This is a genomic window from Enterobacter cloacae complex sp. P47BA (genome assembly GCF_014930485.1).
In the GTDB taxonomy this organism is placed as follows: Bacteria; Pseudomonadota; Gammaproteobacteria; order Enterobacterales; family Enterobacteriaceae; genus Enterobacter; species Enterobacter bugandensis.
Window position 1 is genome coordinate 57672 of the sequence record NZ_JADBRF010000003.1, and the last position, 56813, is coordinate 114484.

A 56813-nucleotide genomic window follows, 5' to 3' on the forward strand; every position below is an offset into this window, starting at 1 on the left:
GGGAAGCCTCCGAAGGATTGGCAAGGGTACGTTTGGCGAATGGGTTTAACACCAAATAGCTGAAGACGCCGCCAATACTGCGTTAACGGGGACAATTCCCGGAATGTAGTGCCCGGCAGCAACGCCCAGGGCGACCGAGAAAATGGCAATCCAGTTAACGGACACAAATTTTGCATGGTCGAAGCTGGCATAGCGGCGGCGATTAATCAGATAGTCGGCGATAATTACCCCGCCAATCGGCGGAATCGCTGCCGACAGAAAGGTCAGCCAGCCAACGAAGTTGTTGTATAACCACAGCGCGCACAGCGTACCGATAATGCCATTCACCACCGACAGCGTACGGCTGGAAAGGCCAGTAATATTGGCGAAACCCAGACCAGAGGCGTACAGCGCGTTGTCATTGGTGGTCCAGATATTCAGGCCGAGAACGACAATCGCCGGCACCAGCAGTCCCTGGGCGATCATCACGTCAGAAATATCGGCCTGTCCTACGGCGGCAGCGCCTGCCGCACCGAAGATAAACATCAGCGAGTTGCCAAGGAAAAATGCCACCATCGCCACCAGAACGGCACCTTTAGCATTGCGGCCAAAGCGGACGAAGTCGGCGGTCAGCGTGCCTGCGCTGATAAACGAACCTACAACCAGCGCCAGCGCGCTGGAAAAGTTGAGCGGCGTCTGCGGCACAATGGATTTGAGGTGGTCCAACCCTCCCACGCCGTCCACCGCCAGCCAGACGGAGTAGCTACCCAGGATGACGATAGCGGGTACGGCGATGATGGATAAAATCGTCAGTGCTGAGATGCCAAAAAAAATGGTCAACGTCATCAACAGGCCGGAAACCGCAATCAGGACGTTCACGTCGATGCCCGTGGCTTTACTCACCGGGATGGCAAACATCGCTACGCCGACGCCAAACCATCCTACCTGCGTACCGCCTAAAAGCATGGAGGGAAGCCAGGAACCTTTTATACCGAACGAGTAACGCGCAAGAAGATGGGTTGAGAGGCCGGTTTTTGCGCCAATGTAGCCAAGAAAAGCAGTGTAAATACCGAGGAGGAGATTGCCGAAGAGAACTGCGAGGAAGAAATCATTATAGGAAAGACCGGTACCGAGCGTGCCTCCGGTCCACATACTGGCGGAAAAAAACGTTAACCCTAACATCACAAAAGTGAGTGGAACCACGCCTTTCCGCGCCGCCAGAGGGACGGGGCCCTGGCTATAATTGTTATCTTGCGACACAACGCCTCCTTGAATTTTGGCCAAAAAATCCGCCGCATAATATCCATTTTTTTCGACAATGCAAACGTTTACGTCCGGGGTTTACACTGCATTTGTGGGGAAATGGGTATCGTTAACTGAAGGGGAGGTTACTGAAAACAGGCTCCCCGGCGTTCCGCTTTATGCTTCTGCCGGGGAGTCAGAGGGGCTTACACTTCCAGGAAGTTCATGATCCCGTCAGCCGCTTTACGTCCTTCGGCAATCGCGGTAACCACCAGGTCGGAACCGCGAACGATATCACCACCGGCGAAGATTTTCGGGTTGCTGGTCTGGAAGGCGTTGTCGCTGCCTTCCGGCGCAATCACGCGGCCCTGTGAGTCCAGCTCTACGCTGTGCTTCGCCAGCCACTCCATGCTGTGAGGGCGGAAACCAAACGCCATCACCACGGCGTCGGCCGGGATCACGTGCTCAGAGCCTGCCACGATCTCCGCGCGACGACGGCCTTTCGCATCCGGCGCCCCCATCTCCGTGCGCGCCATCTTCACGCCGCTTACCTTACCGTTGGCGTTCACTTCAATGCCCAGAGGCTGGATGTTGAACTGGAACTCCACGCCCTCTTCACGCGCGTTTTTCACTTCGCGCTTAGAGCCCGGCATGTTCTCTTCGTCACGACGGTAAGCACAGATGACGTGCGCCGCATTCTGACGAATGGACGTACGCACGCAGTCCATCGCGGTATCACCACCGCCCAGCACGACAACGCGTTTACCTTCCATGCTGACAAACGGCTCGTCGGCAGTTTCGCCGTAGCCCATCAGCTGTTTGGTGTTAGCAATCAGGAACGGCAGCGCGTCGTACACGCCTGGCGCATCTTCGTTCTCCAGACCACCGCGCATGGACTGATAGGTACCCACGCCCAGGAACACGGCGTCGTAATCCTTCAGCAGATCGTCGAGCTGCACGTCGCGGCCCACTTCGGTGTTGAGTTTGAACTCAATGCCCATGCCGATGAAGATTTCACGGCGGCGGGTCATCACCTCTTTTTCCAGCTTGAAGGCCGGGATACCGAAGGTCAGCAGACCGCCGATTTCCGGGTGACGGTCAAAAACCACCGCCTTCACGCCGTTGCGTGTCAGCACGTCGGCACAGGCGAGGCCTGCCGGACCCGCGCCGACGATCGCCACGCGCTTGTCGGTTTGCTTCACGCCGGTCATATCCGGACGCCAGCCCATCTCGAACGCTTTATCGTTGATATAGCGTTCGATGTTGCCGATGGTCACCGCGCCAAACTCGTCGTTCAGCGTACAGGAGCCTTCGCACAGGCGATCCTGAGGACACACGCGGCCGCACACTTCCGGCAGGGTGTTGGTCTGGTGAGACAGCTCGGCGGCTTCAAAAATACGCCCTTCGTTGGCCAGCTTCAGCCAGTTCGGAATGTAGTTATGGACCGGACATTTCCATTCGCAGTAAGGGTTACCGCAGGACAGGCAGCGGTCTGCCTGTGCTTTGGCCTGGCCTTCTGAAAACGGCTCATAGATTTCAACAAATTCAATTTTACGGATCTTCAGCGGTTTCTTTGGCGGATCAACACGCTGCAGGTCGATAAACTGGTATACGTTCTGGCTCATCTGAATTCCTTACTGCGCCTGCACGCGCAGCTCTGCTGCGCTACGACTACGGTGACCCAACAGGGCTTTAACATCGCTGGACTTCGGCTTAACCAGCGCGAATTTCGCAGAGAACGCTGGCCAGTTCGCCAGGATCTCTTCGCCGCGCGAAGAACCGGTATGCTGCACGTGTTCGGTAATCAAACCGCGCAGGTGTTCTTCATGAATGGCCAGTGAATCAACGTCCAGCACTTCCACCAGTTCCGGGTTCACGCGCTTGCGGAACTCACCGTCTTCATCCAGCACGTAGGCAAAACCGCCCGTCATGCCGGCGCCAAAGTTCACGCCGGTTTTACCCAGGACGCACACTATTCCGCCCGTCATGTATTCGCAGCCGTTATCGCCGATGCCTTCCACCACGGTGATGGCACCGGAGTTACGCACCGCAAAACGTTCGCCCGCACGGCCCGCGGCAAACAGACGACCGCCGGTCGCACCGTACAGACAGGTGTTGCCGATGATGCTGGCTTCATGGCTGCGGAAGGCTGAACCGACCGGAGGACGCACCGCCAGCAGACCGCCCGCCATGCCTTTGCCGACGTAGTCGTTGGCATCGCCGGTCAGGTATAACTCAACGCCACCGGCGTTCCACACGCCGAAGCTCTGGCCCGCGGTACCGCTGAAGTGCGCGGTAATCGGATCCGACGCCAGCCCCTGGTCACCGTGCGTTTGCGCGATGTAGCCGGAGAGGGACGCGCCGACAGAACGGTCGGTGTTGCGGATATCAAACCAGAACGTTTTGCTCTGCTTCTCGTCCACGTACGGCTTCGCCTGTTGCAGCAGCTGCGCGTTCAGCACGCCGTTGTCGAACGGCGGGTTGTTCTCGGTGCAGTAAACCGCTTTGCCAGGATGCGGCTCAGCCGTTTCCAGCAGCTTAGAGAGCTCCAGCTTCTGCTGCTTGGCGGTGAAGCCTTCCAGCTCTTTCAGCAGGTCGGTACGGCCAATCAGATCCACCAGACGCTTCACGCCCAGCTGCGCCATCAGCTCGCGGGTTTCACGGGCGATGAAGTCAAAGTAGTTGGTCACTTTGAACGGCAGGCCGTGATAGTGATTCTTACGCAGCTTCTCGTCCTGGGTTGCAACGCCGGTTGCGCAGTTGTTCAGGTGGCAAATACGCAGGTATTTACAGCCGAGCGCAACCATCGGGCCGGTACCGAAGCCGAAGCTTTCCGCACCCAGAATCGCCGCTTTGATGATGTCGAGGCCGGTTTTCAGACCTCCGTCTACCTGCAAACGGATCTTGTGACGCAGACCGTTAGCCACCAGCGCCTGCTGGGTTTCCACCAGGCCAAGCTCCCACGGGCAGCCCGCGTATTTCACGGAGGAGAGCGGGCTTGCGCCGGTACCGCCGTCGTAGCCGGCAATGGTGATCAGATCCGCATAGGCTTTCGCCACGCCGGTGGCGATGGTGCCGACGCCCGGCTCGGAAACCAGCTTCACGGAGATCATCGCTTTCGGGTTGACCTGCTTCAGGTCGAAAATGAGCTGCGCCAGATCCTCGATAGAGTAGATATCGTGGTGCGGCGGCGGGGAAATCAGCGTCACGCCCGGCACCGAGTAGCGCAGTTTGGCGATGTACGGGGTGACTTTATCACCCGGCAACTGACCGCCTTCGCCCGGTTTTGCACCCTGAGCGACCTTAATCTGGATCACGTCGGCGTTAACCAGGTAGGCAGGGGTTACGCCAAAGCGGCCAGACGCCACCTGCTTGATGCGCGACACTTTGTTGGTGCCGTAACGGGCCGGATCTTCACCGCCCTCGCCGGAGTTGGAGTTGCCGCCGATGCTGTTCATGGCTTCCGCCAGCGCTTCATGCGCTTCCGGGCTCAGCGCGCCGATGGACATCGCCGCGGTATCGAAGCGTTTGAACAGCTCGGACGCTGGCTCAACTTCGTCAACGCTGACCGCTTCATCGCCCGGATTGAGGGCAATAAGGTCGCGCAGCGTCGCTGCCGGACGGTTGTTCACCAGCTCGGCATACTGCTGATAATCGCTGTATTCGCCGCTCTGTACCGCCTGTTGCAGCGTGCGCACCACGTCCGGGTTGTAGGCGTGATATTCGCCGCCGTGAACGTATTTCAGCAGGCCACCCTGTTCCAGCGGCTTACGTGCCAGCCAGGCGCGCTTCGACAGGTTCACCAGATCCTGCTGGAAGTCAGCAAAACCTGCCCCGCCGATACGGCTGACCACGCCCTGGAAGCAGAGGTTGGCGACGTCGTCGTGCAGGCCGACCGCTTCAAACAGCTTCGAGCAGCGGTAAGAGGCAATGGTCGAGATGCCCATTTTGGACATGATCTTGTACAGGCCTTTGTTGATGCCGTTACGGTAGTTCAGCATCACCGTGCGGTAATCTTTGTCGATGGCGCGGGTGTCTACCAGGCGGGCCAGCGTTTCGTAGGCCAGGTACGGGTAGATCGCCGTCGCACCAAAGCCTAACAGCACGGCAAAGTGGTGCGGATCGCGGGCGCTGGCGGTTTCCACAATGATGTTGGCATCGCAGCGCAGGCTCTTGTCGACCAGACGCGTCTGGATAGCCCCCACCGCCATTGGCGCAGGCACCGGCAGACGGTTTTTCGCAATGTTACGGTCAGACAGCACCAGCAGAACGGTGCCGTTACGCACCATCTGCTCGGCTTTGTCGCACAGCGCATTCACCGTCTCTTCGAGGCTCGTTTCGGTCACGTCGAAGGTGATATCGAGCGTGTCGGCGCGGTAGTGCTCCTCGGTCATGGTGGTGAGCTGTTTAAAATCAGAGTACAGCAGGATCGGCGATTTAAAGGTCAGACGGTGCGCCTGGCCTTCGGCTTCGCAGAAGACGTTCATCTCGCGACCGATGCTGGTGGCCAGCGACATCACGTGGGCTTCACGCAGCGGATCGATTGGCGGGTTGGTCACCTGCGCAAACTGCTGACGGAAATAGTCGTAAATAATGCGCGGCTGGCTGGAGAGCACGGCGAACGGGGTATCGTCACCCATCGAGCCGACCGCTTCCTGGCCGTTTTCGCCGAGCACGCGAATAACCGAATCCAGCTCTTCCGCGCTGTAGTTAAACTGCTTCTGGAAGCTTGCGAGGGTATCGTCGTCCATCTCGCGGCTGCCCACTTCGTCGTCAGACAGATCTTCGAACGGCACCAGGCGACGGACGTTTTTCGCCATCCACTCTTTATACGGATGGCGGCTTTTCAGATCGTTATCGGTTTCCGCAGAGTGCAGAATACGACCGCCGCGGGTATCGATAACCATCAGCTCGCCCGGACCGATGCGGCCTTTCTCGACCACTTCGTCAGGCTGGTAATCCCAGATCCCCACTTCAGAGGCGCAGGTGATGAGCTTGTCTTTGGTGATGACGTAGCGCGCCGGACGCAGACCGTTACGGTCCAGGTTACACGCAGCGAAGCGACCGTCGGACATCACGATACCTGCCGGACCGTCCCACGGCTCCATGTGCATGGAGTTAAAGTCGAAGAACGCGCGCAGCTCCGGATCCATATCCGGGTTGTTCTGCCAGGCCGGTGGCACGAGCAGACGCATGGCGCGCACGATATCCATCCCGCCTGCCAGCAGCAGTTCCAGCATGTTATCCATGGAGCTGGAGTCAGAGCCGGTTTCGTTCACGAACGGCGCGGCATCGTGCAGGTCAGGGATTAGCGGGGTCTGGAACTTATAGGTACGAGCACGCGCCCACTGGCGGTTGCCGGTGATGGTGTTGATCTCGCCGTTGTGCGCCAGGTAGCGGAACGGCTGCGCCAGCGGCCAGCGCGGTACGGTGTTGGTGGAGAAGCGCTGGTGGAACAGGCAAATGGCCGATTCCAGACGCAGGTCCGCCAGGTCCAGGTAGAAGCGCGGCAGGTCAGCCGGCATACACAGACCTTTATAGATGTTCACCAGGTTAGAGAGGCTACAGACGTAGAACTCTTTATCGTCCTGGAGACGTTTTTCAATGCGGCGACGGGCGATAAACAGACGGCGTTCCATATCGCGCGGACGCCAGCCCGCAGGCGCGTTAACGAATATCTGCTCAATACGAGGCAGCGAGGAGAGGGCGATTTCACCGAGTACCCCTTCGTTGGTTGGCACATCGCGCCAGCCGACAATCGACAGGGTTTCGCGCTGAAGTTCTTCTTCAACGATGCGGCGTGAGGCGGCAGCCTTTTCAGGATCCTGATTCAGGAACAGCATGCCGACAGCGTAGTTTTTGGCTAAACGCCAGCCGCGCTCTTCCGCCACGATGCGGAAGAAACGATCCGGTTTTTGCAGCAGCAGGCCGCAACCGTCGCCGGTTTTACCATCGGCCAGGATGGCGCCACGGTGCTGCATACGGGCCAGTGCGTGAATAGCGGTACGCACTACCTTGTGGCTAGGTTCGCCTTCTATGTGGGCGATCAGGCCGAAACCACAGTTATCCTTCTCAAGGGATTTATCGTACAACATATCAGTGAACCTCCCCAGGCTCGTCGGGCTTCCCACTGAACTTTACCGTGGCGCACAGGCGCAGAAAGAGCATGGCGACGGGGTTAGCGTTTCATACGCGGACCTCGCATTCGCCCTCTTTTTCATCCTTTCGCGCAGGTAAACAAGTTTGAGGACTTGCTTCAGAGGGAATCTCAATTACTGCATAAATATGATGAGCAGGCCGCTCATCCAGAAAGCTTCCAGCGGATTTCCAACTTATCGGGAATTGGTACACAGGTCAAATGGCAATCTTATTTATACAAAAATGTGCTAAAGCGTAATTATCATTTTGTTTTTATTGGTTAATTGACTAATTTTACAACCACTGAAAGCGCCAGGAAGGTGCAGGGGAGTGTGATCTGACTCACTATATGAAAGCGGTATTATTGATGCAGCGTGCTGAAATGCGGATTTATGGCAGAATAATAATCTGGTGCAGTGTTCTAACCCGCATAAAATCACTGTTTTTCAGTCCTGGCGCTATAAATGAAAAAAACCATCAGAACATAAGGAAAAGTAATTACGTGGCGGATGAATGAAATCTCGGTAATCCTGATTATTTATTCGAATGGATAAAAGCCGTCCAGGGCGATTGATCCAGGTCATCGCCGACAGAGGCTAAAAATGGCAGGCTTGTCCCCTTTCTTCGGGACGGTCTATCAGATTATGCAGTTACAGAAATTAGTCAATATGTTTGGTGGGGATCTTTTGCAGCGGTACGGTCAAAAGGTGCATAAGCTGACGCTGCACGGCGGCTTTAGCTGCCCGAACCGCGACGGCACCATCGGGCGCGGCGGCTGCACCTTCTGTAACGTTGCGTCGTTTGCTGACGAAGCCCAGCAGCATAAATCCATCGCGGAACAGCTCGCCCATCAGGCCAGCCTGGTGAACCGCGCGAAGCAGTATCTGGCCTATTTCCAGGCCTACACCAGTACGTGGGCGGAGGTTCAGGTATTACGCTCGATGTATCAGCAGGCGGTCGCTCAGGCGAACATTGTCGGGCTGTGCGTGGGTACGCGCCCGGACTGCGTACCGGAGGCGGTGCTGGATTTACTTAGCGAGTACAGAGAGAAGGGCTATGAGATCTGGCTGGAGCTGGGCCTGCAGACCGCGCACGATAAAACCCTGCACCGTATCAATCGTGGGCATGATTTCGCCTGCTACCAGCGCACCACGCGTCTCGCCCGCGAGCGTGGCCTGAAAGTCTGTTCGCATTTGATTGTCGGCTTGCCCGGAGAAGGGCAGCAGCATGGCCTGGAGACGCTGGAAAAAGTCGTGGAAACCGGCGTAGACGGCATTAAGCTGCACCCGCTGCATATCGTGAAGGGAAGCATAATGGCGAAAGCCTGGGAAGCCGGGCGGTTAAGCAGTATCGAGCTCGACGACTATACAGTGACGGCGGGAGAGATGATTCGCCACACGCCGCCGGAGATTGTCTACCACCGCATCTCCGCCAGCGCCCGCCGTCCAACGCTTCTGGCACCGCTCTGGTGCGAGAACCGGTGGACGGGGATGGTGGAAATCGACCGCTATCTTCAGGAAAACGGCGTACAGGGTTCGGCGCTGGGCCGTCCGTGGGTTCCCCGTCTACCGACGGCGGCCGCCTAGCAGACTCCCCAGCATGCCGCGCACAATCTGATTAGTAACCTGCCGCGCGGCGCTTTTCGCCATGGTCTGTACCACGCCGTCGCGCTTGCCGCCGCGCGGTCCGGTTGTGCCAAACAAAATGTCTTTTAGCCCGCCGAGAATGCCGTCATCCACTGCGACTGACTGGCCCTTAGCGGGTGGAGCATCCTGCGATTCGGTGGTTGCCTGTACCCCTTTTTGCAGCATCTCGAACGCAGACTCCCGATCCACCTCGTCTTCATACTTGCCGTACACCGGGGAGTGATTAATCAGGCTGTTACGTTCATCGTCGGTAACCGGCCCCATGCGCGAGCAGGGCGCGATCACCATTGCGCGTTCCACCACGGACGGGCTGCCCTTGGCATCCAGGAACGAAATCAGCGCTTCACCGGTGCCCAGCGCCTGAATCGCGGCTTCGGTATCAAAGGCCGGATTGGCACGCATGGTTTGCGCGGCGGCTTTCACCGCTTTCTGATCCTTCGGCGTAAAGGCGCGCAGGGCGTGCTGCACGCGGTTACCAAGCTGGCCCAGCACATTGTCAGGAATATCCGACGGGTTTTGCGACACAAACCAGACGCCGACCCCTTTGGAGCGGATCAGGCGGATAACCTGTTCAATTTTATCCAGCAGTACCTGCGGCGCGTCGTTAAACAGCAGGTGTGCTTCGTCAAAGAAGAAGACCAGTTTGGGTTTTTCCAGATCGCCCGCTTCCGGTAACTGCTCGTACAGTTCGGAGAGCATCCACAGCAGGCTGGCAGCGTAAAGCTTTGGCATCTGGTAGAGCTTCTCTGAACTCAGAATGTTGATGATGCCCTTGCCGCTGCTGTCGGTGCGCATCCAGTCTTTAATATCCAGCATCGGCTCGCCGAAGAAGTGTTCGGCGCCCTGCTGCTCCAGCGTCAGTAGCCCACGCTGAATGGCACCGACAGAGGCGCTGCTGATATTGCCGTACTGGTTCTGGAAGGATTTGGCGTTATCGCCGATGTACTGGGTAATGGCGCGCAGATCTTTGAAATCAAGCAGCAGCAACCCCTGATCGTCGGCGATACGGAAGATGATGTTCAGCACCCCGGACTGCACGTCGTTGAGGTTGAGCAGGCGGGCCAGCAGCAGCGGGCCGAGATCGGAAACGGTGGCGCGTACCGGGTGGCCTTTCTCACCGAAGATGTCCCAGACCACCACCGGATTGCCGTGCGGCGTCCAGTCCGTGATACCGATATTTTTCAGACGCTCGAGCAGTTTTTCTGACGCTGTACCTTCCTGAGCCACACCGGTTAAATCGCCCTTCACGTCAGCCATAAAGACCGGCACGCCAATCTCTGAAAGTGACTCCGCCAGCTTCTGGAGAGTGACTGTTTTCCCTGTGCCGGTGGCGCCGGTAATCAGACCGTGGCGGTTCGCCATCGCGGGCAGTAGATACAGCTCTTTTTCCAGCGTCCGGGCAATTAACAATGGTGTACTCATGATGCGCTTCCTCTCTTAGTCCTGGGTGGAGTATAGGCAACCTGACGGCAAAATGGTTGAGTAAATTGCTGACTTTGCGGCGCATTGTCCAGCGCGGACTATGCTTTTGCATACGGTTCATAAAATAGTGGAAAACAATGTCCAGATTCTTCTTTAACGATCGCAAACAGCTGGTCAATGACGCCATTGAAGGCATACTGCTTTCTGCGCCACATGCGAATCTCGTCAAACTTGATATCGATCCAGCTATCAGGGTTGTCGCCCGCGGCGACTGGGATAAAAGCCGCGTGGCGGTGATCTCCGGCGGTGGCTCCGGGCACGAACCGGCGCACGCCGGATTTGTCGGTAAAGGCATGCTGACGGCGGCAGTGTGTGGCGATCTGTTCGCCTCCCCGAGCGTGGATGCGGTGCTGAACGCTATTGTGGCGGTGACGGGCGATCGCGGCTGCCTGCTGATCGTCAAAAACTATACCGGTGACCGGCTTAACTTTGGCCTGGCGGCAGAAAAGGCCAAACGCTACGGCCTGAAGGTCGAGATGGTGATTGTGGCGGACGATATCGCGCTGCCCGACAACAAGCAGCCGCGCGGCATTGCCGGCACGGCGCTGGTGCACAAGATTGCGGGCTATGCAGCGGAGCAAGGAAAATCGCTGAGCGAGGTGCGGGATATTGCGCAGCAGGCCTGCGATAACCTCTGGAGCCTGGGCGTTGCGATGCAAACCTGCAACCTGCCGGGCAGCGACGATGAAGAGGGGCGCATCAAGCAGGGCCATGTCGAGCTGGGGCTGGGGATCCACGGGGAGCCGGGTGCCTCGGTGGTTGATACGCAAAACAGTAAAGCGATTATCGACACGCTGGTGTCGCCGCTCAAAGCGCAGGCGGGCGAGGGACGTTTCGCGGTGCTGATCAACAACCTCGGCGGCGTGTCCGCGCTGGAGATGGCTCTGCTCACCAAAGAGCTGGCACATTCAGCGCTGAAAGAGAATATTGCGTACCTGATTGGCCCTGCGCCGCTGGTGAGCGCGCTGGATATGAAGGGCTTTTCTCTGACGCTGCTAAAGCTCAACGATTACTTTGAAAAGGCGATTCACGCCGAGGTCGAGACGCTGGGCTGGCAGAAGCCTGTGGCGTTTGCCCCTCTGCGTACCGTTCCGCAAAGCGCTATTCACGATAGCGTGGAATATGACGCGTCCGACAATCCGCAGGTGAAGGAGTCTGTTTCACAGGTGACGAAGACGCTCATACAGCTTGAAAACCGCCTGAATGCGCTGGATGCCAAAGTGGGCGATGGCGATACCGGCTCTACGTTTGCGCAAGGTGCACGGGATATTGCGCAGCGCCTGGAAGAAAACACTCTCCCGCTGAATGACGTACCTAAGCTGCTGTTGCTGGTGGGGGAACGACTGGCCACGGTGATGGGCGGATCGAGCGGTGTACTCATGTCGATCTTCTTCACGGCGGCGGGGCAAAAGCTTCACGATGGACAGCCGCTACCTGAAGCATTGCTGAGCGGACTGGCGCAGATGAAGCAGTATGGCGGGGCAGATCTCGGCGATCGTACGCTGATCGATGCGCTGCAACCGGCGCTGGAAGCCTTGAAGAAAAAAGATCTTCAGGCGGCAGCGCAGGCTGCGCAGCAGGGAGCGGAGGCAACGGCGAAAATGGCGAAAGCCGGAGCAGGGCGCTCATCGTATGTGAATAAAGAGAATCTGGATGGGGTAATGGACCCGGGGGCGGTCGCGGTGGCGGAAGTGTTTAATACATTGGCGCAGTAGCAAAAGTAGGCCGGGTCAGGCGAAGCCGCCACCCGGCAAACTCACATCAGAAATCAGCTTTCAACACCACGCGATAACGGGCTTTGCCGTCGCGCACGTGCTGGATGGCTTCGTTAATTTTCGACATTGGATACAGCTCGGTGGTCGGCGTCACTTTGGTGCGGCCGGCAAACTTCATCAGCTTGCGCAGCTCGTATGGCGTACCGGTCGCGGAGCCTGACACGCTGCGATCCCCGCCGATCAGGGTAAAGGCCGGAACCGGCAGCGGCTTCATCACCGCACCCACGGTGTGGAAGTTACCGCCGTAGGCCAGCGCTTCAAAGTACGGCTGCCAGTTGAGATCGACGTTCACGGTGTTGATGATCAGGTCAAACTGCCCAGCCAGCGCGTTCAGCGCGTCCGGATCGCGGCTGTTCACGACTTTGTCCGCGCCCATTGCCAGCACTTCTTTTTCCTTCGCCGGGTTCGAGCTAAACGCCGTCACTTCACAGCCCATCGCGTGCAGCAGCTTGATGGCGATATGGCCCAGACCGCCGATACCGATCACGCCCACGCGGCTGGTGGCGGTGACGTGGTGCATCAGCAGCGGTTTAAAGACGGTGATCCCGCCGCACAGCAGTGGACCAGCAGATTCAATATCAATGCTGTCCGGCAGCGGGATGACCCATTGCCAGTCGGCGCGCAGCTTATCGGCGAAACCGCCCTTGTTCAGGATGGTGGGCACTGCGCCTTCAAGGCAGTTGATCTGGTTGCCGCTGATACAGGCGTCGCAGTGGCCGCAGCTGCGTGCTGTCCAGCCAATGCCCACGCGCTGGCCAACCTTCAGCCCTTTGTCCTGCGCGGCGCTGCCGAGCGCGACGACGCGGCCAATCACTTCGTGCCCGGCAACCAGCGGATAGCTGGAGAAGCCCCATTCGTTGTCGATCATCGAGAGATCTGAGTGGCAGACCCCGCAGTAATCAACCTGTACTTCGACGTCTTCTGCTTTTAGTTCGCCCGCATCGTACTCGTACAGCTCAAGTTCTGCACCCGCCTGCGGTGCGGCGTAGCTTTTTATCTTCGACATCGTGTTTCCCCCGTTGTGGTGTGAACTGAGAGTGTAGAGCATTCAGTTTACAGCCGCTTAACAGAAGGGGGCAGGAACGAAACTTACAGACTTTTCAGCATTCTGACTTCGCAGTCGACGTGGCCCGTGCAGCCCAGCGGCGCATCGATATGCTCAAAGCCCAGATGTTCATACAGGCCAATGGCCTCTTTAAGGAAGGCGGTGGTTTCGAGGTAACAGCGTTTAAAACCCTGATTGCGCGCGTGCTCCAGGGCGACCAGCGCCAGCTTTTTCGCCAGACCCTGTCCACGAACCGACGGCAGGAAATACATTTTCTGCAGCTCACAGATATCCGGCTCGCTGCAGCTCAGCGGTGCAACGCCGCCGCCGCCCACAACCTGGCCGTCCTGCTCAATGACCCAGTAGGCGTGGCCCGGCTGGCTGTACAGCTTAAACAGTTCGTCAAGATTCGGGTCGGCAACGGTATAACCTTTATCCGCCGTCAGCCCAAACTCTGCAGAAACGGTGCGGATAACGGCGGCGATAGCCGGATTGTCCTGCTCAGTGATCCGACGCATCGTCGTCGCGACGGGGGTAATCACGCTCATAGCATTACTCATTACAAAAATTGACACACAGTTGCTGTTAATAGCACCGCAGAAAAGGGAGTGCAAGCGAGGAGTTTTCAGGAAGGTTACCCCTTACGCCCTGAAGCGTAAGGGGTAAAAGCATTACAGGGCCGCGATAACGGCCTGCTGCTCGATCAGTTTGGTCTTCGCATCGGCGAAGGCAACCAGACGCTCACGCTCTTTGGCAATGACCGCTTCCGGCGCGCGGGCAACAAAGCCTTCGTTCGCCAGCTTGCTTTCGATTTTGCCAATTTCCACGTCGACTTTCGCCACTTCTTTCGCCAGACGCGCCAGCTCTGCGTCTTTGTCGACCAGGCCCGCCATCGGGATCAGCAGCTCCGCACCGTCGATAATTTTAGTCACGGAAACCGGACCCTTGTCATCGGCAGGCAGCACGGTGATGCTTTCCAGACGCGCCATGGTTTTCAGGAAGGTGTTGTTCTCGGTGACGCGACGAACGGCAGCGTCGCTGCAACCGCGCAGCAGCAGCTCCAGTGGTTTACCCGGGGCGATGTTCATTTCGGCACGGATGTTACGTACCGCAACGATCGCCTGCTTCAGCCACTCGGTATCCGCAGACGCGGCTTCATCAACCTTAGCCGCATCGAATTCCGGGAATGGCTGCAGCATGATGGTATCGGCGTTGATGCCCGCAATGACCTTCACGCGCTGCCAGATGGTCTCGGTGATGAATGGAATAACCGGATGCGCCAGGCGCAGCAGGCCTTCCAGGACGGTAATCAGCGTGTTGCGCGTGCCGCGCAGCTCTGCTTCAGAACCGCCGTTCATGACCGGCTTCGCCAGCTCCAGATACCAGTCACAGAACTGGTTCCAGGTGAATTCATACAGAATGCCCGCTGCGATATCGAAGCGGTAGCTGTCCAGCGCCTCGCGGAAGGCTTTCACCGTCTGGTTAAATTCCGCCAGGATCCAGCGGTCCGCCAGAGACAGGGTCATCTCGCCGCCGTTGAAGCCGCAATCCTGATCTTCGGTGTTCATCAGCACGAAGCGGCTGGCGTTCCACAGCTTGTTACAGAAGTTACGATAACCTTCCAGACGCTTCATGTCCCAGTTGATGTCGCGACCGGTAGAGGCCAGCGCCGCCAGGGTGAAGCGCAGGGCGTCGGTACCGTGAGATTCGATCCCGTTCGGGAACTGCTTCTCGGTACGCTTGCGGATTTTCTCAGCCAGCTGCGGCTGCATCATGTTGCCGGTACGTTTTTCCAGCAGGTCTTCCAGGGAGATCCCGTCAACCATGTCCAGCGGGTCAATCACGTTGCCCTTGGACTTGGACATCTTCTGCCCTTCGTCGTCGCGGATAAGGCCGGTCATGTAGACGGTATGGAACGGAACCTGCGGCTTGCCGTCTTCATCTTTGATGAAGTGCATGGTCATCATGATCATGCGGGCAATCCAGAAGAAGATGATGTCGAAGCCGGACACCATTACGCTGGTAGGGTGGAACTGACGCAGCGCGTCGGTGTTTTCCGGCCAGCCGAGGGTAGAGAAGGTCCACAGCGCGGAGGAGAACCAGGTATCCAGAACGTCTTCATCCTGGCGCAGGGCCACGTCAGCGCTCAGGTTATTTTCCTGACGCACTTCGTCTTCGCTACGGCCAACGTAGACGTTGCCTTCGTTGTCGTACCATGCCGGGATGCGGTGACCCCACCACAGCTGACGGGAGATACACCAGTCCTGAATGTCGCGCATCCAGGAGAAGTACATGTTTTCGTACTGCTTCGGCACGAACTGAATGCTGCCGTTCTCAACCGCTTCCACAGCCGGTTTTGCCAGCACGTCGGCACGGACGTACCACTGGTCGGTCAGCATTGGCTCAATAACCACGCCGCCACGGTCGCCGTACGGCACGGTCAGATCGTGAGGCTTAATCTCTTCCAGCAGGCCGAGCGCATCAACGGCGGCTACGATGGCTTTACGTGCGGCAAAGCGCTCCAGCTTCTGGAACTCAGCCGGGATCTCGCTGGAGTAAACGTCGGATTCGTTGCCTTTGGTGTCGTACACCTCTGCGCTTTCGCGGATATCGCCGTCGAAGGTCAGAATGTTGATCATTGGCAGGGCGTGACGACGACCCACTTCATAGTCGTTGAAGTCGTGCGCCGGGGTGATTTTCACGCAGCCGGTGCCTTTTTCCATGTCGGCGTGTTCGTCGCCCACAATCGGAATGCGGCGGTTCACCAGCGGCAGCACCACAAATTTGCCGATCAGATCTTTATAGCGCGGATCTTCCGGGTTAACGGCCACGCCGGTATCGCCCAGCAGGGTTTCCGGACGGGTGGTCGCCACCACCAGGTAATCTTTACCGTCTGCGGTTTTTGCGCCGTCGGCCAGCGGATAGCGGATGTGCCACATGGAGCCTTTAGACTCGCGGTTTTCCACTTCCAGGTCAGAAATTGCGGTGCGCAGTTTCGGATCCCAGTTTACCAGGCGTTTGCCGCGGTAAATCAGGTCTTCTTTGTACAGACGGACGAACACTTCTTTTACGGCGTTGGACAGGCCTTCGTCCATGGTGAAGCGCTCGCGCTCCCAGTCCACGGAGTTTCCGAGACGGCGCATCTGACGGGTAATGGTGCCGCCGGATTCTGCCTTCCACTGCCAGATTTTGTCGATGAACGCATCGCGACCGTAGTCGTGACGAGTTTTACCTTCTTCAGCGGCAATTTTACGCTCAACCACCATTTGGGTCGCGATACCCGCGTGGTCAGTCCCCGCCTGCCACAGGGTGTTTTTGCCCTGCATGCGCTGGTAGCGGATCATGGTGTCCATGATGGTCTGCTGGAAAGCATGCCCCATATGCAAACTGCCGGTGACGTTCGGCGGCGGGATCATGATGCAGAAGGACTCTTTGCTTTCGTCGCCGTTAGGCTTGAAATAGCCCTGCTGTTCCCAGTGCTCGTAAAGCGGCTGTTCGATATCGCGTGGGTTATATGTCTTTTCCATTATTTCCAGGTTGCCGTATTCAGGTTAAAACCGGCCAGGCGGTACGCTTTATAGCGTTCGCGCGCCAGTTGTTTCAAGGATTCTTCGTAAGGGACAAAGTCTACCACTTCTGTGAAAGCGGTGGCAAAATCTGCAAAGTCTGTCCGCAGGCTAATGAGAATATCGCGCGCGCTGCTGTTGCGCTTTTGCGGCCAGGCAATTTCGACCGGTGCCCCGCCGCGTGGACCTTCGCCCGACAGGTTATGCGGAACAAAACTTTCCGGCGGGCGCGCCCATAGCGCTTCATCCAGGCGAATCGCCTGCTGCTCATCTTCACAGGCAATCAGTACGCGTTTACCTGCGCGCCAACGTTCTGCGGCAATTTCACACACCAGCTGTTCAACGGCGCTGAGGCCATCCTGATGGGTGTCGTTGTCCAGAAGGTAGAACGTTGCATTCTTCATATATGGGGCTTCTTGTCGTGGATTTAAATGCAAAGCCGGGTGGCGCTTCGCTTACCCGGCCTACGGTTGAGTGGCGTGTAGGCCGGGTAAGGCGAAGCCGCCACCCGGCACATTACATCACTCGTCGCCGTTAAAACCCGCACGATTAAGCAGGAACTGCGACAGCAGGGCCACCGGACGTCCGGTAGCGCCTTTGGCTTTACCGGAGCGCCATGCGGTCCCCGCGATATCCAGGTGCGCCCAGTTATATTTACGGGTGAAGCGCGCCAGGAAGCAGCCTGCGGTAATTGCGCCGCCAGGACGACCACCAATGTTAGCCATGTCCGCAAAGTTAGACTCCAGCTGTTCCTGATACTCGTCACCCAGCGGCAGACGCCATGCGCGGTCACCGGCCTGCTCGGACGCGCCGATAAGCTCGTGCGCCAGCGGGTTGTGGTTCGACATCAGGCCGGTGATGTGATGGCCCAGGGCAATCACGCAGGCACCGGTCAGGGTGGCCACGTCGATAACCGCTTCTGGCTCGAAGCGCTCAACGTAGGTCAACACGTCACAGAGTACCAGACGGCCTTCGGCGTCGGTATTCAGCACTTCAACGGTCTGGCCGGACATGGTGGTCAGGACGTCGCCCGGACGATACGCGCGACCGCCAGGCATGTTTTCGCAGCCTGCCAGCACGCCGATTACGTTGATGGGCAGCTGAAGCTCCGCAACCATGCGCATGACGCCGTAAACCGCCGCCGCGCCGCACATGTCGTACTTCATCTCGTCCATGCCTTCTGAAGGCTTGATGGAGATACCGCCGGAGTCAAAGGTCAGCCCTTTACCGACGAGCACGATCGGACGCGCGTCTTCAGACGGATTGCCTTTGTATTCGATGACCGACATCAGGGATTCGTTCTGCGAGCCGTTACCCACCGCCAGATAAGAGTGCATCCCCAGCTCTTTCATCTGCTGTTCGCCGATGACGCGGGTGATGACGTTTTTGCTGTAGGAGTCAGCCAGCTGGCGCGCCTGAGAGGCGAGGTAGGCGGCGTTACAGATGTTTGGCGGCATGTTGCCGAGATCTTTTGCCGCTTTGATACCGGCGGCAATCGCCAGACCATGCTGGATGGCGCGCTCGCCGCTGGTCAGTTCGCGACGGGTTGGCACGTTAAAGACCATTTTGCGCAGCGGGCGACGCGGCTCGCTTTTGTTGGTCTTAAGCTGATCGAAGCTGTAAAGGCTCTCTTTTGCCGTTTCGACGGCCTGACGCACTTTCCAGTAGGTGTTACGGCCTTTGACGTGCAGCTCGGTCAGGAAGCAGACGGCTTCCATTGAACCGGTGTCATTCAGCGTATTAATGGTTTTCTGAATAACCTGCTTATACTGACGTTCATCCAGCTCGCGCTCTTTGCCGCAGCCAATCAGCAGAATACGCTCTGACAGGACGTTCGGAACATGGTGCAGTAACAGCGTCTGCCCAGGTTTGCCTTCCAGTTCGCCACGGCGCAGCAGGGCGCTGATATAGCCGTCACTGATTTTATCGAGTTGCTCGGCGATCGGGGAGAGTCGGCGCGGTTCAAAGACGCCCACAACGATGCAGGCACTCCGCTGTTTCTCCGGGCTACCGCTTTTTACACTGAACTCCATGCACTACGCTCCTGAATCTTAAAGACAACGGCGGCTGCTACGGATAGAATTGAAACCTTTCGTAACTCATGTCCGCTGTTGTGGTGACTTCGTGTTAATCTTACGTTACTACGGTTTCGACACGTCAGAAAAAGTCCTGAAGCGTGAATCCGCCGGATGTTTTAATCTTAGCGACGATTTCGACGACTCAAGAGAATAAATGACGTTTAAGCCATGAAACAAGCGATTTTCCAGCAAAGAGACGGGTTTTTACGGGCGTATTTAAAGTGATAATCATAAGATATCTGGTGCGGGAGACGCTCAAAAGCCAACTGGCGATCCTCTTCATCCTGCTGCTGATTTTTTTCTGTCAGAAGCTGGTTAAGATCCTCGGTGCGGCCGTTGACGGCGAAATTCCAACGAATCTGGTGCTTTCCCTGCTTGGGCTGGGGATCCCGGAAATGGCGCAGCTTATTCTGCCGCTGAGTCTATTCCTCGGCCTGCTGATGACCCTCGGTAAGCTGTACACCGAGAGTGAAATTACGGTGATGCATGCCTGCGGCCTGAGTAAAGCCGTACTGGTGAAAGCGGCGATGATACTGGCGCTGTTCACGGGCATTGTTGCGGCGGTGAATGTGATGTGGGCGGGCCCTATGTCTTCCCGTCATCAGGACGAAGTGCTGGCCGAGGCGAAAGCAAACCCCGGCATGGCGGCGCTCGCGCAGGGGCAGTTCCAGCAGGCGACTGACGGAAACTCTGTGCTGTTTATTGAGAGCGTTGACGGCAGTAAATTCAACGATGTATTTCTGGCGCAGCTGCGTCCTAAAGGTAACGCGCGTCCGTCCGTGGTGGTTGCCGATTCTGGCCAGCTTTCTCAGCGCAAAGACGGTTCTCAGGTCGTCACGCTGAATAAAGGCACCCGTTTCGAAGGCACCGCGATGCTGCGTGACTTCCGTATTACGGATTTCCAGAACTATCAGGCCATTATTGGTCATCAGGCGGTGGCGCTCGATCCGACGGATACCGAGCAAATGGATATGCGCACGCTGTGGAATACCGATACCGACAGAGCGCGGGCTGAGTTCCACTGGCGTATTACGCTCGTATTCACCGTGTTTATGATGGCACTGATTGTCGTGCCGCTGAGCGTGGTGAACCCGCGCCAGGGCCGCGTGCTCTCTATGCTGCCAGCGATGCTGCTTTACCTGATCTACTTCCTGCTGCAAACCTCGATTCGCTCTAACGGCGCGAAGGGTAAACTGGATCCGATGGTCTGGACGTGGTTCGTTAACAGCCTGTACATCTTACTGGCGCTGGGATTAAACCTGTGGGATACGGTGCCTGTGCGCCGCATACGTGCCCGATTCTCGCGTAAAGGAGCCATCTAATGCAGGCGTTTGGCGTTCTTGATCGCTATATTGGTAAAACCATTTTCACTACCATCATGATGACGTTGTTCATGCTGGTGTCGCTCTCCGGCATTATCAAATTTGTCGATCAGCTGAAAAAAGCCGGACAGGGCAGCTATGACGCGATGGGGGCGGGGATGTACACCCTGCTCAGCGTGCCAAAAGATGTGCAGATCTTCTTCCCGATGGCGGCTCTGCTGGGCGCGCTGCTGGGGCTGGGGATGCTGGCTCAGCGCAGCGAGCTGGTGGTGATGCAGGCCTCAGGCTTTACCCGTATGCAGGTTGCGCTGTCGGTAATGAAAACCGCAATCCCGCTGGTGCTGTTGACCATGGCGATTGGCGAGTGGGTGGCACCGCAGGGCGAGCAGATGGCGCGTAACTATCGTGCTCAGGCAATGTACGGTGGTTCACTGCTCTCGACTCAGCAAGGTTTATGGGCGAAAGACGGGAAAAACTTCGTCTACATCGAACGGGTAAAGGGTAATGATGAACTGGGCGGGGTGAGCATCTACGCGTTCAACGACCAGCGCCGTCTGGAGTCTGTCCGACACGCCTCTTCCGCGAAGTTTGACGCTGAACATAAGCAGTGGCGTTTGTCGCAGGTTGATGAATCTGACCTGACCGATCCAAAACAGATTACCGGGTCACAGACGGTGACCGGCACCTGGAAGACCAACCTCACGCCGGATAAGCTCGGGGTTGTTGCGCTGGATCCTGACGCGCTCTCTATCAGCGGCTTGCACAACTATGTGAAGTACCTGAAGTCGAGCGGGCAGGATGCCGGACGCTATCAGCTCAACATGTGGAGCAAAATCTTCCAGCCGATGTCCGTGGCGGTGATGATGCTGATGGCGCTGTCGTTTATCTTCGGCCCGCTGCGTAGCGTGCCGATGGGCGTGCGCGTCGTGACCGGTATTAGCTTCGGCTTTGTCTTCTATGTACTCGATCAGATCTTCGGTCCGCTGACGCTGGTTTATGGCATCCCGCCGATTATCGGTGCGCTGCTGCCGAGCGCCAGCTTCTTCCTGATCAGCCTCTGGCTGCTGCTGAAACGCTCCTGATTGACCTCTCCTCGCTTCCGGTGAACCGGAGGCGAGGCTAATCTCCTGTTTCACCCCGCACTTTTTCTCACAACCTTCAACGTCCCGCCTCGAATTTGAGTATTATTGAGCGATAAAGTCGTGAAGGGATCCTCTATGAAGCAAATTCGAATGCTAGCCCAGTACTACGTCGACCTGATGATGAAGCTTGGGCTGGTGCGTTTCTCCATGCTGCTGGCGCTGGCGCTGGTCGTTCTGGCGATTGTCGTGCAGATGGCCGTTACGATGGTTCTGCATGGTCAGGTCGAGAGTATCGACGTTATCCGCTCTATCTTCTTCGGCCTGCTCATTACCCCCTGGGCGGTCTATTTTCTTTCCGTGGTGGTCGAACAGCTTGAGGAGTCCCGTCAGCGCTTATCAAAACTGGTCGATAAGCTGGAGGAGATGCGCGAGCGCGACCTGAAGCTCAACGTTCAGCTTAAAGACAACATTGCTCAGTTGAATCAGGAAATTTCAGATCGTGTGAAGGCGGAGGCAGAGCGTCAGGCCACGCTGGAACAGCTGAAAATCGAAATGAAAGAGCGCGAGGTGACGCAGATCCAGCTTGAGCAGCAATCCTCCTTCCTGCGTTCGTTCCTGGATGCTTCGCCGGATCTGGTATTCTACCGTAACGAAGATAAAGAATTTTCAGGCTGTAACCGGGCGATGGAGCTCCTGACCGGGAAAAGCGAGAAGCAGCTGATTCACCTCAAGCCGCAGGACGTTTACTCCGAAGAGGCGGCCGCCAAGGTCATGGAGACGGACGAAAAAGTGTTCCGCCATAACGTCTCGCTGACCTACGAACAGTGGCTGGATTACCCGGACGGGCGCAAAGCCTGCTTTGAGATCCGTAAGGTGCCGTACTATGACCGCGTCGGGAAGCGCCACGGCCTGATGGGCTTCGGCCGTGATATTACCGAGCGTAAGCGCTATCAGGATGCGCTGGAGCGCGCCAGCCGCGACAAGACCACCTTCATCTCCACCATCAGCCATGAGCTTCGTACGCCGCTTAACGGCATTGTGGGGCTGAGCCGCATTCTGCTGGATACCGACCTGACCGCAGAGCAGGAAAAATACCTCAAAACGATTCACGTCTCGGCGGTCACGCTGGGTAATATCTTCAACGATATTATTGACATGGATAAGATGGAGCGCCGAAAGGTTCAGCTTGATAACCAGCCGGTTGATTTCACCAGCTTCCTTGCCGATCTGGAAAACTTGTCTGGTCTGCAGGCCCAGCAGAAGGGGCTGAATTTTGTCATGGAGCCCACCCTGCCGCTGCCGCATAAAGTGATTACCGACGGCACGCGGCTGCGTCAGATCCTGTGGAACCTCATCAGCAACGCGGTGAAATTTACCCAGAAGGGGCAGGTGGCGGTGCGTATTCGCTATGACGACGGCGACATGCTGCACTTCGAGGTGGAGGACTCCGGGATTGGTATTCCGCAGGAGGAGCAGGACAAGATTTTCGCGATGTACTACCAGGTGAAGGACAGCAACGGTGGAAAACCGGCCACTGGTACCGGAATCGGCCTGGCGGTGTCTAAGCGGCTGGCGAAGAGCATGGGGGGTGACATCACCGTTGCCAGCCAGGCGGGCAAAGGGTCAACCTTCACGCTGACGGTGCATGCGCCGGCGGTGGCGGAAGAGGTAGAGGATACCTTTGAAAACGACGATATGCCGCTGCCTGCGCTGCACGTCCTGCTTGTTGAGGATATTGAGCTTAACGTGATTGTAGCGCGCTCGGTGCTGGAAAAACTGGGCAACAGCGTGGATGTCGCGATGACCGGTAAAGCCGCGCTGGAGATGTTTACACCGGGTGAATATGACCTCGTTCTGCTGGATATCCAGTTGCCGGATATGACCGGGCTGGATATCTCGCGTGAACTGACGCGTCAGTACGCGGCTGATGAACTGCCGCCGCTGGTGGCGCTGACGGCGAACGTGCTGAAAGATAAAAAAGAGTACCTCGACGCCGGTATGGACGATGTACTCAGCAAGCCTCTGGCGGTGCCTGCTCTGACCGCCATGATCAAGAAGTTCTGGGATACCCACGATGAAGAGGAGAGCACCATGACGTCTGTTGATAGCGCAAAAGCCCAAACGATACTCGATACCGCGATGCTGGAGCAGTATATCGATCTGGTCGGCCCGAAACTGATTACCGACGGCCTGGCGGTGTTTGAGAAAATGATGCCGGGTTATCTGAGCGTGCTGGAGTCAAACCTGACGGCGCGTGACCAGAAGGGCATCGTGGAAGAAGGGCATAAAATCAAAGGCGCAGCCGGCTCGGTCGGGTTACGCCACCTGCAGCAGCTGGGTCAACAGATTCAGTCGCCTGATTTACCAGCTTGGGAAGATAACGTTGGTGATTGGGTTGAAGAGATGAAACAAGAGTGGCAGAACGATGTTGCGGTGCTTAAAGCCTGGGTGGATGCCAGAAAAAAATGACCCCGGCTAGACCGGGGTGCGCGAATACTGCGCCAACACCAGGGAAATCGTGGCTGCGCCTGTTTTTTAAAGTAATTTTCTAATGGGCGCCGCCGTAAAAATTTAGGCCGCACGCAGATAAGATAGCAAATCTTAAATGGTTTGTTACATGAATCAGTGAAATGTGTGAAGCATAGCGTTTTAATCAAAATTATTAATGTGCTTCAGCGAGTTGCAAAGAAGGATCGTCAAGATGAAAAAAATTGGTGTTGTCCTGAGCGGATGCGGTGTTTTTGATGGTTCAGAAATACATGAAGCCGTAATCACGCTGCTGGCCCTGACGAAACAGGGAGCAGAGGTTATCTGTTTTGCACCCGACAAAAATCAGTCGGATGTGATTAACCATCTGACCGGCGAGCCGATGGCCGAAACGCGTAACGTGCTGATTGAAGCCGCGCGTATTGCCCGGGGAGAGATTCATCCGCTGGCGAAGGCAGATGCCGCTGAACTGGATGCGCTCATTGTGCCGGGCGGCTTCGGCGCCGCGAAAAATCTCAGCACCTTTGCAGCCGAAGGTGCCGCATGCACGGTGGACCCTGATCTCAAAGCGCTGACGCTGGCGATGCATGCCGCGGGCAAGCCGCTGGGCTTTATCTGTATTGCACCGGCCATGCTGCCAAATATTTTCGATTTTCCGTTACGGCTGACGATCGGAACCGATATTGATACCGCAGAGGTCGTCGAGGATATGGGGGGCGAACACGTTCCGTGCCCGGTCGATGACATTGTGGTGGATGAGGACAACAAAGTTGTCACCACGCCCGCGTATATGCTGGCGAAGAATATTGCGGAAGCCGCCGTGGGCATTGAAAAGCTGGTCGCCCGGGTGCTGGTGCTGACGGAATGAGACGTCAGTTTTCCGCAGGCGCATGGGTGAAACGCCTTCTTTTCCGCATCGTACTCGTCCTGGCGGTGTTCTGGGGAGGTGGGCTGGCCGTGTTCAGCATTTTGCCGGTACCGTTTTCAGCGGTCATGGTTGAGCGCCAGCTTAGCGCGTGGTTCTCCGGTGATTTCGGCTATGTTGCCCATTCTGACTGGGTGAGCATGGATGAAATTTCTCCGTTCATGGGGCTGGCGGTTATCGCGGCGGAAGATCAAAAATTCCCGGAGCACTGGGGGTTCGATGTGGCTGCGATTGAAAAGGCGCTGGCCCATAACGAACGTCACGAAAACCGCGTGCGCGGTGCGTCAACGCTGTCGCAGCAGACGGCTAAAAACCTGTTCCTGTGGGATGGGCGAAGCTGGGTGCGAAAAGGGCTGGAAGCGGGTCTGACCCTGGGAATGGAAACGGTCTGGAGCAAAAAGCGTATTCTGACCGTTTACCTTAATATCGCCGAGTTCGGCGACGGGGTATTTGGTGTCGAAGCTGCATCACAACGCTATTTTAATAAACCTGCCAGCAGGCTGAGCATGTCGGAGGCGGCGCTGCTCGCGGCTGTTCTGCCTAATCCTGTCCGCTTCAAGGCCAGCGCCCCGTCAGGGTACGTGCGAAGCCGTCAGGCGTGGATCATGCGCCAGATGCGCCAGCTGGGTGGGGAAGGGTTTATGGAGAGAAATGCGTTAATGTAGGGCGGGTAAGCGCAGCGCCACCCGCCAGAATAGCAGGCCTAATCTTCGTCGAACCCGGCGTTAAACAGCGCAACTACCGCTGCCAGAGCTTCCTCTTCCTGAGGACCGGTGGCTTCAACCTCAATCTGACGCCCTTTGGCGGAGTCCAGCATCAGCAGCGCAATAACGCTGTTGGCTTCCGCTTCGGTGCCTTCGTCATTACGCAGCAGCACTTCTGCATCGAAACCCTGCATCAGCTCAAACAGCTTCATCGCCGGGCGTGCATGCATGCCCAGCTTATTGGTGATCTCAACGGTTTGTTTTACGGTCATGTTTTACGTTTTTCCAGCGTGCGATGACGGGACTGAACGTTCTTACCGCGCGAGCGGAAATAGTCGGCCAGCTGTTCGGCGATGTAGACCGAACGATGTTTACCGCCGGTACAGCCAATCGCCACCGTCAGGTAGCTACGATTGTTTGTCTCCAGCATAGGTAACCATAGCTCAAGGTAGCTTCGCGTCTGGTAGATAAAATTGTGAACTTCTGTGTGTCGGTCGAGGAACGCCGCCACGGGCTTATCCAGACCGGTCATTGGACGCAGTTTGGGATCCCAGTGCGGGTTCGGCAGGAAGCGCACGTCGAAAACATAGTCCGCATCAATCGGAATACCGTGTTTAAAGCCGAAGGATTCGAACACCATCGTCAGCTCGCGCTCGCGTTTGCCCAGCAGCCGGGTTCGCAGCATTTCCGCCAGCTCGTGAACGGACATCTCTGAGGTGTCGACAATCAGATCGGCACGAGAGCGCAGCGGCTCAAGCAGATCGCTCTCTTCGTCGATGGCGCTCTCCAGCGAAAGATTCTTGCTGGAAAGCGGGTGCAGACGACGGGTGTCGCTGTAGCGGCGGATCAGGGTATTGCGGTCGGCATCAAGGAACAGCAGCTGAGGCGAGAACGCGTCAGGCAGGTTACTCATTGCCTGTTCGAAGATCTCTGGCGATTCCGGCATGTTACGAACGTCGATACTGACGGCGGCGGAGGTTTGTCTCTCCGCTAACGTGCGTGCCAGATCGGGCAATAACACGACCGGCAGGTTATCGACGCAGTAAAAACCCATGTCTTCCAGCGCGCGCAGGGCAACGGATTTCCCCGACCCTGAACGACCGCTGACAATCATCAGCACCATGTTCCGTTTCTCCTCAGGACAACAGATGTGAAGGCCATCACCTGGTTATGCGTCATCCTGATTGCCTTCTGCTTCAGTGATAATTTGATAAAGCTCTTCATCACTTTGGGCTGAGCGCAGTCGACGGCAGATCGTTTTATCCGCCAGACGTTTAGCAACCAGCGAAAGCGTATGCAGGTGGGTCTTGGTCTGGTCGGCAGGCACCAGCAGCGCGAAGAGGAGATCGACGGGCTGGTTATCAATGGCGTCAAAAGCGATTGGGGTTTCCAGTTGCACAAACACACCGACGGCACGCAGGGTGTCCTCTTCCAGCTTGCCGTGTGGGATCGCGATGCCGTTGCCGATACCGGTACTGCCCATCTTTTCACGGGTCAGAATGGCTTCGAACACCACCTGCGGCGGCAGGCCCAGCTGTTTTGCAGCCAATTCACTGATGATCTCCAGCGCACGTTTTTTGCTCTGGCAGTGAACGGCACTGCGGGTACATTCCTGGTTAAGGACATTGCTCAGTTGAAGAGCGGAATCGTTGTTCATCATAATTTCACCTAAGCGCTAACTGTACAAATGGCCCGTTGTGTTTCACAACAGGCCGTCCTGCACCCGTTAACTGCCCGGACAATTAGTGTTGTTTCAGTTTATCTTTATGTTTATTGAGCTGTCGCGCAAGCTTGTCAATCAAGCCGTCGATAGCCGCGTACATGTCTTGCCCTTCCGCACTGGCATGGAGTTCACCCCCGTTAACATGCAGGGTTGCATCCGAGATATGAGTCACTTTCTCCACTTTTAACACAACGTAGACCTGATTGATCCTTTCGAAATACTGCTCGAGTTTCGCGAACTTAGCGTTCACGAAGTCACGTAAAGCCTCAGTAATCTCGACGTTATGTCCTGTGATATTGAGCTGCATAGTGTCTTCCTTATCGGTTGTGTCAGACCAGCTGTTTACGCTGGTTAGACGGCGGAATGGATAAAGACTCTCGATACTTCGCAACAGTACGACGTGCCACCATAATACCCTGATCGGACAGCATGGTGGTCAACTTACTGTCACTTAGTGGCTTCGCGGGATTCTCCGCGGCGATCAACTTCTTCACCAGGGCGCGAATCGCCGTTGAGGAGGCTTCGCCGCCACCCTCGGTGTTCACGTGGCTGGAGAAGAAATACTTAAGCTCAAAAATACCGCGCGGACTGTGCAGATACTTCTGCGTAGTAACGCGGGAAATAGTGGATTCATGCATCTCGACGGCCTGGGCGATATCCGCCAGCACCATCGGCTTCATATACTCTTCGCCCTGCTCAAAGAATGCCTGCTGCTGTTCGACGATGCAGCGGCTCACGCGAAGCAGGGTATCATTCCGGCTCTCCAGGCTCTTGATCAACCATCGCGCTTCCTGAAGATTGCTGCGAATATATTGATTGTCAGAGTCGTTGCGCGCGCTGGTACACATGGAGGCGTACTGCTGGTTGATTTGCAGGCGAGGGATGCTGTCAGAGTTCAGTTCAACGACCCAGCGGTCATTGTGTTTTCTGACCAGCACGTCCGGGATAACGTACTCGGGTTCGCTGGTCTGGATCGACTGACCGGGACGCGGATCGAGGGACTGGATCAGATTTACCGCCTCTTTCAGCACCTCTTCCTTCAGGCGCGTGACGCGCATCAGGGTGCGGAAATCGTGGTTAGCCAGAAGATCCAGATGATCGCTGATGATTAAGCGTGCCTCGTCGAGCCACGGCGTCTCTTTGCTGAACTGAGAAAGCTGGATCAGCAAACAGTCGCGCAGGTCTTTAGCGGCCACCCCGACCGGATCGAAGCGCTGAATGCGTTTCAGTACCGCTTCAATCTCCTCAATCTCAATCTCTTCATCGCCGATGCTTTCCAGAATGTCGTCCAGCGTGACGGTCAAATAACCGGTGTCATCAACGGCGTCGACAATCGAGGTGGCAATGGCGCGGTCGGTATCGGAGAAGGGGGTAAGCTCTACCTGCCACATCAGGTAATCCTGCAGCGACTGGGTGGTTTCGCCCTGGTAGACCGGTAGCTCGTCGTCCTGGTAGTCTGCACGCGTGCCGGAGGGGGTTCCGGCGGTATAGATTTCATCCCAGCTGGCATCCAGCGGAAGCTCGTCCGGCATCTCTTTTTGTTCGAGTGCATCCGCGGTGTCGAGCGCTTCTGTGTCCTGTGACTGCTGGGTATCTACCTCGTCATGAAGATCGGCTTGCTCCAGCAGGGGATTGCTGTCCAGCGCCTGCTGGAGCTCCTGCTGGAGTTCTAAGGTGGACAGTTGCAACAGACGAATTGCCTGCTGTAACTGCGGCGTCATCGCCAGCTGTTGGCTGAGCCTTAATTGCAAACCTTGCTTCATGTTCAGAGCATTTTTCTCCGGTTCGGCGTTACGTTACCTCTACCCTATCAGAGTCTGAAGTCTTCCCCAAGATAGACGCGCTTAACATGATCGTCTTCGAGGATCTGCTGCGGCGTACCGTGAGCGATCAGATTGCCCTGGCTCACGATATACGCGCGTTCACATACCGCCAGCGTTTCACGAACGTTGTGGTCGGTGATCAGCACGCCAAGTCCGCTGTCACGCAGATGCTCGATAATGCGTTTAATGTCGATAACGGAGATCGGGTCAACGCCCGCAAACGGTTCATCCAGAAGGATAAACTTCGGATTGGCGGCCAGCGCGCGCGCAATCTCAACACGACGGCGTTCCCCCCCGGACAAGGCCTGGCCCAGGCTGTCGCGCAGATGTTCGATATGAAACTCTTCCATCAGCTCGTTGGCGCGATCCTGACGCTGTTCGTTGGTCAGGTCGTCGCGAATTTGCAGGACCGCCATCAGGTTATCAAAGACGCTCAGACGACGGAAAATAGAGGCTTCCTGCGGCAGATAGCCGATGCCACGGCGCGCGCGCGCGTGCAGCGGCAGCAGGCTGATATCTTCATCGTCAATAATAATGTTGCCGGCATCGCGCGGCACAATACCCACCACCATGTAGAAGGTGGTGGTTTTACCCGCACCGTTCGGGCCAAGCAGGCCCACAATTTCGCCGGAGTTGACGGTCAGACTGACATCTTCTACGACACGGCGGCCCTTATAGGCCTTCGCGAGATTTTTTGCAGTTAATGTTGCCATAGCGAATTAGTTACTCTTCTTCTGTGCCGGGGCCTGGCCCTTGCCTTTGTCCTGCAGCTGCGACGGAACCAGCACGGTGGTTACGCGTTTGCCTTTCTCGCTGGAGGCCTGCATTTTTTGCTCTTTCACCAGATAGGTAATCTGGTCACCGGTAATATTGCTGTCCAGCTGTTCCAGATACGCGTTTCCGGTCAGGATGACCAGGTCCTTCGCCAGTTCATAGTGCATATGCGAGGCGTGGCCCTTCACCGGCTTGCCGTTGTCCTGCATCTGGTAGAAGGTGGCCGGGTTGCCGTAACCATCAATGATCTCTTTGCCCTGCTCGCCGCCCGGACGGGTAACGACCACTTTATCGGCGTTAATTTTGATGGTCCCCTGAGTCATGACGACGTTACCCGTGAAGGTGACGACGTTACCCTGCATATCGAGAGACTGGGTGTCGGACTCGATATGGATCGGCTGGTCGGTATCGCCCGTTACAGCAAGCGCGGGGAGACTGGCCGCCAGCATCGCGCTGGCGATAATTACTTTAAGGCTGAGTTTGTTTGTTTTGAATTTCATAGGAGGTTCTAACCTTTTCAATCAGCTCGGCGTTCTTGCTGCGTAAGTTCCCGCGCATTCTTAAACCGCTGGAATTAAATGTTGTGCCATACAGTGTGACCAGATCCTGCGACGTCACGTCCTGGGTTACCAGGTTGATCTGGGCATTATCCGTCGTAATTTTTCGCAGTTGCGAGTCAGCGGTCAGGGCGTTGACTTCAACGTGGCCATACAGATAAAGCATACGATCATTTGTCAGTTTGGCCCGATCTGACTTAATTGACCACGTCGGCACTTTGTCTTTATCGAAAGTGGTCATGACAGGTTGGGTAAACCACGAAACGCCGTCATCGGAAAAGTATTCAACGTGCTGGGCAATCAGGCGATAATTCAGCGCACCTTCCGGGCTATAGACCACGGTGTCGCTGTGATCGCTTTTATAGGTTGGATCGTTATTGTTGACGACTTCCGTTTGCGTATCGTCGCGATCGGCAAGGTTCACGCCAATCAATACCAGTGCGACAAGCGAAAGCAGAATGATAACCCAACGTCTGGTTTTACTCATATCGATTGCCCTTTGGCTTCATCAAGCTTGCCCTGCGCCAGCAGAAGCAGATCGCAGACTTCACGGACGGCACCCCGGCCACCGTTGATGTGGGTAACGTAGTCAGCGCGCGGGATCAACAGCGGATGAGCATCAGCAACCGCGATGCTGAGACCGACTTCAGCCATCACCGGCCAGTCAATCAGGTCGTCTCCAACGTAGGCCACGTTTTCCGGTGCGATAGCCAGTTTACCCAGTAAATCATTGAACGCTGCCATCTTATCGGATTGACCCTGGTAAAGATGGGTAATGCCTAAGGTTTCACAGCGGTCTTCTACCAGTTTAGCTTTTCGTCCGGTGATGATAGCAACCTCGATACCCGAGGTGAGCGCACAGCGGATACCGTAGCCGTCGCGAACGTTAAACGCTTTCAGCTCTTCACCATTATTGCCCATGTAAATCAGGCCATCGGAAAGTACGCCATCCACATCCAGAATGAGCAGACGAATATTTTCCGCCTTTGCCATCATCTGGGTACTGACCGGACCATAACAGGTTGCAAGGGATGCACCCGCATTACTCATTGTCTTATCCTTTATTACACTACGCCAGCGCGCAGCAGATCATGCATATGTACCACACCCAGCAACTGGTCGCCATCGGCAACCATAACGGAGGTGATATGGCGGGACTGCATCAGGTTCAGCACATCCACGGCCAGCGTTCCCGGACGCACGCGAATGCCGCCGGGCGTCATCACATCGGCAATGCCGAGCGTGCGGACATCTACACCCATGTCGAACACGCGACGCAGGTCGCCATCGGTGAAGATCCCCTGAATTTTCATCAGATCGTCGCACACGACCGTCATACCCAAATTCTTACGGGTGATTTCCAGCAGCGCATCACGCAGGGAGGCTTCTTTGCTGACGTGAGGGATCTCATCCCCGGTGTGCATAATATCGTTTACCCGCAGCAGCAGCTTGCGCCCCAGCGCGCCGCCCGGATGGGAGAGCGCGAAATCTTCCGGCGTAAAACCGCGAGCTTCAAGCAGCGCGACGGCAAGCGCATCGCCCATGACCAGCGCGGCGGTGGTGCTGGACGTTGGTGCCAGGCCGAGCGGGCAGGCCTCTTTCGGTACTTTAACGCACAGATGAATATCGGCCGCACGCGCCATGCTACTTTCCGGACGGCTGGTCATGCAAATCAGCGGCACCTGCAGACGCTTCAGTACGGGGATCAATGCCAGAATTTCATTGGACTCACCGGAGTTGGACAGCGCGATAACGACATCCTGCGGCGTGACCATCCCCAGGTCGCCGTGCGCGGCTTCCCCCGGATGTACAAAGAAGGACGAGGTTCCGGTGCTGGCAAACGTTGCCGCCATTTTGCGCCCAATGTGGCCGGACTTGCCCATCCCCATCACCACGACTTTCCCGGCACAGTAGAATATCTTCTCACATGCCAGACTAAAATCCTGATTAATGTACTGATCTAACTGCGCCAGACCTTCACGTTCAATCTCCAGAACCTCTTTGCCTGCTTTCTGAAAGTCAAAACCCGGCTGCAATTCTATTTGCGACATAATGCGTTTCCGTTTACCCAGAGAGAAGAGGCGAGAGCCAGTACAGCATCGCCATCCATACGATAAATCCACCCGTCAGCAGCGCGCCTGCGCCTTTGCCGATCTGGCGTTGCCGCCGCCAGCAGAGCAGGGCAAATATCACGCTGACCAGCAACATCACCCCGTAATCGCGTGAAAACGCCAGAGGATTAAACGGCCCCGGCGTAATCAGAGCCGGCAGGCCCATGACAATCGCGATATTAAATATGTTCGAGCCGATGATATTACCAATGGCGATGTCATCTTCCCCTTTACGCGCCCCCGCAATGGCGGTGGCCAGCTCCGGCAGGCTGGTGCCGATAGCAATAACCGTCAGGCCAATCGTCAGTTCGCTCATGGCGAAATAGTTCGCCAGTACCGTCGCGTTATCCACGACCATGCGCGTTGCCATCGGCATGATAATCAGCGCAACGCCAAGCCAGAGGAGGGCGACCGGCAGCGTGCCTTCCCGCGGGAGTTCGGCAACCTGTTCACGCGTCAGGCTATCCTGACCCTGTTTTTCCGCCTGGCGGGCAATTTTAACACTATACAGTAACCAGATGACGGCCAACGCCAGCAGGAAAATGCCGTCGCTATAGCTCAGTACGCCATCATAAAATACGCACCCTGCCAGCAGGCTTACGACTAACATTAGCGGCAATTCACGGCGCAGAACATCAGAATGCACGCGAAATGGATGGAGCAGTGCCGCAAGGCCTAAAATCAGTAATATATTGACGATGTTAGAGCCAATCGCGGTGCCAATTGCCAGGTCTAACTGACCATGCAGCGACGCCGAGACGGAGACGATGATTTCAGGAAGTGACGTGCCAACGCTGACCACGGTCATCCCGATGACTACAGGCGGTATACCCGTCAGGCGACACAGGATAGATGCAGCAAAGACTAAACGGTCAGCACTGTAGACCACTAACAGTAAACCAATGATTAACAGTGCTGTTGCTAAAAGCATCAAAAGTCCTTTCTTCAGGTATACTTGTCGGTCCATCGCGCGGGAATGGCTGGACTGCATACGGTCTGAGGCGTAACGAATTCCTAATTTTGACTTTATGCGCCGGAAAAGTAAAACAAATGCCAGCTTTCGCTAACCTCAACGGCTAATATTCTGTAAAAATGCGGGGTTAAGGGCTGATTCAGGCTGCACGTCTTAACGTGAGCAGGGTAAGAAAGGAACTATAAATGAGCCAAACGATGGCGAATATCGTCGATGTCCGCGGTGTGAGTTTTTCTCGCGGCAATCGACTGATATTCGATGATATTTCGTTGACCGTACCGCGTGGCAAAATCACCGCCATCATGGGGCCGTCCGGGATCGGTAAAACGACCCTCCTGCGCCTAATTGGTGGTCAGATCCCACCGGATAGCGGTGAAATCCTCTTCGATGGCGAAAACGTCCCGGAGATGTCGCGCTCGCGCCTGTATACTGTCCGCAAACGTATGAGTATGCTCTTTCAGTCGGGGGCGTTGTTCACCGACATGAACGTCTTTGATAACGTGGCCTATCCGCTACGCGAGCATACCAGCCTGCCGCCTGAGCTGCTGAAAAGCACGGTGATGATGAAGCTTGAAGCTGTGGGGTTGCGGGGAGCCGCGAAGCTAATGCCTTCGGAGCTGTCCGGCGGGATGGCGCGCCGCGCCGCGCTGGCGCGAGCCATTGCATTAGAGCCCGATTTAATCATGTTCGATGAACCGTTCGTCGGGCAGGATCCCATCACGATGGGCGTGCTGGTAAAGCTCATCTCTGAACTGAACAGCGCGCTCGGCGTCACCTGTATCGTGGTGTCTCACGATGTACCGGAAGTGTTGAGCATTGCCGATTACGCCTATATCGTGGCGGACAAAAAGATCGTTGCACACGGTAGCGCCCAGGCGCTGCAGGAAAATTGCGATCCACGCGTGCGGCAGTTCCTCGACGGTATTGCTGACGGACCCGTACCGTTCCGCTACCCGGCGGGCGATTATCGTGACGATTTACTGGGAATAGGGAGTTAAGCCACTCATGCTGTTAAATGCGTTGGCCGCTCTCGGACACCGTGGCATAAAAACCATCAGGACGTTCGGGCGTGCCGGATTGATGTTATTCAACGCGCTGGTCGGCAAGCCGGAGTTTAGCAAGCACGCCCCTCTGCTGGTGCGTCAGCTTTATAATGTCGGCGTGCTGTCGATGCTCATCATTATTGTTTCCGGTCTGTTTATCGGCATGGTGCTGGGGCTGCAGGGCTACCTTGTTCTGACAACCTACAGTGCGGAAACCAGCCTCGGAATGCTGGTGGCGCTTTCGCTGCTGCGCGAATTGGGTCCGGTTGTGGCGGCACTGCTGTTTGCCGGACGCGCTGGGTCGGCATTAACGGCTGAGATTGGCCTGATGCGTGCGACCGAGCAGCTATCCAGCATGGAGATGATGGCGGTCGATCCGCTGCGTCGCGTGATCTCGCCGCGTTTCTGGGCGGGGGTGATCTCGCTCCCGCTACTGACTATTCTGTTTGTCGCCGTGGGGATCTGGGGCGGTTCGCTGGTTGGGGTCCACTGGAAAGGCATCGATGCCGGCTTCTTCTGGTCCGCGATGCAGGACGCCATCGACCTGCGAATGGATCTGGTTAACTGCCTGATTAAAAGCGTGGTGTTTGCCATTACGGTCACCTGGATTGCATTGTTCAATGGTTACGATGCCATCCCGACCTCGGCGGGCATTAGCCGTGCAACTACACGTACTGTCGTACATTCGTCGCTGGCCGTACTGGGCCTGGATTTTGTGCTCACCGCACTGATGTTTGGGAATTGAGTTCATGCAAACGAGAAAAAATGAAATTTGGGTCGGCGTTTTCCTGCTGCTGGCGCTGCTGGCGGCGCTGTTTATCTGCCTGAGAGCGGCGGATATCACCTCAGTACGCACCGAGCCGACGTATCGCATCTATGCCACGTTCGATAACATCGGCGGGCTGAAGGCGCGTTCACCGGTCCGCATTGGCGGTGTGGTGATCGGCCGCGTATCTGACATTACGCTCGATGAGAAAACGTATCTGCCGCGCGTTGCGATGGATATCGAAGAACGTTACAACCACATTCCGGACACCAGCTCCCTTTCTATCCGTACTTCCGGCCTGCTGGGTGAACAATATCTGGCACTTAACGTCGGCTTTGAAGATCCCGAGCTGGGAACGACTATCCTTAAAGACGGTAGCGTTATCCAGGATACGAAGTCCGCGATGGTGCTGGAGGACATGATTGGTCAGTTCCTTTACAACAGTAAAGGGGATGATAAAAAGTCTGACGATGCCCCTGCGCAGAGTGAAGACCATACCAACGTTGCGCCGACCCCTGGTGCTGCGAATTAATTCAGGAGAAGTCATTCATGTTTAAACGACTGTTAATGGTTGCCATGCTGGTCATTGCCCCTCTCACTGCGGCACATGCTGCGGATCAGAGCAACCCGTACAAACTGATGGACGAAGCTGCGAAGAAAACCTTCGACCGTCTCAAAAACGAACAGCCAAAAATTCGCGCGAATCCTGACTATCTGCGTGACGTGGTTGACCAGGAACTGCTGCCGTATGTGCAGATCAAATATGCGGGAGCGCTGGTGCTGGGCCGCTATTACAAAGACGCCACCCCGGCGCAGCGTGAGGCCTATTTTGCCGCATTCCGTGAATACCTGAAGCAGGCGTATGGTCAGGCGCTGGCGATGTACCACGGTCAGACCTATCAGATCGCCCCGGAGCAGCCGCTGGGTGATGCGACCATCGTGCCTATTCGCGTAACGATCATCGATCCTAACGGCCGTCCGCCGGTGCGCCTGGATTTCCAGTGGCGTAAAAACAGCCAGACCGGCCACTGGCAGGCGTATGACATGATCGCCGAAGGGGTGAGCATGATCACCACTAAACAAAACGAGTGGAGCGACCTGCTGCGCACCAAGGGCATTGATGGCCTGACCGCACAGCTGCAGTCCATTGCTCGTCAGAAAATTACCCTGGACGAGAAGAAGTAATGTCGCAGCAACTCCGCTGGTCGCGTGAAGGTGAGACGTTAAGGCTGTCAGGTGAGCTGGACCAGGATCTGCTGAACCCACTGTGGGATAAACGCCAGGAAGCGATGCAGGGCGTGACGCTTATCGACTTAACCGACGTCACGCGGGTGGATACGGCAGGCGTTGCGCTGCTCGCCCATCTGGTTGCCGTGGGCAAAAAGCAGGGAACAAGCGTCATGCTTCATGGCGCGAGTGACAATGTCGTTACCCTTGCGCAACTCTACAATCTGCCTCAGGACGTACTGCCTCGTTAATATTTTCAGTGCGTTACTTCCGAAAGCCCTGACAGTTTCATCGTCGGGGCTTTTTGCTTGTTTAAGACGACGCCACTTTGCTCTAAGATGTTGGGCTTGTTTTCACTATCAGATGATTAAGAGCCCATGGAAAATCATGAAATCCAGACAGTGCTGATGAATGCACTCTCCCTTCAGGAAGCCCACGTCACTGGCGATGGCAGTCACTTCCAGGTTATTGCTGTGGGTGAGATGTTCGACGGTATGAGCCGTGTGAAGAAGCAGCAGGCTGTGTACGCGCCGCTGATGGAATATATTGCGGATAACCGCATCCACGCCCTGTCGATTAAAGCGTTCACCCCGCAAGAGTGGGCACGCGATCGCAAACTAAACGGTTTTTGAGCTGAGGGCGACAGGCCCGCAGCACGGTTGAATTTATAAGAGAGCACACAATGGATAAATTTCGTGTACAGGGGCCAACGCGTCTCCAGGGCGAAGTCACAATTTCTGGCGCGAAGAACGCCGCGCTGCCAATCCTCTTTGCTGCGCTGCTCGCGGAAGAGCCGGTAGAAATTCAGAACGTACCGAAGCTGAAAGATATCGACACGACCATGAAGTTGCTCACCCAGTTGGGCACTAAAGTTGAGCGCAACGGTTCCGTCTGGATCGACGCCAGCAACGTGAACAACTTCTCTGCGCCTTACGATCTGGTTAAAACCATGCGTGCATCTATCTGGGCGCTTGGCCCGCTGGTGGCACGTTTCGGTCAGGGTCAGGTTTCGCTGCCGGGCGGTTGCGCCATCGGCGCGCGTCCGGTTGACCTGCATATTTTTGGCCTGGAGAAACTGGGCGCAGAGATCAAGCTGGAAGAGGGTTACGTTAAGGCCTCCGTCAACGGTCGTCTGAAAGGCGCGCACATTGTCATGGACAAAGTGAGCGTAGGCGCTACCGTCACCATCATGTCTGCGGCAACGCTGGCAGAAGGTACCACCATCATCGAAAACGCCGCGCGCGAACCGGAGATCGTGGATACCGCCAATTTCCTCGTGGCGCTGGGCGCGAAGATTTCCGGCCAGGGTACTGACCGCATCACCATTGAAGGCGTTGAGCGTCTGGGCGGTGGTGTGTATCGCGTTCTGCCGGACCGTATCGAAACCGGCACCTTCCTGGTGGCTGCGGCGATCTCTGGCGGTAAGATTGTCTGCCGTAATGCACAGCCAGACACTCTGGATGCCGTTCTGGCGAAGCTGCGTGAAGCGGGTGCCGATGTTGAAACCGGTGAAGACTGGATCAGCCTCGACATGCACGGCAAGCGTCCTAAAGCGGTGACCGTGCGTACGGCTCCGCATCCGGCATTCCCGACCGATATGCAGGCACAGTTCACTCTGCTGAACCTGGTGGCCGAAGGAACCGGTGTGATTACCGAGACGATTTTCGAGAACCGTTTTATGCACGTACCGGAACTGATCCGTATGGGTGCACATGCTGAGATCGAAAGTAACACCGTGATTTGCCATGGCGTTGAGAAACTGTCCGGTGCTCAGGTAATGGCAACGGATCTGCGTGCGTCTGCAAGCCTGGTGCTGGCGGGCTGTATCGCGGAAGGCACAACGGTGGTGGATCGTATTTATCACATCGATCGTGGCTATGAACGTATTGAAGACAAACTGCGCGCGCTGGGTGCCAATATCGAGCGTGTGAAGGGCGAGTAATCGTTCCGGCAGCCCCCTGCCAGAAATGACCGGGGGGTTGCTATTCCTGTCAAAAAAACCGTTATCCCTGCGGTTCTGTTTTTGCTTTTCTCTGGCGCATCATGCGCGTTCTGTCGATAAATTCATGAGTAACAGGATCGTGATAACGTGAAGGCCAGATCACCCACGGGTGCGTTTCCAGCGCCGTCGCGATAATCAATTCTCCCTTTGGCCAGGGGCGGGTCAGGGCGTTGGCCAGGGTGGAAGAACTCAGACCATGGCGGCGGGACTCTGCTGCAAGTGACGTACCTCTTTTGCGCAGTGCCGCAATGATATCTGCCGTATGCCAGTCGATAAATTTCGTATCCATAACGCTGTCCTTAAGTTCGGATTCACCTACGCCGTTTCTTCTGAAACGACTGGCTTACTATACTCATTTCGACTTCTTGTTCTAAAAAGTTCGCGTTACTTGAAGGGATATTCAGAATAAGACATGGCTTTATTCATGCGGGCTTTAACCCGATTCATTTACATGAATGCGGAATTTATTGGTGCGTTTTTGAACCTCCCCGCGATGGATACGGGGAGGTGGGTGCAAGATTAACGGTCGCGTTGAACAGCGATATGGGCAAGACCAATCAGAGCATCGCGCCATGGGCTGTCTGGAATAACCTGGAGAGCTTCGATGGCTTTGTCAGCCTCTTCTTCAGCACGCTGACGCGTCCATTCCAGCGAGCCGCAGATGGCCATCGTTTCCAGTACAGGTTCCAGAAGATGGCGGCCATTTCCCTGTTCGATCGCCTCACGGATCATTTTCGCCTGGTCGGCCGTTCCGTTACGCATCGCGTGAAGCAGTGGCAGGGTCGGTTTGCCTTCGTTCAGGTCATCGCCAACGTTTTTGCCAAGCGTTTCGCCGTCTGCGCTGTAGTCCAGCAAATCATCAATCAGCTGGAATGCCGTACCCAGATAGCGTCCATAATCCTGCAGTCCTTTCTCCTGCGCCTCGGAACAGCCAGCCAGGATGCCGGAACACTGGGCGGCCGCTTCAAACAGGCGCGCTGTTTTGCTGTAGATAACGCGCATGTAGTTTTCTTCAGTGATGTCCGGGTCGTTGACGTTCATCAGCTGTAGCACTTCGCCTTCAGCGATGACGTTAACGGCTTCGGACATCACCTCGAGCACTTTCAGAGAGCCCAGGCTGGTCATCATCTGGAAGGCGCGGGTATAGATAAAGTCCCCGACCAGAACGCTGGCGGCGTTCCCGAAGGCAGCGTTTGCCGTGGCTTTGCCACGACGCATATCGGATTCATCCACAACATCGTCATGCAGAAGCGTCGCGGTGTGAATAAATTCGATCAGCGCGGCGATCGTCACATGGGCATTTCCCTGATAGCCAACGGCTCTGGCAGCCAGAATGGCAATCATCGGGCGAATGCGTTTACCGCCGCCGCTGACAATGTAATAGCCCAGCTGATTGATCAGTTGAACGTCAGAGTTGAGTTGCTCCAGGATTGCTGCATTTACACCCGCCATATCTTGCGCGGTTAACTCGTTGATTTTTTCTAAATTCATCGCAAAAGCCGGGCTTTTTATCCTGTTGATCCCATCTTAAATGGGGTAACGAAGGGTTTCGGTTTATCAATAGTAGTGCTGATTGTACTGAAAAAACGGCTCAGATAAACGTTACCGTACGTGTTGTGTTTTTTTTCTTCATGTATTGACGGTAGCACTTGTCAAAGGCTCGCGTTTTGCGTAATATTCGCGCCCTATTGTGAATATTTATAGCGCACTCTGATTCATACGAGGACGTGCGCGGAAGCGGAGTTTATATGTACGCGGTTTTCCAAAGTGGTGGTAAACAACACCGAGTAAGCGAAGGTCAGACCGTTCGCCTGGAAAAGCTGGACATCGCAACTGGCGAATCTGTTGAGTTCGCAGAAGTTCTGATGATCGCAAACGGTGAAGAAGTCAAAATCGGCGTTCCTTTCGTTGATGGCGGCGTTATCAAAGCTGAAGTTGTTGCACACGGTCGTGGCGAGAAAGTTAAAATCGTTAAGTTTCGTCGTCGTAAACACTACCGTAAGCAGCAGGGCCACCGTCAGTGGTTCACTGATGTGAAAATTACTGGCATCAGCGCCTAAGACCTGAGGAGAGATTTAAATGGCACATAAAAAGGCTGGCGGCTCCACACGTAACGGTCGCGATTCAGAAGCTAAACGCCTGGGCGTTAAGCGTTTCGGTGGCGAATCCGTTCTGGCGGGTAGCATCATCGTTCGTCAACGTGGTACCAAATTCCACGCTGGCAACAACGTAGGTTGCGGTCGTGACCACACTCTGTTTGCTAAAGCAGACGGTAAAGTGAAATTTGAAGTTAAAGGCCCGAACAACCGTAAATACATCAGCATCGTTGCTGAGTAAGGTTTTCTCGGTCCGGTAACGGATTAAAGCCCCGCAACGTGTTGCGGGGCTTTTTACATTGGAAACCCGGAAAATTTTCTGTAGGGAAAACGGGCATGAAGCAGCAGGCCGGCATTGGTATTCTTTTGGCGCTCACGACCGCAATGTGCTGGGGTGCGCTGCCAATTGCAATGAAGCAGGTACTGGAAGTGATGGAGCCGCCTACGGTGGTCTTTTATCGCTTCCTGATGGCAAGCATTGGTCTCGGGACCATCCTTGCAGTTAAAGGCAAGCTTCCACCGCTACGGCTCTTCCGCAAACCTCGATGGCTGGTGTTACTGGCCATTGCGACGGGCGGTCTGTTCGGTAACTTTATCCTGTTCAGCTCTTCCCTGCAGTATTTGAGCCCTACGGCGTCTCAGGTGATTGGTCAGCTTTCGCCTGTGGGCATGATGGTCGCGAGCGTGTTCATCCTCAAAGAGAAGATGCGCGGGACGCAGATTATCGGGGCAAGCATGCTGCTATGCGGCCTGGTGATGTTCTTCAACACCAGCCTGATCGAGATTTTTACCCGGCTTACGGACTACACCTGGGGCGTGATCTTCGGCGTGGGTGCAGCAACGGTCTGGGTGAGCTATGGCGTCGCGCAAAAGGTGTTATTGCGTCGCCTGGCCTCACAGCAGATCCTTTTTTTGCTGTACACTTTGTGTACAGTGGCATTATTGCCGTTAGCGAAGCCGGGCGTCATTACCCAGCTGAGCGACTGGCAACTGGCGTGCCTCATTTTTTGTGGGCTTAACACGCTGGTCGGTTATGGCGCGCTGGCGGAAGCGATGGCGCGCTGGCAGGCAGCACAGGTGAGCGCATTGATCACGCTTACCCCGCTGTTTACGCTGTTATTTTCAGATTTGTTATCAATGGCCTGGCCCGATGTCTTCGTCAGACCGATGCTCAACCTGTTGGGCTATCTCGGTGCGTTTGTCGTGGTTGCGGGCGCGATGTATTCCGCCATTGGTCATCGTCTTTGGGGACGTTGGCGCAAAAATGAAGCGGTCGTAGTAGTCCCCCGCTCAGGCGAATGAGTTACGGAGAGTAAAATGAAGTTTGTTGATGAAGCGACGATTCTGGTCGTGGCAGGTGATGGCGGTAACGGTTGTGTAAGCTTCCGCCGTGAAAAATATATTCCTCGTGGCGGCCCTGACGGCGGTGACGGTGGCGATGGTGGTGACGTGTGGCTGGAAGCGGATGAAAACCTCAACACGCTGATCGACTACCGCTTTGAAAAATCCTTCCGCGCAGAACGCGGACAGAACGGCCAGAGCCGTGACTGTACCGGTAAACGCGGTAAAGACGTGACCATTAAGGTTCCGGTCGGTACGCGCGTTATCGATCAGGGCACCGGTGAAACCATGGGCGATATGACCAAACACGGTCAGCGCCTGATGGTGGCGAAAGGCGGCTGGCACGGTCTGGGTAACAGCCGTTTCAAATCTTCCGTTAACCGTACCCCGCGTCAGAAAACGATGGGTACCCCGGGTGATAAGCGCGACCTGCAACTTGAACTGATGCTGCTGGCTGACGTGGGCATGCTGGGTATGCCAAACGCAGGTAAATCGACCTTTATTCGCGCCGTCTCTGCGGCCAAGCCAAAAGTAGCGGACTATCCGTTTACCACGCTGGTACCAAGCCTCGGCGTTGTCCGTATGGATAACGAGAAGAGCTTTGTGGTCGCCGATATTCCGGGCCTGATTGAAGGCGCTGCGGAAGGGGCTGGCCTGGGTATTCGCTTCCTGAAGCACCTTGAGCGTTGCCGCGTACTGTTGCACCTCATCGACATCGATCCGATCGACGGTTCCGATCCGGTTGAAAACGCCCGTATTATTATCGGTGAGCTGGAAAAATACAGCGAAAAACTGGCGAGTAAGCCACGCTGGCTGGTCTTCAACAAGATCGACCTGATGGATAAAGCGGAAGCCGAAGCGAAAGCCAAAGCGATTGCCGAAGCGATGGGCTGGGAAGATAAATACTACCTTATCTCCGCGGCAAGCCAGGTTGGCGTGAAAGATCTCTGCTGGGATGTGATGACCTTCATCATCGAGAACCCTGTCGTTCAGGCTGAAGAAGCGAAACAGCCAGAAAAAGTCGAATTCATGTGGGATGACTACCACCGCCAGCAGCTCGAAGAGCTGGAAGCGGAAGAGGAAGACGACTGGGACGATGACTGGGATGAAGACGACGAAGAAGGTGTCGAGTTCATCTACAAGCACTAATATCTGTCCAAAGCCCCCATCAGGGGGCTTTTTTCATTCCAGCGTTGAGGGCAGCCAGCAGCTTGCTATCAGGCCGCCTTCAGCACCATTCTCCAGCATCAGCTTACCGTGATGAAGCTGCAAGATGCGCTGTACGATACTCAGGCCCAGGCCGCTGCCGCCGTAACGCTGATCGAGGCGACGGAACGGCTCCGTGATCGACTGTCGATGCGCTTCGTCAATACCAGGCCCCTGATCGATAACACTGAGCTGCGTACCGCCTTCGACCTCGGTAAGCGTCACGGTAATCGTGGTGCCTGTCGGGCTGTAGCGCCCGGCATTCTCCAGCAGGTTGCGCAGCATCAGCCGCAGCAGTACCGCGTCTCCCTGAACCGTGAGCGCGCTTTTAGCAGGCCAAATCACCGTATGCTCTTTGGCTTCATGCTCAAGACCAAGAGGCGTGATAATGGTGTCCGTCCAGTTGATGGTTTCATAGTGGCCGCTCGCCATCGCCTGTCCTGCACGGGCCAGCATCAGCAGTTGCTCAACGGTGTGCATTAGCTGGTCAATACGGCTGATGAGCGTCGTGGCCTGCGTAGAGCCTGACTGGGCCATGAGCTCCAGATGGAGCCTGATTCCGGCAAGAGGCGTTCGCAGTTCATGGGCGGCGTCAGCCGTGAAGAGACGCTCCTGCTGAATGGTACTGTCCAGCCTGGCGAGTAGCTGATTGAGCGAGGTGGTAACGGCGCCGATTTCTTCCATGTCGGAATACATAGGAAGTGGGGTTAGGTTATCCGCCGAACGGTTAGCCAGGCTCACGCGCAGTTTGTTCAGCGGTCGGGTTATCCAGGTGACCGCCCAGAACGAGAAAAATAACGTAAACCCAACCATCACCAGAGAAGGAACCAGCAGCGAGGCAATCGCTTCGCGGATCTCTTTCTCGACGTGGTTGTTACGCGATTTTGCCGACAGCGTTTCGTTTACCAGAAAGCCAATCTGCTCGCGGCTTTCGTGCCACAACCAAATGACGCTTATCAGCTGGAAAAATAACAAAATGACCGCCAGCAACACCATTAATCGCCGACGCATGCTGTTCATTTCTGGCTCTCCAGGCGGTAGCCAACGCCGCGGACGGTTTTAATCCGGTCTTTGCCGAGCTTACGACGCAGGTTGTGGATGTGGACTTCCAGGGTATTTGACCCCGGATCGTCCTGCCAGGAATAGATATCCTGCTGAAGGGTTTCTCTGTGTACCGTTTGTCCGCTTCGCATGATCAGACGCGTCAGCAAGGCGAACTCTTTTGGTGTAACTTCAACGGGCTGGGACTGGCGCAATACCTGCTGGGTTTGCAGATTCAGGGTAATGTCCCCGTCGGTTAGTAAGTTATCACTATGGCCCTGATAACGGCGTATTAACGCTCGCACCCGAGCCTGAAGTTCTGCAAGCGCAAAGGGCTTCACCAGGTAATCATCGGCGCCAGCATCAAGGCCGGTAATACGATCTTCAATGGCGTCGCGTGCCGTCAGGATTAACACCGGATTGGCGATGCCCCGGCGACGCCACTGGGTAAGCAGCGTCGCGCCGTCTTTGTCCGGCAAGCCCAGGTCAAGGATCACCAGGCTGTATTCGCCGCTCTGGATCAGGGCATCTGCTTCTGCCGCGGTGCCGGCACAGTCCAGGGCATAGCCTTCATTGGCGAGTCCCAGAGCCAGTCCTTCCTGTAATAACAGATCGTCTTCAACTATAAGTAGTTTCATCGCTAGTTATTCTGGTAGATGTCTTTATAAAGCCTGCTTTCGAAGCGAACCAGTGGAATACGGCGGTTGCGCTGGTCGGTCGGTTCGACGGCATAGCCGGAAAGATACTGCACGAATGCCATGCGCTGTCCGCTGGCGGTCGTGATGAACCCTGCCAGGTTATACACCCCCTGCAGTGAACCTGTTTTCGCGGAGACTTTGCCATCCACACCCGCCGCGTGAAGCCCGGCGCGGTACTGCAGCGAACCGTCGTGTCCGGCAAGCGGCAGCATTGAGATAAAGTTTAGCTCAGTGTCATGTTGTGCAATGTACTGAAGCACCTGCATCATGGTGGCCGGGGCAATCAGGTTATGACGCGATAATCCTGAACCATCAACGGCGATAGTGTTACCCAGATCGATTCCCGCCTGCTGGCGCAGGATCTGACGAACAGCGTCTGAGCCCGCGCGCCAGGTTCCCGGCACGCCGAAACGTGCGTGGCCAATCATGCGGAACACGGTGTCGGCAATCATGTTGTCAGACTTTTTCAGCATAATTCGCAGCAAATCGTGCAGCGGTGGCGACTGTTTGCTGGCAATGACCGTTCCGGGCTGGTTGACCTGCGTCTGGCGTAGCAGCGTGCCGGAGTAGGTTATTCCCGCCTGCTTCAGCTCATCCTTGAGAATCGCACCCGCATAGCTTGCGCCATCCTGAATCGCGAAGGCCAGCGGCAGGGGATCGGCGCGCTGCGTCAGGCAGCCGGTGAGGGTGTAGCGGTTAAGATCGCCAGGCACCACGTCCAGTTCGCAGTACTGGGCATCAGGGGAGCCTTTAGCCAGCGTTCGCACCTGGCTAAACATGGTCACCGGATAGTAAGATGCCACGCGAATGAACGCTAAATCATCTGGCTTGGGCGCGCTGTAAAGGGAAATCGAAAAGCAGTTGCGGTCAACAATCGCGGCGGCTGGCGGGGCGCTAAAGCACTGCGTCATGTCGTTCCACGGCCAGCCTGGTGCTTTATCGTGGCTGGCAAAAATGGAGGTATCGATCAGCACGTTGCCATCGATTTTTGTCACGCCGGATTTTTTCAACACCGCTACCATGTTGCGGATATCCTGGCGCTTAAAGGTGGGATCGCCACCGAAACGGGCGATAAGATCGCCTTTCAGTTCGCCACCGTCGACGTTACCTTTGGTTTCAAGCGTGGTGGTAAAACGGAAGTCAGGCCCGAGTTGGAGCAGGGCGGCGAGGGCAGTGATCACCTTCTGGGTACTGGCAGGCAGCGCCATCTGTTGACTGTGATAGTCAATCTCGGGAGCCTGTGCGCCAACCTTCTGCACCATCAGGGCGAGGTTCGCGCCTGCGGGGAGCTGATTAATGTACTCATCAACATTCGCGGCCTGGGCGGTGAACGTTATACTGGTAGTCAATCCGATGATAAAACTGGAAAATCGCATAATCTCGCGCTAACAACCCGAAAACAAACCGTCATACTACGGTGCATGGCACTGCAAAGTAAACGATGACCCATAGTGAACTTCGCGGTAAAATGCGTATCAAATTGAAAAATTGCTGCTGACCTGGGGCGTCGCTCCCGGGTCGGTTTTCTTTTTGCTTCTTGCCCGCTTCGGGGGGCAGGAGCAGGGAACACTGCTCCCAACAGGAATGTTTAAGAGGTATAACAAATGCAAGCTATTCCGATGACCTTACGTGGTGCCGAAAAACTGCGCGAAGAGCTGGATTTCCTGAAATCCGTGCGTCGCCCTGAAATCATCGCCGCTATCGCGGAAGCCCGTGAGCATGGCGACCTGAAAGAGAATGCTGAATACCATGCGGCGCGCGAGCAGCAGGGTTTCTGTGAAGGGCGCATTAAAGATATCGAAGCGAAACTGTCTAATGCGCAGGTTATCGATATCACCAAAATGCCTAACAACGGTCGCGTGATCTTTGGTTCTACCGTGACCGTGCTGAACCTCGACAACGATGAAGAGCAAACCTATCGCATCGTGGGCGATGATGAAGCAGACTTCAAACAGAACCTGATTTCGGTGAACTCACCCATTGCTCGCGGCCTGATTGGCAAAGAGCAGGACGATGTTGTCACCATCCGCACCCCTGGCGGTGAAGTGGAATACGAAATTATCAAGGTTGAATACCTGTAATTCGCTTCTCTACTAAGATGTTGATACATTGTAAAGAAAAGAAAAAGGCCGCATAGCGGCCTTTTATCAACTCAAGGAGCATGGCATTTTGCTGAGCCTGCTGAAAGAAATCCCTCGTTTCACACAGAAAATGTGATTGATTCAGGATATCCTTAGCGTGGCAGCGAGATTTTACGCTCTTTAGATGGGCGATAGAGCACCAGCGTTTTACCGATGACCTGTACTTTACAGGCGCCGGTTTCGCGCACGATGGCTTCCACGATCAGGTTTTTAGTGTCTCTGTCTTCAGAGGCGATTTTCACCTTGATCAGCTCGTGGTGTTCCAGCGCTTGTTCAATCTCGGCAAGCACCCCTTCGGTCAAACCATTGTTGCCAAGCATGACTACAGGCTTGAGCGGATGTGCCAGACCTTTAAGGTGCTGTTTTTGTTTAGTACTCAGATTCATCGTATATTTTTGCTTACGTTGGGATTGAAAACGGTTCATTCTACCGCCATCTCCCTTATATCGCCAAATAGCTGCGTAGAAATTTACGTCACAGGCAAGCAACGATGAACCAGGACGGAAATGTTAAATGACAGGTAAAAAGCGTTCTGCCAGTTCCAGCCGCTGGCTTCAGGAACACTTTAGCGATAAATATGTTCAACAGGCACAGAAAAAGGGGTTACGTTCCCGTGCCTGGTTTAAACTTGATGAAATACAGCAAAGTGACAAACTTTTTAAGCCGGGGATGACGGTTGTCGACCTCGGTGCGGCACCTGGCGGATGGTCCCAGTATGCGGTAACGCAGATCGGCGGAACGGGCCGAATCATCGCGTGCGATCTTTTACCAATGGATCCCATCGTTGGTGTCGACTTCCTTCAGGGCGACTTTCGTGATGAATTAGTGCTGAAAGCGTTACTTGATCGTGTTGGTGACAGTAAGGTCCAGGTTGTCATGTCGGATATGGCACCAAATATGTGCGGAACACCGGCGGTGGATATCCCCCGCGCCATGTATCTGGTGGAGCTAGCGTTAGAAATGTGTCGTGATGTACTAGCGCCTGGTGGTAGTTTTGTTGTGAAGGTGTTTCAGGGCGAAGGTTTCGAGGAGTATCTTAAGGAAATTCGCTCCCTGTTTGCGAAGGTCAAAGTTCGTAAGCCGGACTCTTCCCGGGCCCGTTCCCGTGAAGTGTATATTGTAGCGACCGGGCGAAAATGATAACCGGGAGATTTCAGACGAAAGTTTGAATGAAACTGGATATAGAGTATCCTGACGCTGTTTTTAACACAGTTGTAATATGAGGTTAATCCCTTGAGTGACATGGCGAAAAACCTAATACTCTGGCTGGTCATTGCCGTTGTGCTGATGTCAGTATTCCAGAGCTTTGGGCCCAGCGAGTCGAATGGCCGCAAGGTGGATTATTCTACCTTCCTGCAAGAGGTCAATCAGGACCAGGTTCGCGAAGCGCGTATCAACGGACGTGAGATCAACGTTACCAAGAAAGATAGTAACCGTTACACGACTTACATCCCGGTGAACGATCCTAAGCTGCTTGATAACCTTCTGACCAAAAACGTCAAAGTGGTAGGCGAGCCGCCAGAAGAACCAAGCCTGCTGGCTTCTATCTTCATTTCCTGGTTCCCGATGCTACTTCTTATCGGCGTCTGGATCTTCTTTATGCGCCAGATGCAGGGCGGCGGTGGCAAAGGTGCCATGTCGTTCGGTAAGAGCAAGGCGCGTATGCTGACGGAAGACCAGATCAAGACTACGTTTGCTGACGTCGCCGGTTGTGACGAAGCAAAAGAAGAAGTGGGTGAACTGGTTGAATACCTGCGCGAGCCGAGCCGTTTCCAGAAACTGGGCGGTAAGATCCCGAAAGGCGTCTTGATGGTAGGCCCTCCGGGTACCGGTAAAACCCTGCTGGCGAAAGCCATCGCGGGTGAAGCGAAGGTGCCGTTCTTTACTATTTCAGGTTCTGACTTCGTTGAAATGTTCGTGGGTGTCGGTGCATCTCGTGTGCGTGACATGTTCGAGCAGGCCAAGAAGGCAGCACCGTGCATCATCTTTATCGATGAAATCGACGCCGTAGGCCGCCAGCGTGGCGCGGGCCTGGGCGGTGGTCACGATGAGCGTGAGCAGACCCTGAACCAGATGCTGGTTGAGATGGACGGCTTCGAAGGTAACGAAGGTATTATCGTTATCGCGGCGACTAACCGTCCGGACGTACTTGACCCTGCGCTGCTGCGTCCAGGCCGTTTCGACCGTCAGGTTGTTGTCGGTCTGCCGGATGTTCGTGGTCGTGAACAGATTCTGAAAGTGCACATGCGTCGCGTACCGCTGGCGCCAGATATCGACGCAGCAATCATTGCGCGCGGTACCCCGGGCTTCTCCGGTGCGGACCTGGCTAACCTGGTCAACGAAGCTGCACTGTTTGCCGCTCGCGGTAACAAGCGCGTGGTCTCCATGGTGGAGTTCGAGAAAGCGAAAGACAAAATCATGATGGGTGCGGAACGTCGCTCCATGGTGATGACGGAAGCGCAGAAAGAGTCCACGGCTTATCACGAAGCGGGTCACGCGATTATCGGTCGCCTGGTGCCGGAACACGATCCGGTACACAAGGTAACGATTATTCCGCGTGGCCGTGCGCTGGGTGTGACCTTCTTCCTGCCTGAGGGCGACGCGATCAGCGCCAGCCGTCAGAAGCTGGAAAGCCAGATTTCGACCCTGTACGGCGGTCGTCTGGCAGAAGAGATCATCTACGGTCCGGAACATGTTTCTACCGGTGCGTCGAACGACATTAAAGTGGCGACAAACCTGGCGCGTAACATGGTGACTCAATGGGGCTTCTCCGACAAACTCGGTCCGCTGCTGTATGCAGAGGAAGAGGGTGAAGTATTCCTGGGCCGCTCCGTGGCGAAAGCAAAACATATGTCCGATGAGACGGCACGTATCATCGACCAGGAAGTGAAAGCGCTGATTGAACGTAACTACGGTCGCGCGCGTCAGATCCTGAACGACAATATGGACATTCTGCATTCGATGAAAGATGCGCTCATGAAATATGAGACCATCGATGCACCGCAGATTGACGACCTGATGGCTCGCCGCGAAGTGCGTCCGCCAGCAGGCTGGGAAGACCCAGGCGCTTCCAACAATTCTGACAACAATGGTACCCCGCGCGCGCCGCGTCCGGTCGATGAACCGCGTACGCCAAACCCGGGCAACACCATGTCAGAGCAGTTAGGCGACAAGTAAGTCACTGCTGTTGAAGCGTTTGTCTGTACCCCAAACCCTGGAGCTTGCTCCGGGGTTTTTCTTTTCCGTTAAACCATACTAAAACCAGGGATTTAACCATGAAACTCTTCGCCCAGGACACGCATCTCGATCTTTCACATCCGCACGTGATGGGGATCCTGAATGTTACCCCTGACTCCTTCTCTGACGGCGGCACGCATAACACGCTTATCGACGCGGTTAAGCACGCAAATCTAATGATCAACGCGGGTGCCACCATCATTGATGTGGGCGGTGAATCGACGCGTCCCGGCGCGGCAGATGTTTCGGTGGAAGAAGAGCTGGCGCGCGTGGTGCCGGTGGTTGAGGCAATCGCGCAACGTTTCGAGGTGTGGATCTCCGTCGACACGTCCAAACCAGAAGTGATCCGTGAAGTGGCGAGAGTGGGCGCTCACATTATCAATGATATCCGCTCGCTGACCGAACCGGGTGCGATCGAGGCCGCTGCAGAAACCGGCCTGCCGGTATGCCTGATGCACATGCAGGGGCAACCGAAAACCATGCAGGAAGCGCCGAAGTATGATGATGTCTTTGCCGACGTGAATCGCTTCTTTATTGAGCATATTGAACGCTGTGAGCGTGCAGGTATCGCAAAAGAGAAATTGCTGCTCGACCCGGGGTTCGGTTTCGGTAAAAATCTCTCACACAATTATGCGTTGCTTGCGCGCTTATCGGAATTTCATCACTTTGGTCTGCCGCTGCTGGTGGGTATGTCGAGAAAGTCGATGATTGGTCAATTGCTGAATGTAGGACCGAGCGAGCGCCTGAGTGGCAGCCTGGCCTGCGCGGTAATTGCGGCGATGCAAGGCGCGCACATTATCCGTGTCCATGACGTCAAAGAAACAGTAGAAGCCATGCGTGTGGTGGAAGCCACACTGGCAGCGAAGGAAAACAAACGCTATGAGTAATCGTAAGTATTTTGGTACCGATGGTATCCGTGGGCGCGTAGGCGATGCTCCAATTACCCCTGATTTTGTTCTGAAGCTCGGCTGGGCTGCCGGCAAGGTGCTGGCGCGTCATGGCTCACGTAAGATCATTATTGGTAAAGATACCCGTATTTCGGGCTATATGCTGGAATCTGCGTTGGAAGCGGGTCTGGCGGCTGCAGGGCTTTCAGCCTCTTTTACTGGCCCAATGCCAACGCCTGCTGTTGCCTACCTTACGCGCACCTTCCGCGCGGAAGCGGGAATTGTGATCTCGGCGTCTCATAACCCGTTCTACGACAACGGCATCAAGTTCTTCTCCATTGACGGCACTAAGCTGCCGGACGAAGTGGAAGAGGCCATTGAAGCCGAAATGGAAAAAGAGATCACCTGTGTTGATTCCGCCGAGCTGGGTAAAGCGAACCGTATCGTCGATGCGGCGGGTCGTTATATCGAATTCTGCAAAGGCACCTTCCCGAACGAGCTGAGCCTGGCGCATCTTAAAATTGTGGTGGACTGTGCGAACGGTGCGACCTATCACATCGCGCCGAATGTCTTCCGCGAGCTGGGTGCGAAAGTGATCGCCATCGGCTGCGAGCCGGATGGTCTGAATATTAACGAAGAAGTCGGGGCGACGGACGTGCGCGCCCTGCAGGCGCGCGTGCTGGCGGAAAAAGCCGATCTGGGTATTGCCCTGGACGGCGACGGTGACCGCGTGATCATGGTTGACCACGAAGGTAATAAAGTCGACGGCGATCAGATCCTCTACATCATTGCCCGTGAAGGCCTGCGCCAGGGGCAGCTGCGCGGCGGCGCGGTTGGGACGTTGATGAGCAACATGGGTCTGGAGCTGGCGCTGAAACAGCTCGGTATTCCGTTTGTTCGCGCGAAAGTGGGCGACCGCTACGTGCTGGAAAAGCTGCAGGAGAAGGGCTGGCGCATTGGTGCTGAGAACTCCGGCCACGTGATCCTGCTCGACAAAACCACTACCGGTGACGGCATTGTTGCCGCGCTTCAGGTGGTTGCCGCGATGGCGCGCAACCATATGAGCCTGCACGATCTGTGCAGCGGGATGAAAATGTTCCCGCAGATCCTGGTGAACGTGCGTTTCACTGCGGGTAAAGGCGATCCGCTGGAAAATGACAACGTGAAAGCGGTGATGGCTGAGGTTGAAGCGGCCCTGGGCAGCCGTGGACGCGTGCTGCTGCGTAAGTCCGGTACCGAACCACTGATCCGCGTGATGGTGGAAGGCGAAGACGAAGCGCAGGTCACCGAATTTGCGCACCGTATTGCGGATGCCGTAAAAGCTGCATAATCTTGCATGCTAAATGTTTAAAAAGGCGGCGTTTGCCGCCTTTGTTTTAAGCAATTAATGGCTTTTTGCTGTTTTTTTCCGCAGTTGATACAATGCGTCGAAAATGCCCTTGCGAAGGTGATTCGCTTTGGTTAGTATTCACACCCGCTTCAGTGGGAAACAGAAATCCTGCTAATTGGTCGAAGCATTGGTATGCGGCAAATCCGCAAGGAACAGGTTGATTATGTACGAAGCTCTTTTAGTTATTTTCCTTATTGTAGCCATCGCTCTCGTAGCGCTGATTATGCTGCAGCAAGGTAAAGGCGCTGATATGGGAGCCTCCTTCGGAGCAGGCGCTTCCGGTACGCTGTTCGGTTCAAGTGGTTCTGCGAACTTCATGACCCGCACGACGGCGATTCTGGCTACGCTGTTCTTCATCATCAGTCTGGTGCTGGGCAATATCAACAGCAACAAGACCAGCAAAGGAAGCGAGTGGGAAAACCTGAGCGCGCCAGCAAAAACTGAGCAGACTCAGCCAGCTGCACCGGCTAAGCCAACCAGCGATATCCCGCAGTAAGTATTCCGTACCGAGGTGGTGGAATTGGTAGACACGCTACCTTGAGGTGGTAGTGCCCTAACGGGCTTGTGGGTTCGAGTCCCATCCTCGGTACCAATATTCCAGAAGAAAGACGTCGAAAGGCGTCTTTTTTTTCGTCTTTAGTTTTTGCCGTTCGTAGGCCCGGTAAGCGCAGCGCCACCGGGCAAAATGGCGGGTGGCGCTGCGCTTACCCGCCCTACAAAAGCCAAACAAAAAGGCGCCCATTGGGCGCCTTTTGCATGTTACATCAGCGATTACTTCTTATCGCTATTCTCCAGGTTTTCAACCTGCGGCAGGCCGTTACCGGAATTCGCGGAGAGCAGACCATTCTCAACGTAGTTGAACAGCTTCTCACGGGTATCGGTGATGTCCAGGTTACGCATGGTCAACTGACCAATACGGTCGTCCGGAGAAAACACAGACTCACCTTTTTCCATGGTCAGACGCTCGGCTTTATAGGTCAGGTTGTCCGACACGGTGTTAAGAATGGAGTAGTCGTTACCACGACGCAGTTCCAGCGTCACTTCACCGGTGATCGCGCTCGCTACCCAACGCTGCAGCGCGTCACGCAGCATCAGCGCCTGCGGATCGAACCAGCGACCCTGATACAGCAGTTTGCCCAGTTGACGACCATGAGAGTGATACTGCTCGATGGTGTCTTCGTTGTGAATACCGGTCAGCAGACGCTCGTAAGCGATGTGCAGCAGCGCCATCCCCGGAGCTTCATAGATGCCGCGGCTTTTCGCTTCGATGATACGGTTTTCAATCTGATCGCTCATGCCCAGACCGTGACGGCCGCCGATGCGGTTTGCTTCCAGCATCAGTTCAACGTCGTCAGAGAAGGTCTTACCGTTCAGGGCAACCGGATGACCACGTTCGAAACGAACGGTCACTTCTTCTGCCGGGATCTTCACGCTCTCGTCCCAGAACTTCACGCCCATGATCGGGTTAACGATCTTCACGCTGGAGTTCAGGAACTCCAGGTCCTTCGCTTCGTGCGTCGCGCCCAGCATGTTGGAGTCGGTAGAGTAGGCTTTCTCAACGGACATTTTGTAGTCAAAGCCGCAGGCAATCATAAACTCAGACATCTCATGACGACCACCCAGCTCGTCGATGAAGTCGGTGTCCAGCCACGGCTTGTAGATCTGCAGTTCCGCGTTGGTCAGCAGGCCATAACGATAGAAACGTTCGATATCGTTACCTTTATAGGTGCTGCCGTCACCCCAGATGTTCACGCCATCTTCTTTCATGGCGGCAACCAGCATGGTGCCGGTGACGGCACGACCCAGCGGGGTGGTGTTGAAATAGGTCAGGCCGCCCGTGGTGTTATGGAACGCACCGCACTGAATAGCGGCGATACCTTCAGCAACCAGTTGCTTACGGCAGTCAATCAGTCGCGCGTTTTCTGCGCCATACTCTTTAGCGCGACGAGGAATAGCATCGTAATCGTCCTCATCCGGCTGACCCAGGTTCGCAGTATATGCATACGGAACCGCTCCCTTCTGGCGCATCCACAGCAGTGCAGCGCTGGTATCCAGGCCGCCTGAGAAAGCGATGCCAATACGTTGTCCTACCGGAAGATGCTTGAGAATCGTCGTCATAGAATAAAACCCTGCTTGATTGACTGATTAGAGACCGCTTTCGTTCTCTTGTGCATTTTTATGCAAAATAAGTGAGTATTCATTTAATCATCTTTTATCGAATACCGGAAGAGACTCATGCGTTTTTTGTAAAAAATTTGGTCTGTTCTCTCTGGCGGAAGCTGGGTTGACAGGTGGGGTCAACTATCAATATACTAAACGCCGATTTTACGTCCCGTCTTCGGTACCAAATCCCAGCATTATTTGCAAATTCTGTCCAAAACGCGTAGAATTTGCCACGTTTCAGGCGCGGGGTGGAGCAGCCTGGTAGCTCGTCGGGCTCATAACCCGAAGGTCGTCGGTTCAAATCCGGCCCCCGCAACCACTTTCCCATAAAGTTCTTTTTCAAATATACTGTGAAGACTTAGAGCCTTCGTAGCTGGATTTGAAAAAATTCTTTCGGAGAGTGTTCCAGGCCACAGTTGTGGCTATAGGGTTCAGTTATCTAAAGCCCCGATTTATCGGGGTTTTTTGTTATCTGACTACAGAATAACTGGGCTTTACGCCCTTTTTTTATGTCTTGGGGGTGGGCTTGTCCACATTAGAGCAAAAATTAACAGAGATGATTACTGCACCGGTCGAAGCACTGGGCTACGAACTGGTCGGCATCGAATTCGTTCGCGGCCGTACATCGACGCTGCGCATCTATATTGATAGTGAAGATGGCATCAATGTTGATGATTGTGCTGATGTCAGCCACCAGGTGAGTGCGGTTCTTGATGTTGAAGACCCGATTACCGTTGCGTACAACCTGGAAGTTTCCTCACCTGGCCTGGATCGCCCGATGTTCACGGCCGAGCACTATGTGCGCTTTACCGGTGAAGAAGTGGCTCTCGTTCTGCGTATGGCCGTACAGAACCGCCGTAAATGGCAGGGAATTATCAAAGCCGTTGATGGTGAAATGATCACGGTAACAGTCGAAGGCAAAGATGAAGTGTTCGCGCTGAGTAATATCCAGAAGGCGAACCTGGTTCCCCACTTTTAACAGTCTGGATTGAGGTGAAAAGCCCGCGATGAACAAAGAAATTTTGGCTGTTGTTGAAGCCGTCTCCAATGAGAAATCACTGCCGCGTGAGAAAATTTTCGAAGCGCTGGAAAGTGCACTGGCTACAGCAACCAAGAAAAAATACGAACAAGAGATCGATGTTCGCGTAGAAATCGATCGTAAAAGCGGTGACTTCGATACATTCCGTCGTTGGGTAATCGTTGAAGAAGTGACCCAGCCGACCAAAGAGATCACCCTGGAAGCGGCACGTTTTGAAGACGAAAGTCTGAACGTGGGTGACTACGTTGAAGATCAGATTGAATCTGTTACCTTCGACCGTATCACCACCCAGACCGCTAAGCAGGTTATCGTGCAGAAGGTGCGCGAAGCCGAGCGCGCGCTGGTTGTCGATCAGTTCCGCGATCAGGAAGGCGAAATCATCACTGGCGTGGTGAAGAAAGTGAACCGTGACAACATCTCTCTGGAAATTAAATCCGAAGGGATGCCGGGCAACGCTGAAGCCGTGATCCTGCGTGAAGACATGCTGCCGCGTGAAAACTTCCGCCCGGGCGACCGTATTCGTGGTGTTCTGTACGCCGTGCGCCCTGAAGCGCGTGGTGCACAGCTGTTCGTGACCCGTTCTAAACCAGAAATGCTGGTTGAACTGTTCCGTATCGAAGTGCCGGAAATCGGCGAAGAAGTTATCGAGATCAAAGCGGCGGCTCGCGATCCGGGTTCCCGTGCGAAAATCGCGGTGAAAACCAACGACAAGCGTATCGACCCGGTCGGTGCTTGCGTCGGTATGCGCGGCGCGCGTGTTCAGGCGGTTTCTACCGAACTGGGCGGCGAGCGTATTGATATCGTTCTGTGGGACGACAACCCGGCGCAGTTCGTGATCAACGCAATGGCTCCGGCTGATGTCGCGTCTATCGTTGTTGACGAAGACAAACACACCATGGATATCGCTGTTGAAGCGGGCAACCTGGCGCAGGCGATTGGCCGTAACGGTCAGAACGTACGCCTGGCGTCACAGCTGAGCGGCTGGGAACTCAACGTCATGACCGTTGATGACCTGCAGGCTAAGCATCAGGCTGAAGCCCATGCGGCGATCGATACCTTCACCAAATACCTCGACATTGACGAAGACTTCGCCACTGTTCTGGT

General features: G+C 55.5%; 53 protein-coding genes, 2 tRNA genes and 1 pseudogene (2 of these 56 cut by a window edge). 29 read left to right on the plus strand and 27 right to left on the minus strand.

Annotation, left to right across the window (positions count from 1 at the left end; all coding sequences use genetic code 11):
• The 3 genes and pseudogenes from codB to gltB form a co-directional block, all read right to left on the minus strand.
• A pseudogene (gene codB, locus IM299_RS05035) lies at positions 1-1239 on the minus strand (cytosine permease); it reaches 11 nt to the left of the window's first position.
• A 188-nt stretch (positions 1240-1427) separates the two neighbouring features.
• Positions 1428-2846, minus strand: a complete 1419-nt coding sequence (gltD, locus tag IM299_RS05040) for a glutamate synthase subunit GltD (protein WP_193357118.1) — start codon at positions 2844-2846, stop codon at positions 1428-1430.
• 9 nt (positions 2847-2855) lie between these two features.
• Complete coding sequence (gltB, locus tag IM299_RS05045) at positions 2856-7316, minus strand: glutamate synthase large subunit (RefSeq protein WP_193357119.1); 4461 nt, start codon at positions 7314-7316, stop codon at positions 2856-2858.
• 687 nt (positions 7317-8003) lie between these two features.
• Here gltB and IM299_RS05050 point away from each other — a divergent pair.
• A complete protein-coding gene (locus tag IM299_RS05050) occupies positions 8004-8945 on the plus strand; it encodes a TIGR01212 family radical SAM protein (RefSeq protein ID WP_127336335.1) in 942 nt (313 codons plus the stop codon).
• Here IM299_RS05050 and IM299_RS05055 read toward each other — a convergent pair.
• On the minus strand, positions 8925-10427 hold the full coding sequence (locus IM299_RS05055) for a helicase HerA-like C-terminal domain-containing protein (RefSeq protein WP_041907858.1): 1503 nt from the start codon (positions 10425-10427) through the stop codon (positions 8925-8927). The two genes, IM299_RS05050 and IM299_RS05055, sit on opposite strands and share 21 nt — an antisense overlap.
• Before the next feature lie 137 nt (positions 10428-10564).
• Here IM299_RS05055 and IM299_RS05060 point away from each other — a divergent pair, with 137 nt between their 5' ends.
• Positions 10565-12202, plus strand: coding sequence for a dihydroxyacetone kinase subunit DhaK (locus IM299_RS05060; protein ID WP_041907860.1), 1638 nt, complete (start codon positions 10565-10567; stop codon positions 12200-12202).
• A gap of 46 nt (positions 12203-12248) precedes the next feature.
• On the opposite strand, the gene IM299_RS05065 is transcribed toward IM299_RS05060, so the two are convergent.
• The 5 genes from IM299_RS05065 to pepA form a co-directional block, all read right to left on the minus strand.
• Positions 12249-13268 (minus strand): NAD(P)-dependent alcohol dehydrogenase, encoded by a 1020-nt coding sequence (locus IM299_RS05065; protein ID WP_028014580.1) that lies wholly within the window; start codon positions 13266-13268, stop codon positions 12249-12251.
• Between the two features lie 83 nt (positions 13269-13351).
• The gene (locus tag IM299_RS05070; protein ID WP_028014579.1) at positions 13352-13855 is read right to left on the minus strand and encodes a GNAT family N-acetyltransferase; all 504 of its coding nucleotides are present in this window, start codon (positions 13853-13855) and stop codon (positions 13352-13354) included.
• Between the two features lie 123 nt (positions 13856-13978).
• A complete protein-coding gene (locus IM299_RS05075; protein WP_045630735.1) occupies positions 13979-16834 on the minus strand; it encodes a valine--tRNA ligase in 2856 nt (951 codons plus the stop codon).
• The gene (gene holC / locus IM299_RS05080) at positions 16834-17277 is read right to left on the minus strand and encodes a DNA polymerase III subunit chi (protein ID WP_003861884.1); all 444 of its coding nucleotides are present in this window, start codon (positions 17275-17277) and stop codon (positions 16834-16836) included. Before holC ends, IM299_RS05075 begins: the two co-directional genes overlap by 1 nt.
• A gap of 117 nt (positions 17278-17394) precedes the next feature.
• Positions 17395-18906 carry a leucyl aminopeptidase gene (pepA, locus tag IM299_RS05085; RefSeq protein WP_028014577.1) on the minus strand — a complete coding sequence of 504 codons (1512 nt, stop codon included), beginning with the start codon at positions 18904-18906 and terminating at the stop codon, positions 17395-17397.
• A 143-nt stretch (positions 18907-19049) separates the two neighbouring features.
• Here pepA and IM299_RS23085 point away from each other — a divergent pair, with 143 nt between their 5' ends.
• The 6 genes from IM299_RS23085 (at position 19050) to mtgA (ending at position 25432) form a co-directional block, all read left to right on the plus strand.
• Positions 19050-19109, plus strand: a complete 60-nt coding sequence (locus tag IM299_RS23085) for a hypothetical protein (protein WP_213743486.1) — start codon at positions 19050-19052, stop codon at positions 19107-19109.
• A 63-nt stretch (positions 19110-19172) separates the two neighbouring features.
• Positions 19173-20273 (plus strand): LPS export ABC transporter permease LptF, encoded by a 1101-nt coding sequence (lptF, locus tag IM299_RS05090; RefSeq protein ID WP_028014576.1) that lies wholly within the window; start codon positions 19173-19175, stop codon positions 20271-20273.
• Positions 20273-21355 (plus strand): LPS export ABC transporter permease LptG, encoded by a 1083-nt coding sequence (gene lptG / locus IM299_RS05095; RefSeq protein WP_028014575.1) that lies wholly within the window; start codon positions 20273-20275, stop codon positions 21353-21355. The genes lptF and lptG overlap by 1 nt, the downstream gene beginning before the upstream one ends.
• 135 nt (positions 21356-21490) lie before the next feature.
• Positions 21491-23824, plus strand: coding sequence for an aerobic respiration two-component sensor histidine kinase ArcB (gene arcB / locus IM299_RS05100; RefSeq protein WP_193357120.1), 2334 nt, complete (start codon positions 21491-21493; stop codon positions 23822-23824).
• Between the two features lie 232 nt (positions 23825-24056).
• Positions 24057-24710, plus strand: a complete 654-nt coding sequence (gene elbB / locus IM299_RS05105; RefSeq protein WP_047364720.1) for an isoprenoid biosynthesis glyoxalase ElbB — start codon at positions 24057-24059, stop codon at positions 24708-24710.
• Positions 24707-25432 carry a monofunctional biosynthetic peptidoglycan transglycosylase gene (mtgA, locus tag IM299_RS05110; protein ID WP_028014572.1) on the plus strand — a complete coding sequence of 242 codons (726 nt, stop codon included), beginning with the start codon at positions 24707-24709 and terminating at the stop codon, positions 25430-25432. Before elbB ends, mtgA begins: the two co-directional genes overlap by 4 nt.
• A gap of 38 nt (positions 25433-25470) precedes the next feature.
• Here mtgA and npr read toward each other — a convergent pair whose 3' ends face one another.
• The 11 genes from npr to IM299_RS05165 all read right to left on the minus strand — a co-directional run bounded on the left by npr (position 25471) and on the right by IM299_RS05165 (position 33390).
• Positions 25471-25743 carry a PTS phosphocarrier protein NPr gene (npr, locus tag IM299_RS05115; protein ID WP_025756690.1) on the minus strand — a complete coding sequence of 91 codons (273 nt, stop codon included), beginning with the start codon at positions 25741-25743 and terminating at the stop codon, positions 25471-25473.
• Positions 25740-26594, minus strand: coding sequence for an RNase adapter RapZ (rapZ, locus tag IM299_RS05120; protein WP_014885397.1), 855 nt, complete (start codon positions 26592-26594; stop codon positions 25740-25742). The genes npr and rapZ overlap by 4 nt, the downstream gene beginning before the upstream one ends.
• 45 nt (positions 26595-26639) lie before the next feature.
• Positions 26640-27131, minus strand: coding sequence for a PTS IIA-like nitrogen regulatory protein PtsN (ptsN, locus tag IM299_RS05125; RefSeq protein ID WP_008501443.1), 492 nt, complete (start codon positions 27129-27131; stop codon positions 26640-26642).
• Between the two features lie 82 nt (positions 27132-27213).
• Positions 27214-27501 carry a ribosome hibernation promoting factor gene (gene hpf, locus IM299_RS05130; RefSeq protein WP_014171818.1) on the minus strand — a complete coding sequence of 96 codons (288 nt, stop codon included), beginning with the start codon at positions 27499-27501 and terminating at the stop codon, positions 27214-27216.
• A 22-nt stretch (positions 27502-27523) separates the two neighbouring features.
• Positions 27524-28957, minus strand: coding sequence for an RNA polymerase factor sigma-54 (rpoN, locus tag IM299_RS05135; RefSeq protein ID WP_048956710.1), 1434 nt, complete (start codon positions 28955-28957; stop codon positions 27524-27526).
• Between the two features lie 47 nt (positions 28958-29004).
• Positions 29005-29730 carry an LPS export ABC transporter ATP-binding protein gene (gene lptB, locus IM299_RS05140; RefSeq protein WP_028014570.1) on the minus strand — a complete coding sequence of 242 codons (726 nt, stop codon included), beginning with the start codon at positions 29728-29730 and terminating at the stop codon, positions 29005-29007.
• 6 nt (positions 29731-29736) lie between these two features.
• Positions 29737-30291, minus strand: coding sequence for a lipopolysaccharide ABC transporter substrate-binding protein LptA (gene lptA / locus IM299_RS05145; RefSeq protein ID WP_028014569.1), 555 nt, complete (start codon positions 30289-30291; stop codon positions 29737-29739).
• Entirely contained in the window at positions 30260-30835 is a 576-nt protein-coding gene (gene lptC, locus IM299_RS05150) for an LPS export ABC transporter periplasmic protein LptC (RefSeq protein WP_028014568.1), read from the minus strand. The genes lptA and lptC overlap by 32 nt, the downstream gene beginning before the upstream one ends.
• Positions 30832-31398 carry a 3-deoxy-manno-octulosonate-8-phosphatase KdsC gene (gene kdsC, locus IM299_RS05155; RefSeq protein WP_025756695.1) on the minus strand — a complete coding sequence of 189 codons (567 nt, stop codon included), beginning with the start codon at positions 31396-31398 and terminating at the stop codon, positions 30832-30834. Before kdsC ends, lptC begins: the two co-directional genes overlap by 4 nt.
• A 14-nt stretch (positions 31399-31412) precedes the next feature.
• Complete coding sequence (kdsD, locus tag IM299_RS05160) at positions 31413-32399, minus strand: arabinose-5-phosphate isomerase KdsD (RefSeq protein ID WP_028014567.1); 987 nt, start codon at positions 32397-32399, stop codon at positions 31413-31415.
• A 13-nt stretch (positions 32400-32412) separates the two neighbouring features.
• Positions 32413-33390 carry a calcium/sodium antiporter gene (locus IM299_RS05165; RefSeq protein ID WP_193357121.1) on the minus strand — a complete coding sequence of 326 codons (978 nt, stop codon included), beginning with the start codon at positions 33388-33390 and terminating at the stop codon, positions 32413-32415.
• Between the two features lie 227 nt (positions 33391-33617).
• On the opposite strand from IM299_RS05165, the gene mlaF reads away from it, so the two are divergent.
• The 7 genes from mlaF to murA all read left to right on the plus strand — a co-directional run bounded on the left by mlaF (position 33618) and on the right by murA (position 38410).
• Positions 33618-34430: a phospholipid ABC transporter ATP-binding protein MlaF gene (gene mlaF, locus IM299_RS05170; RefSeq protein WP_028014565.1), complete on the plus strand. Its 813-nt coding sequence runs from the start codon at positions 33618-33620 to the stop codon at positions 34428-34430.
• Positions 34431-34437: 7 nt separating this feature from the next.
• Positions 34438-35220: a lipid asymmetry maintenance ABC transporter permease subunit MlaE gene (mlaE, locus tag IM299_RS05175; RefSeq protein ID WP_028014564.1), complete on the plus strand. Its 783-nt coding sequence runs from the start codon at positions 34438-34440 to the stop codon at positions 35218-35220.
• 4 nt (positions 35221-35224) lie between these two features.
• Complete coding sequence (gene mlaD / locus IM299_RS05180; protein WP_041911946.1) at positions 35225-35773, plus strand: outer membrane lipid asymmetry maintenance protein MlaD; 549 nt, start codon at positions 35225-35227, stop codon at positions 35771-35773.
• 17 nt (positions 35774-35790) lie between these two features.
• On the plus strand, positions 35791-36426 hold the full coding sequence (gene mlaC / locus IM299_RS05185) for a phospholipid-binding protein MlaC (RefSeq protein WP_028014562.1): 636 nt from the start codon (positions 35791-35793) through the stop codon (positions 36424-36426).
• Positions 36426-36719: a lipid asymmetry maintenance protein MlaB gene (gene mlaB, locus IM299_RS05190; RefSeq protein WP_028014561.1), complete on the plus strand. Its 294-nt coding sequence runs from the start codon at positions 36426-36428 to the stop codon at positions 36717-36719. Before mlaC ends, mlaB begins: the two co-directional genes overlap by 1 nt.
• A 126-nt stretch (positions 36720-36845) precedes the next feature.
• A complete protein-coding gene (gene ibaG / locus IM299_RS05195) occupies positions 36846-37100 on the plus strand; it encodes a BolA family iron metabolism protein IbaG (protein WP_008501458.1) in 255 nt (84 codons plus the stop codon).
• 50 nt (positions 37101-37150) lie between these two features.
• Entirely contained in the window at positions 37151-38410 is a 1260-nt protein-coding gene (gene murA / locus IM299_RS05200) for a UDP-N-acetylglucosamine 1-carboxyvinyltransferase (protein WP_028014560.1), read from the plus strand.
• Between the two features lie 61 nt (positions 38411-38471).
• Here murA and sfsB read toward each other — a convergent pair whose 3' ends face one another.
• Both sfsB and ispB read right to left on the minus strand, forming a co-directional pair.
• Positions 38472-38759, minus strand: coding sequence for a DNA-binding transcriptional regulator SfsB (gene sfsB / locus IM299_RS05205; RefSeq protein WP_028014559.1), 288 nt, complete (start codon positions 38757-38759; stop codon positions 38472-38474).
• A gap of 230 nt (positions 38760-38989) precedes the next feature.
• Positions 38990-39961, minus strand: a complete 972-nt coding sequence (ispB, locus tag IM299_RS05210; protein WP_028014558.1) for an octaprenyl diphosphate synthase — start codon at positions 39959-39961, stop codon at positions 38990-38992.
• Positions 39962-40218: 257 nt separating this feature from the next.
• Between ispB and rplU the strand changes: the two genes are divergently transcribed.
• The 4 genes from rplU to cgtA all read left to right on the plus strand — a co-directional run bounded on the left by rplU (position 40219) and on the right by cgtA (position 43056).
• Positions 40219-40530 carry a 50S ribosomal protein L21 gene (gene rplU, locus IM299_RS05215; protein WP_003025032.1) on the plus strand — a complete coding sequence of 104 codons (312 nt, stop codon included), beginning with the start codon at positions 40219-40221 and terminating at the stop codon, positions 40528-40530.
• Positions 40531-40549: 19 nt separating this feature from the next.
• On the plus strand, positions 40550-40807 hold the full coding sequence (rpmA, locus tag IM299_RS05220) for a 50S ribosomal protein L27 (protein ID WP_004385076.1): 258 nt from the start codon (positions 40550-40552) through the stop codon (positions 40805-40807).
• Positions 40808-40902: 95 nt separating this feature from the next.
• Positions 40903-41868 (plus strand): DMT family transporter, encoded by a 966-nt coding sequence (locus IM299_RS05225; protein WP_028014557.1) that lies wholly within the window; start codon positions 40903-40905, stop codon positions 41866-41868.
• A gap of 15 nt (positions 41869-41883) precedes the next feature.
• On the plus strand, positions 41884-43056 hold the full coding sequence (gene cgtA / locus IM299_RS05230; protein WP_014885381.1) for an Obg family GTPase CgtA: 1173 nt from the start codon (positions 41884-41886) through the stop codon (positions 43054-43056).
• Positions 43057-43089: 33 nt separating this feature from the next.
• On the opposite strand, the gene pmrB is transcribed toward cgtA, so the two are convergent.
• The 3 genes from pmrB to dacB are packed head-to-tail and all read right to left on the minus strand — an operon-like array spanning position 43090 to position 46228.
• A complete protein-coding gene (gene pmrB / locus IM299_RS05235) occupies positions 43090-44133 on the minus strand; it encodes a two-component system sensor histidine kinase PmrB (protein ID WP_041907874.1) in 1044 nt (347 codons plus the stop codon).
• Positions 44130-44792, minus strand: coding sequence for a two-component system response regulator PmrA (gene pmrA / locus IM299_RS05240; RefSeq protein ID WP_028014555.1), 663 nt, complete (start codon positions 44790-44792; stop codon positions 44130-44132). Before pmrA ends, pmrB begins: the two co-directional genes overlap by 4 nt.
• 2 nt (positions 44793-44794) lie before the next feature.
• On the minus strand, positions 44795-46228 hold the full coding sequence (gene dacB / locus IM299_RS05245) for a serine-type D-Ala-D-Ala carboxypeptidase (protein ID WP_028014554.1): 1434 nt from the start codon (positions 46226-46228) through the stop codon (positions 44795-44797).
• Between the two features lie 228 nt (positions 46229-46456).
• On the opposite strand from dacB, the gene greA reads away from it, so the two are divergent.
• Complete coding sequence (greA, locus tag IM299_RS05250; protein ID WP_003861815.1) at positions 46457-46933, plus strand: transcription elongation factor GreA; 477 nt, start codon at positions 46457-46459, stop codon at positions 46931-46933.
• A 152-nt stretch (positions 46934-47085) separates the two neighbouring features.
• Here greA and yhbY read toward each other — a convergent pair whose 3' ends face one another.
• Positions 47086-47379 (minus strand): ribosome assembly RNA-binding protein YhbY, encoded by a 294-nt coding sequence (gene yhbY, locus IM299_RS05255; protein ID WP_193357122.1) that lies wholly within the window; start codon positions 47377-47379, stop codon positions 47086-47088.
• Between the two features lie 127 nt (positions 47380-47506).
• Here yhbY and rlmE point away from each other — a divergent pair, with 127 nt between their 5' ends.
• The 6 genes from rlmE to IM299_RS05285 all read left to right on the plus strand — a co-directional run bounded on the left by rlmE (position 47507) and on the right by IM299_RS05285 (position 53099).
• Positions 47507-48133, plus strand: coding sequence for a 23S rRNA (uridine(2552)-2'-O)-methyltransferase RlmE (gene rlmE, locus IM299_RS05260; RefSeq protein ID WP_003861812.1), 627 nt, complete (start codon positions 47507-47509; stop codon positions 48131-48133).
• A 102-nt stretch (positions 48134-48235) separates the two neighbouring features.
• The gene (gene ftsH / locus IM299_RS05265) at positions 48236-50170 is read left to right on the plus strand and encodes an ATP-dependent zinc metalloprotease FtsH (RefSeq protein WP_013098921.1); all 1935 of its coding nucleotides are present in this window, start codon (positions 48236-48238) and stop codon (positions 50168-50170) included.
• Positions 50171-50268: 98 nt separating this feature from the next.
• On the plus strand, positions 50269-51117 hold the full coding sequence (gene folP, locus IM299_RS05270) for a dihydropteroate synthase (protein WP_045630725.1): 849 nt from the start codon (positions 50269-50271) through the stop codon (positions 51115-51117).
• On the plus strand, positions 51110-52447 hold the full coding sequence (gene glmM / locus IM299_RS05275) for a phosphoglucosamine mutase (protein ID WP_041907881.1): 1338 nt from the start codon (positions 51110-51112) through the stop codon (positions 52445-52447). Before folP ends, glmM begins: the two co-directional genes overlap by 8 nt.
• A gap of 223 nt (positions 52448-52670) precedes the next feature.
• Complete coding sequence (gene secG, locus IM299_RS05280) at positions 52671-53003, plus strand: preprotein translocase subunit SecG (protein ID WP_003861803.1); 333 nt, start codon at positions 52671-52673, stop codon at positions 53001-53003.
• 9 nt (positions 53004-53012) lie between these two features.
• A tRNA-Leu gene (locus tag IM299_RS05285) sits at positions 53013-53099 on the plus strand.
• Between the two features lie 179 nt (positions 53100-53278).
• Here IM299_RS05285 and argG read toward each other — a convergent pair.
• The gene (gene argG, locus IM299_RS05290) at positions 53279-54625 is read right to left on the minus strand and encodes an argininosuccinate synthase (protein WP_028014551.1); all 1347 of its coding nucleotides are present in this window, start codon (positions 54623-54625) and stop codon (positions 53279-53281) included.
• Positions 54626-54912: 287 nt separating this feature from the next.
• Between argG and IM299_RS05295 the strand changes: the two genes are divergently transcribed.
• The 3 genes from IM299_RS05295 to nusA form a co-directional block, all read left to right on the plus strand.
• Positions 54913-54989, plus strand: a tRNA-Met gene (locus tag IM299_RS05295).
• A 207-nt stretch (positions 54990-55196) separates the two neighbouring features.
• On the plus strand, positions 55197-55649 hold the full coding sequence (gene rimP, locus IM299_RS05300; RefSeq protein ID WP_014833432.1) for a ribosome maturation factor RimP: 453 nt from the start codon (positions 55197-55199) through the stop codon (positions 55647-55649).
• 28 nt (positions 55650-55677) lie between these two features.
• Positions 55678-56813, plus strand: partial view of a transcription termination factor NusA gene (gene nusA, locus IM299_RS05305; RefSeq protein ID WP_014885374.1) — the 5' portion only. 367 nt of this gene lie beyond the right edge of the window; the window shows 1136 of its 1503 coding nt (coding positions 1-1136); the start codon lies at positions 55678-55680; the stop codon falls past the right edge of the window.

What these genes read in the sequence shown, in the direction of transcription:
- gltB (WP_193357119.1), bottom strand. Translation starts at nt 7,316, where the DNA reads ATGTTGTACGATAAATCCCTTGAGAAGGATAACTGTGGTTTCGGCCTG.
- ispB (WP_028014558.1), bottom strand. Translation starts at nt 39,961, where the DNA reads ATGAATTTAGAAAAAATCAACGAGTTAACCGCGCAAGATATGGCGGGT.
- rapZ (WP_014885397.1), bottom strand. Translation starts at nt 26,594, where the DNA reads ATGGTGCTGATGATTGTCAGCGGTCGTTCAGGGTCGGGGAAATCCGTT.
- IM299_RS05050 (WP_127336335.1), top strand. Translation starts at nt 8,004, where the DNA reads ATGCAGTTACAGAAATTAGTCAATATGTTTGGTGGGGATCTTTTGCAG.
- IM299_RS05225 (WP_028014557.1), top strand. Translation starts at nt 40,903, where the DNA reads ATGAAGCAGCAGGCCGGCATTGGTATTCTTTTGGCGCTCACGACCGCA.
- rpoN (WP_048956710.1), bottom strand. Translation starts at nt 28,957, where the DNA reads ATGAAGCAAGGTTTGCAATTAAGGCTCAGCCAACAGCTGGCGATGACG.
- ptsN (WP_008501443.1), bottom strand. Translation starts at nt 27,131, where the DNA reads ATGATGAACAACGATTCCGCTCTTCAACTGAGCAATGTCCTTAACCAG.
- argG (WP_028014551.1), bottom strand. Translation starts at nt 54,625, where the DNA reads ATGACGACGATTCTCAAGCATCTTCCGGTAGGACAACGTATTGGCATC.
- ibaG (WP_008501458.1), top strand. Translation starts at nt 36,846, where the DNA reads ATGGAAAATCATGAAATCCAGACAGTGCTGATGAATGCACTCTCCCTT.
- dacB (WP_028014554.1), bottom strand. Translation starts at nt 46,228, where the DNA reads ATGCGATTTTCCAGTTTTATCATCGGATTGACTACCAGTATAACGTTC.
- mlaB (WP_028014561.1), top strand. Translation starts at nt 36,426, where the DNA reads ATGTCGCAGCAACTCCGCTGGTCGCGTGAAGGTGAGACGTTAAGGCTG.
- greA (WP_003861815.1), top strand. Translation starts at nt 46,457, where the DNA reads ATGCAAGCTATTCCGATGACCTTACGTGGTGCCGAAAAACTGCGCGAA.
- pmrB (WP_041907874.1), bottom strand. Translation starts at nt 44,133, where the DNA reads ATGAACAGCATGCGTCGGCGATTAATGGTGTTGCTGGCGGTCATTTTG.
- mlaE (WP_028014564.1), top strand. Translation starts at nt 34,438, where the DNA reads ATGCTGTTAAATGCGTTGGCCGCTCTCGGACACCGTGGCATAAAAACC.
- lptB (WP_028014570.1), bottom strand. Translation starts at nt 29,730, where the DNA reads ATGGCAACATTAACTGCAAAAAATCTCGCGAAGGCCTATAAGGGCCGC.
- rpmA (WP_004385076.1), top strand. Translation starts at nt 40,550, where the DNA reads ATGGCACATAAAAAGGCTGGCGGCTCCACACGTAACGGTCGCGATTCA.
- rlmE (WP_003861812.1), top strand. Translation starts at nt 47,507, where the DNA reads ATGACAGGTAAAAAGCGTTCTGCCAGTTCCAGCCGCTGGCTTCAGGAA.
- kdsC (WP_025756695.1), bottom strand. Translation starts at nt 31,398, where the DNA reads ATGAGTAATGCGGGTGCATCCCTTGCAACCTGTTATGGTCCGGTCAGT.
- arcB (WP_193357120.1), top strand. Translation starts at nt 21,491, where the DNA reads ATGAAGCAAATTCGAATGCTAGCCCAGTACTACGTCGACCTGATGATG.
- IM299_RS05060 (WP_041907860.1), top strand. Translation starts at nt 10,565, where the DNA reads ATGTCCAGATTCTTCTTTAACGATCGCAAACAGCTGGTCAATGACGCC.
- lptA (WP_028014569.1), bottom strand. Translation starts at nt 30,291, where the DNA reads ATGAAATTCAAAACAAACAAACTCAGCCTTAAAGTAATTATCGCCAGC.
- yhbY (WP_193357122.1), bottom strand. Translation starts at nt 47,379, where the DNA reads ATGAATCTGAGTACTAAACAAAAACAGCACCTTAAAGGTCTGGCACAT.
- mlaF (WP_028014565.1), top strand. Translation starts at nt 33,618, where the DNA reads ATGAGCCAAACGATGGCGAATATCGTCGATGTCCGCGGTGTGAGTTTT.
- mlaC (WP_028014562.1), top strand. Translation starts at nt 35,791, where the DNA reads ATGTTTAAACGACTGTTAATGGTTGCCATGCTGGTCATTGCCCCTCTC.
- holC (WP_003861884.1), bottom strand. Translation starts at nt 17,277, where the DNA reads ATGAAGAATGCAACGTTCTACCTTCTGGACAACGACACCCATCAGGAT.
- lptC (WP_028014568.1), bottom strand. Translation starts at nt 30,835, where the DNA reads ATGAGTAAAACCAGACGTTGGGTTATCATTCTGCTTTCGCTTGTCGCA.
- sfsB (WP_028014559.1), bottom strand. Translation starts at nt 38,759, where the DNA reads ATGGATACGAAATTTATCGACTGGCATACGGCAGATATCATTGCGGCA.
- folP (WP_045630725.1), top strand. Translation starts at nt 50,269, where the DNA reads ATGAAACTCTTCGCCCAGGACACGCATCTCGATCTTTCACATCCGCAC.
- IM299_RS05165 (WP_193357121.1), bottom strand. Translation starts at nt 33,390, where the DNA reads ATGCTTTTAGCAACAGCACTGTTAATCATTGGTTTACTGTTAGTGGTC.
- IM299_RS05070 (WP_028014579.1), bottom strand. Translation starts at nt 13,855, where the DNA reads ATGAGCGTGATTACCCCCGTCGCGACGACGATGCGTCGGATCACTGAG.
- murA (WP_028014560.1), top strand. Translation starts at nt 37,151, where the DNA reads ATGGATAAATTTCGTGTACAGGGGCCAACGCGTCTCCAGGGCGAAGTC.
- secG (WP_003861803.1), top strand. Translation starts at nt 52,671, where the DNA reads ATGTACGAAGCTCTTTTAGTTATTTTCCTTATTGTAGCCATCGCTCTC.
- pmrA (WP_028014555.1), bottom strand. Translation starts at nt 44,792, where the DNA reads ATGAAACTACTTATAGTTGAAGACGATCTGTTATTACAGGAAGGACTG.
- ftsH (WP_013098921.1), top strand. Translation starts at nt 48,236, where the DNA reads ATGGCGAAAAACCTAATACTCTGGCTGGTCATTGCCGTTGTGCTGATG.
- kdsD (WP_028014567.1), bottom strand. Translation starts at nt 32,399, where the DNA reads ATGTCGCAAATAGAATTGCAGCCGGGTTTTGACTTTCAGAAAGCAGGC.
- mlaD (WP_041911946.1), top strand. Translation starts at nt 35,225, where the DNA reads ATGCAAACGAGAAAAAATGAAATTTGGGTCGGCGTTTTCCTGCTGCTG.
- mtgA (WP_028014572.1), top strand. Translation starts at nt 24,707, where the DNA reads ATGAGACGTCAGTTTTCCGCAGGCGCATGGGTGAAACGCCTTCTTTTC.
- glmM (WP_041907881.1), top strand. Translation starts at nt 51,110, where the DNA reads ATGAGTAATCGTAAGTATTTTGGTACCGATGGTATCCGTGGGCGCGTA.
- IM299_RS05065 (WP_028014580.1), bottom strand. Translation starts at nt 13,268, where the DNA reads ATGTCGAAGATAAAAAGCTACGCCGCACCGCAGGCGGGTGCAGAACTT.
- pepA (WP_028014577.1), bottom strand. Translation starts at nt 18,906, where the DNA reads ATGGAGTTCAGTGTAAAAAGCGGTAGCCCGGAGAAACAGCGGAGTGCC.
- IM299_RS05055 (WP_041907858.1), bottom strand. Translation starts at nt 10,427, where the DNA reads ATGAGTACACCATTGTTAATTGCCCGGACGCTGGAAAAAGAGCTGTAT.
- cgtA (WP_014885381.1), top strand. Translation starts at nt 41,884, where the DNA reads ATGAAGTTTGTTGATGAAGCGACGATTCTGGTCGTGGCAGGTGATGGC.
- npr (WP_025756690.1), bottom strand. Translation starts at nt 25,743, where the DNA reads ATGACCGTAAAACAAACCGTTGAGATCACCAATAAGCTGGGCATGCAT.
- IM299_RS05075 (WP_045630735.1), bottom strand. Translation starts at nt 16,834, where the DNA reads ATGGAAAAGACATATAACCCACGCGATATCGAACAGCCGCTTTACGAG.
- elbB (WP_047364720.1), top strand. Translation starts at nt 24,057, where the DNA reads ATGAAAAAAATTGGTGTTGTCCTGAGCGGATGCGGTGTTTTTGATGGT.
- hpf (WP_014171818.1), bottom strand. Translation starts at nt 27,501, where the DNA reads ATGCAGCTCAATATCACAGGACATAACGTCGAGATTACTGAGGCTTTA.
- rplU (WP_003025032.1), top strand. Translation starts at nt 40,219, where the DNA reads ATGTACGCGGTTTTCCAAAGTGGTGGTAAACAACACCGAGTAAGCGAA.
- gltD (WP_193357118.1), bottom strand. Translation starts at nt 2,846, where the DNA reads ATGAGCCAGAACGTATACCAGTTTATCGACCTGCAGCGTGTTGATCCG.
- lptG (WP_028014575.1), top strand. Translation starts at nt 20,273, where the DNA reads ATGCAGGCGTTTGGCGTTCTTGATCGCTATATTGGTAAAACCATTTTC.